Origin of the sequence: Caballeronia sp. GAWG1-1 (assembly GCF_023631465.1) — a bacterium.
In the GTDB taxonomy this organism is placed as follows: Bacteria; Pseudomonadota; Gammaproteobacteria; order Burkholderiales; family Burkholderiaceae; genus Caballeronia.
On sequence record NZ_JALQDB010000041.1, the window covers coordinates 1 to 57,671 of the forward strand.

General features: G+C 62.1%; 48 protein-coding genes and 2 pseudogenes (1 of these 50 running past the window's edge). 22 read left to right on the forward strand and 28 right to left on the reverse strand.

Annotation, left to right across the window (positions count from 1 at the left end):
* Nucleotides 1–106: 106 nt before the first annotated feature.
* From NCT03_RS29185 to NCT03_RS29200, 4 genes are all read left to right on the forward strand, one after another.
* Nucleotides 107–2,386 (forward strand): DUF2235 domain-containing protein, encoded by a 2,280-nt coding sequence (locus NCT03_RS29185; protein WP_250494888.1) that lies wholly within the window; start codon nt 107–109, stop codon nt 2,384–2,386.
* 67 nt (nt 2,387–2,453) lie between these two features.
* Nucleotides 2,454–2,711 carry a PAAR domain-containing protein gene (locus tag NCT03_RS29190; RefSeq protein WP_284503508.1) on the forward strand — a complete coding sequence of 86 codons (258 nt, stop codon included), beginning with the start codon at nt 2,454–2,456 and terminating at the stop codon, nt 2,709–2,711.
* 2 nt (nt 2,712–2,713) lie between these two features.
* Nucleotides 2,714–3,985: a KPHS_23130 family T6SS system protein gene (locus NCT03_RS29195; protein WP_502800439.1), complete on the forward strand. Its 1,272-nt coding sequence runs from the start codon at nt 2,714–2,716 to the stop codon at nt 3,983–3,985.
* A complete protein-coding gene (locus NCT03_RS29200) occupies nt 3,982–7,464 on the forward strand; it encodes an ImcF-related family protein (RefSeq protein ID WP_250494890.1) in 3,483 nt (1,160 codons plus the stop codon). The genes NCT03_RS29195 and NCT03_RS29200 overlap by 4 nt, the downstream gene beginning before the upstream one ends.
* A gap of 61 nt (nt 7,465–7,525) precedes the next feature.
* Here NCT03_RS29200 and NCT03_RS29205 read toward each other — a convergent pair whose 3' ends face one another.
* The 3 genes from NCT03_RS29205 to NCT03_RS29215 form a co-directional block, all read right to left on the reverse strand.
* Nucleotides 7,526–7,978, reverse strand: a complete 453-nt coding sequence (locus NCT03_RS29205) for a DUF4174 domain-containing protein (protein WP_250469882.1) — start codon at nt 7,976–7,978, stop codon at nt 7,526–7,528.
* A 94-nt stretch (nt 7,979–8,072) separates the two neighbouring features.
* Nucleotides 8,073–8,945, reverse strand: coding sequence for a glutathione-dependent disulfide-bond oxidoreductase (gene yghU / locus NCT03_RS29210; protein WP_250494891.1), 873 nt, complete (start codon nt 8,943–8,945; stop codon nt 8,073–8,075).
* 90 nt (nt 8,946–9,035) lie between these two features.
* Nucleotides 9,036–9,545: a DUF6622 family protein gene (locus tag NCT03_RS29215; protein WP_250494892.1), complete on the reverse strand. Its 510-nt coding sequence runs from the start codon at nt 9,543–9,545 to the stop codon at nt 9,036–9,038.
* A gap of 150 nt (nt 9,546–9,695) precedes the next feature.
* Here NCT03_RS29215 and NCT03_RS29220 point away from each other — a divergent pair, with 150 nt between their 5' ends.
* From NCT03_RS29220 to NCT03_RS29235, 4 genes are all read left to right on the forward strand, one after another.
* The gene (locus NCT03_RS29220) at nt 9,696–11,405 is read left to right on the forward strand and encodes a dihydroxyacetone kinase family protein (protein ID WP_250494893.1); all 1,710 of its coding nucleotides are present in this window, start codon (nt 9,696–9,698) and stop codon (nt 11,403–11,405) included.
* Between the two features lie 220 nt (nt 11,406–11,625).
* The gene (locus NCT03_RS29225; RefSeq protein ID WP_250494894.1) at nt 11,626–12,384 is read left to right on the forward strand and encodes a flagellar brake protein; all 759 of its coding nucleotides are present in this window, start codon (nt 11,626–11,628) and stop codon (nt 12,382–12,384) included.
* Between the two features lie 202 nt (nt 12,385–12,586).
* A complete protein-coding gene (locus NCT03_RS29230) occupies nt 12,587–13,030 on the forward strand; it encodes a DUF2231 domain-containing protein (protein ID WP_244831820.1) in 444 nt (147 codons plus the stop codon).
* Nucleotides 13,023–14,345 (forward strand): PQQ-dependent sugar dehydrogenase, encoded by a 1,323-nt coding sequence (locus tag NCT03_RS29235; RefSeq protein ID WP_250494895.1) that lies wholly within the window; start codon nt 13,023–13,025, stop codon nt 14,343–14,345. Before NCT03_RS29230 ends, NCT03_RS29235 begins: the two co-directional genes overlap by 8 nt.
* On the opposite strand, the gene NCT03_RS29240 is transcribed toward NCT03_RS29235, so the two are convergent.
* Both NCT03_RS29240 and NCT03_RS34415 read right to left on the reverse strand, forming a co-directional pair.
* Nucleotides 14,342–15,670: a type II toxin-antitoxin system HipA family toxin gene (locus tag NCT03_RS29240; RefSeq protein WP_250494896.1), complete on the reverse strand. Its 1,329-nt coding sequence runs from the start codon at nt 15,668–15,670 to the stop codon at nt 14,342–14,344. The genes NCT03_RS29235 and NCT03_RS29240 overlap by 4 nt on opposite strands.
* Before the next feature lie 121 nt (nt 15,671–15,791).
* A pseudogene (locus tag NCT03_RS34415) lies at nt 15,792–15,981 on the reverse strand (helix-turn-helix transcriptional regulator); the annotation flags it as partial.
* A gap of 232 nt (nt 15,982–16,213) precedes the next feature.
* Here NCT03_RS34415 and panS point away from each other — a divergent pair.
* Complete coding sequence (gene panS / locus NCT03_RS29250; RefSeq protein WP_244831817.1) at nt 16,214–17,176, forward strand: ketopantoate/pantoate/pantothenate transporter PanS; 963 nt, start codon at nt 16,214–16,216, stop codon at nt 17,174–17,176.
* 32 nt (nt 17,177–17,208) lie between these two features.
* Here panS and NCT03_RS29255 read toward each other — a convergent pair.
* Both NCT03_RS29255 and NCT03_RS29260 read right to left on the reverse strand, forming a co-directional pair.
* Nucleotides 17,209–17,439 (reverse strand): annotated as a pseudogene (locus tag NCT03_RS29255) (EamA family transporter); the annotation flags it as partial.
* A gap of 27 nt (nt 17,440–17,466) precedes the next feature.
* Complete coding sequence (locus NCT03_RS29260) at nt 17,467–18,141, reverse strand: DMT family transporter (RefSeq protein WP_250494899.1); 675 nt, start codon at nt 18,139–18,141, stop codon at nt 17,467–17,469.
* A gap of 253 nt (nt 18,142–18,394) precedes the next feature.
* On the opposite strand from NCT03_RS29260, the gene NCT03_RS29265 reads away from it, so the two are divergent.
* Nucleotides 18,395–19,549 carry an alpha/beta hydrolase gene (locus NCT03_RS29265; RefSeq protein ID WP_250494900.1) on the forward strand — a complete coding sequence of 385 codons (1,155 nt, stop codon included), beginning with the start codon at nt 18,395–18,397 and terminating at the stop codon, nt 19,547–19,549.
* Nucleotides 19,550–19,625: 76 nt separating this feature from the next.
* Here the strand turns inward: NCT03_RS29265 and NCT03_RS29270 are convergent, their stop codons facing one another.
* Complete coding sequence (locus tag NCT03_RS29270) at nt 19,626–20,867, reverse strand: MFS transporter (protein WP_250469873.1); 1,242 nt, start codon at nt 20,865–20,867, stop codon at nt 19,626–19,628.
* A gap of 214 nt (nt 20,868–21,081) precedes the next feature.
* Between NCT03_RS29270 and NCT03_RS29275 the strand changes: the two genes are divergently transcribed.
* Nucleotides 21,082–22,794 (forward strand): ABC transporter ATP-binding protein, encoded by a 1,713-nt coding sequence (locus NCT03_RS29275; protein WP_250494935.1) that lies wholly within the window; start codon nt 21,082–21,084, stop codon nt 22,792–22,794.
* A gap of 12 nt (nt 22,795–22,806) precedes the next feature.
* Here NCT03_RS29275 and NCT03_RS29280 read toward each other — a convergent pair whose 3' ends face one another.
* The 3 genes from NCT03_RS29280 to NCT03_RS29290 are packed head-to-tail and all read right to left on the reverse strand — an operon-like array spanning nt 22,807 to nt 26,300.
* Complete coding sequence (locus NCT03_RS29280) at nt 22,807–23,670, reverse strand: ABC transporter permease (protein ID WP_250494901.1); 864 nt, start codon at nt 23,668–23,670, stop codon at nt 22,807–22,809.
* 10 nt (nt 23,671–23,680) lie between these two features.
* Nucleotides 23,681–24,685 (reverse strand): ABC transporter permease, encoded by a 1,005-nt coding sequence (locus tag NCT03_RS29285; protein ID WP_250494902.1) that lies wholly within the window; start codon nt 24,683–24,685, stop codon nt 23,681–23,683.
* Nucleotides 24,678–26,300, reverse strand: a complete 1,623-nt coding sequence (locus NCT03_RS29290; RefSeq protein WP_250469870.1) for an ABC transporter substrate-binding protein — start codon at nt 26,298–26,300, stop codon at nt 24,678–24,680. The genes NCT03_RS29285 and NCT03_RS29290 overlap by 8 nt, the downstream gene beginning before the upstream one ends.
* A 262-nt stretch (nt 26,301–26,562) precedes the next feature.
* Between NCT03_RS29290 and NCT03_RS29295 the strand changes: the two genes are divergently transcribed.
* Nucleotides 26,563–27,159 carry a carboxymuconolactone decarboxylase family protein gene (locus NCT03_RS29295; protein ID WP_250494903.1) on the forward strand — a complete coding sequence of 199 codons (597 nt, stop codon included), beginning with the start codon at nt 26,563–26,565 and terminating at the stop codon, nt 27,157–27,159.
* A gap of 183 nt (nt 27,160–27,342) precedes the next feature.
* On the forward strand, nt 27,343–28,662 hold the full coding sequence (locus NCT03_RS29300) for a chloride channel protein (RefSeq protein WP_250494904.1): 1,320 nt from the start codon (nt 27,343–27,345) through the stop codon (nt 28,660–28,662).
* 57 nt (nt 28,663–28,719) lie between these two features.
* Here NCT03_RS29300 and ilvD read toward each other — a convergent pair whose 3' ends face one another.
* From ilvD to NCT03_RS29320, 4 genes are all read right to left on the reverse strand, one after another.
* Nucleotides 28,720–30,579 (reverse strand): dihydroxy-acid dehydratase, encoded by a 1,860-nt coding sequence (gene ilvD / locus NCT03_RS29305; protein ID WP_250494905.1) that lies wholly within the window; start codon nt 30,577–30,579, stop codon nt 28,720–28,722.
* Between the two features lie 152 nt (nt 30,580–30,731).
* A complete protein-coding gene (locus NCT03_RS29310; protein ID WP_250494906.1) occupies nt 30,732–31,154 on the reverse strand; it encodes a hypothetical protein in 423 nt (140 codons plus the stop codon).
* An 11-nt stretch (nt 31,155–31,165) separates the two neighbouring features.
* Nucleotides 31,166–31,438, reverse strand: a complete 273-nt coding sequence (gene hfq / locus NCT03_RS29315; protein WP_244831805.1) for an RNA chaperone Hfq — start codon at nt 31,436–31,438, stop codon at nt 31,166–31,168.
* Nucleotides 31,439–31,522: 84 nt separating this feature from the next.
* The gene (locus tag NCT03_RS29320; RefSeq protein WP_250494907.1) at nt 31,523–33,700 is read right to left on the reverse strand and encodes a hybrid sensor histidine kinase/response regulator family protein; all 2,178 of its coding nucleotides are present in this window, start codon (nt 33,698–33,700) and stop codon (nt 31,523–31,525) included.
* 286 nt (nt 33,701–33,986) lie between these two features.
* Here NCT03_RS29320 and NCT03_RS29325 point away from each other — a divergent pair, with 286 nt between their 5' ends.
* Nucleotides 33,987–34,628 carry a DUF429 domain-containing protein gene (locus NCT03_RS29325; protein ID WP_250494908.1) on the forward strand — a complete coding sequence of 214 codons (642 nt, stop codon included), beginning with the start codon at nt 33,987–33,989 and terminating at the stop codon, nt 34,626–34,628.
* Here NCT03_RS29325 and NCT03_RS29330 read toward each other — a convergent pair.
* Both NCT03_RS29330 and NCT03_RS29335 read right to left on the reverse strand, forming a co-directional pair.
* Entirely contained in the window at nt 34,625–35,776 is a 1,152-nt protein-coding gene (locus NCT03_RS29330; protein ID WP_250494909.1) for a Gfo/Idh/MocA family protein, read from the reverse strand. The two genes, NCT03_RS29325 and NCT03_RS29330, sit on opposite strands and share 4 nt — an antisense overlap.
* A 20-nt stretch (nt 35,777–35,796) precedes the next feature.
* Nucleotides 35,797–36,975: a phytanoyl-CoA dioxygenase family protein gene (locus tag NCT03_RS29335; RefSeq protein WP_250494910.1), complete on the reverse strand. Its 1,179-nt coding sequence runs from the start codon at nt 36,973–36,975 to the stop codon at nt 35,797–35,799.
* A gap of 99 nt (nt 36,976–37,074) precedes the next feature.
* On the opposite strand from NCT03_RS29335, the gene NCT03_RS29340 reads away from it, so the two are divergent.
* Nucleotides 37,075–38,142 carry a LacI family DNA-binding transcriptional regulator gene (locus NCT03_RS29340; protein WP_250494911.1) on the forward strand — a complete coding sequence of 356 codons (1,068 nt, stop codon included), beginning with the start codon at nt 37,075–37,077 and terminating at the stop codon, nt 38,140–38,142.
* Here NCT03_RS29340 and NCT03_RS29345 read toward each other — a convergent pair.
* A complete protein-coding gene (locus NCT03_RS29345; protein ID WP_250494912.1) occupies nt 38,132–39,004 on the reverse strand; it encodes a cytochrome c oxidase assembly protein in 873 nt (290 codons plus the stop codon). The genes NCT03_RS29340 and NCT03_RS29345 overlap by 11 nt on opposite strands.
* Before the next feature lie 293 nt (nt 39,005–39,297).
* On the opposite strand from NCT03_RS29345, the gene NCT03_RS29350 reads away from it, so the two are divergent.
* Nucleotides 39,298–41,268 carry a hybrid sensor histidine kinase/response regulator gene (locus tag NCT03_RS29350; RefSeq protein ID WP_250494913.1) on the forward strand — a complete coding sequence of 657 codons (1,971 nt, stop codon included), beginning with the start codon at nt 39,298–39,300 and terminating at the stop codon, nt 41,266–41,268.
* A gap of 240 nt (nt 41,269–41,508) precedes the next feature.
* On the opposite strand, the gene NCT03_RS29355 is transcribed toward NCT03_RS29350, so the two are convergent.
* Nucleotides 41,509–42,483, reverse strand: coding sequence for a ferritin-like domain-containing protein (locus NCT03_RS29355; RefSeq protein ID WP_244831796.1), 975 nt, complete (start codon nt 42,481–42,483; stop codon nt 41,509–41,511).
* Nucleotides 42,484–42,925: 442 nt separating this feature from the next.
* Here NCT03_RS29355 and NCT03_RS29360 point away from each other — a divergent pair, with 442 nt between their 5' ends.
* The gene (locus tag NCT03_RS29360) at nt 42,926–43,747 is read left to right on the forward strand and encodes an alpha/beta hydrolase (protein ID WP_350030183.1); all 822 of its coding nucleotides are present in this window, start codon (nt 42,926–42,928) and stop codon (nt 43,745–43,747) included.
* A 14-nt stretch (nt 43,748–43,761) separates the two neighbouring features.
* On the opposite strand, the gene NCT03_RS29365 is transcribed toward NCT03_RS29360, so the two are convergent.
* The 9 genes from NCT03_RS29365 to NCT03_RS29405 form a co-directional block, all read right to left on the reverse strand.
* Nucleotides 43,762–45,237, reverse strand: a complete 1,476-nt coding sequence (locus NCT03_RS29365; protein WP_250494915.1) for a PepSY-associated TM helix domain-containing protein — start codon at nt 45,235–45,237, stop codon at nt 43,762–43,764.
* Nucleotides 45,238–45,347: 110 nt separating this feature from the next.
* The gene (locus NCT03_RS29370; RefSeq protein WP_250494916.1) at nt 45,348–45,749 is read right to left on the reverse strand and encodes a DUF2946 domain-containing protein; all 402 of its coding nucleotides are present in this window, start codon (nt 45,747–45,749) and stop codon (nt 45,348–45,350) included.
* Nucleotides 45,750–45,759: 10 nt separating this feature from the next.
* Entirely contained in the window at nt 45,760–47,856 is a 2,097-nt protein-coding gene (locus NCT03_RS29375) for a TonB-dependent receptor family protein (protein ID WP_244831792.1), read from the reverse strand.
* 204 nt (nt 47,857–48,060) lie between these two features.
* Entirely contained in the window at nt 48,061–48,444 is a 384-nt protein-coding gene (locus tag NCT03_RS29380) for a DUF2946 domain-containing protein (protein ID WP_284503509.1), read from the reverse strand.
* A 126-nt stretch (nt 48,445–48,570) separates the two neighbouring features.
* A complete protein-coding gene (locus NCT03_RS29385) occupies nt 48,571–48,789 on the reverse strand; it encodes a hypothetical protein (protein WP_244831790.1) in 219 nt (72 codons plus the stop codon).
* A 224-nt stretch (nt 48,790–49,013) separates the two neighbouring features.
* Nucleotides 49,014–49,217: a cold-shock protein gene (locus NCT03_RS29390; RefSeq protein WP_244831789.1), complete on the reverse strand. Its 204-nt coding sequence runs from the start codon at nt 49,215–49,217 to the stop codon at nt 49,014–49,016.
* Between the two features lie 237 nt (nt 49,218–49,454).
* Nucleotides 49,455–50,666 carry a DUF2252 domain-containing protein gene (locus NCT03_RS29395; protein WP_244831788.1) on the reverse strand — a complete coding sequence of 404 codons (1,212 nt, stop codon included), beginning with the start codon at nt 50,664–50,666 and terminating at the stop codon, nt 49,455–49,457.
* Nucleotides 50,667–50,797: 131 nt separating this feature from the next.
* Nucleotides 50,798–51,085: a DUF6723 family protein gene (locus NCT03_RS29400; protein WP_250469853.1), complete on the reverse strand. Its 288-nt coding sequence runs from the start codon at nt 51,083–51,085 to the stop codon at nt 50,798–50,800.
* Between the two features lie 329 nt (nt 51,086–51,414).
* Nucleotides 51,415–52,809: an aminotransferase-like domain-containing protein gene (locus tag NCT03_RS29405; protein WP_250494918.1), complete on the reverse strand. Its 1,395-nt coding sequence runs from the start codon at nt 52,807–52,809 to the stop codon at nt 51,415–51,417.
* Between NCT03_RS29405 and NCT03_RS29410 the strand changes: the two genes are divergently transcribed.
* The 5 genes in view from NCT03_RS29410 to NCT03_RS29430 are tightly spaced (at most 47 nt apart) and all read left to right on the forward strand, a layout consistent with a single transcriptional unit that may run on beyond the window.
* Nucleotides 52,801–54,270 (forward strand): hydroxymethylglutaryl-CoA reductase, degradative, encoded by a 1,470-nt coding sequence (locus NCT03_RS29410; protein WP_284503510.1) that lies wholly within the window; start codon nt 52,801–52,803, stop codon nt 54,268–54,270. The genes NCT03_RS29405 and NCT03_RS29410 overlap by 9 nt on opposite strands.
* On the forward strand, nt 54,263–55,204 hold the full coding sequence (locus tag NCT03_RS29415; protein WP_250494920.1) for a hydroxymethylglutaryl-CoA lyase: 942 nt from the start codon (nt 54,263–54,265) through the stop codon (nt 55,202–55,204). Before NCT03_RS29410 ends, NCT03_RS29415 begins: the two co-directional genes overlap by 8 nt.
* 43 nt (nt 55,205–55,247) lie before the next feature.
* The gene (locus tag NCT03_RS29420) at nt 55,248–55,730 is read left to right on the forward strand and encodes a hypothetical protein (RefSeq protein WP_250494921.1); all 483 of its coding nucleotides are present in this window, start codon (nt 55,248–55,250) and stop codon (nt 55,728–55,730) included.
* On the forward strand, nt 55,730–57,115 hold the full coding sequence (locus NCT03_RS29425) for a tripartite tricarboxylate transporter permease (protein ID WP_250494922.1): 1,386 nt from the start codon (nt 55,730–55,732) through the stop codon (nt 57,113–57,115). Before NCT03_RS29420 ends, NCT03_RS29425 begins: the two co-directional genes overlap by 1 nt.
* Before the next feature lie 47 nt (nt 57,116–57,162).
* Nucleotides 57,163–57,671, forward strand: the beginning of a protein-coding gene (locus NCT03_RS29430) for an MFS transporter (RefSeq protein ID WP_502800441.1). 1,003 nt of this gene lie beyond the right edge of the window; 509 of the gene's 1,512 nt are visible here — the first part of the coding sequence; it begins with the start codon at nt 57,163–57,165; its stop codon lies beyond the right edge, outside the window.

A 57,671-nucleotide genomic window follows, 5' to 3' on the forward strand; every position in this document is an offset into this window, starting at 1 on the left:
AAGGGCAAGCCCGGAGCGTTTGGCCTTGCAATGCAGAAGCTGCCTGCAGATGTTGTGCGCGAGATTAAGAGCAACAAGTTTATCCATGCCGCAGGTGGAAGTAAGAATGGCTAATACGAACAAAACCGATCCCGCAGATCGCACGCCTCTTGAAGTGCTGGACGCAATTGGCGCCAACACGAAGGCTTATCCTTCCGATGACTGCATCCCATGCGGTGCGGTAATTCATATCGGCTTCTTTTTTGATGGATTCGGTCGACACCGTGACCATGATGACCCATCGACGTCCCGATATTCCAATATCTGCCGGCTCTGGGAAGCACACCGAGAAAACAAGGATCGACGCCGTGGGAAGACCCCCAATCAGTTTTGGTACCGACTCTACTACTCCGGCCTGGGCACGGACCTCAACAAAGAAGCCAAAGACGGCGAAATCGTATCCGCGCTGACGAGCAAGGTCGTGAGTGCGGCTCAAGGTCAGGTATCGAACGCAAAGAAGATTGGCGAAAAAATCACCGGTGTCGACCGTCTCCAGCTCGATCCGAAGAGCGCCATTACCAACGGATTCAAAAAGGGTTTGGAGGAGCATTCCTATCGCCCTGTCGTGGATGCATACGATGGACTCGTCAAAGAGGCGAAGGCGTTGCGTACCAATGCCGGACGCGTCTTGCGCTTCTTCAGGACCGGCGCCGTGCTCGACCGTGGCCGCGCGGCCGGGCGCATCCTCGCCAAGGACGCGATGAGAAGCGGCCGTCAGATCCTTTTCGATCTCAGGAAGAATCCGTTGAAGGTTGGCTGGGCAGTGGCGGGCGAGCTGTTCAAATGTTCGTTCGACGTGGTTCCTGTTCTCAGGGACAACTCAGTGGTCGCGCGGCTTTTGGGCACCGGGGTCGAGCCGCGCCTTCAGGCGGCCAAGACCCAGTTTGAGAAAGCGATTGAGGACGCGAGGGCAAGGATGCCCAAGGTCCAGCACGTCAAGGTGTCTGTGTTCGGCGCGGATCGCGGTTGCGTCCTTGCGAGGGCCTTGCTGAATGACCTGAGTGCGACATACAAACATCCGAGCGAAGCCATACTGGAATACAAGATTCCAAAGGACCCGAACGGCGCGACCATTCCTATCGAGATCGTGTTCGTCGGTTTGCTCGACGCGGTGTCGTCGTTGGTCCAGGAGAATGCGCTGATCAGCATGGTGCCCTTGGTCGGAGCAATCAAACAGAATTACGGCGACCAAATGCTTGGCGTGCCGCAGGCAGTTCAGCGCTGCGTTCACTTTGCCGCCGCGCACGAACTACGCTTCTATCAACGGCTCGACAGCCTGGAAAATACACGCGGCCTGCAATATCTTTATCCCGGCACCAGCGAAGACATAACTGGCGGCGCACCGCCAGGATCGCTCGGCGCGCGCGCGGAGCTTCAGCGAGTCGTCCTGCGCGACATGCTGAACGAAGCGCTTATAAATGGCGCAGCGATGGACACGATGGAAAATCTCCAGCACTTCAAGGGGGATACATTCCAAAAATTCACCTTGGCAAACCCCATCACTGACGGCCAGAACACGTACAAGATCTGGGAACTGATGAAGGCCTACCGTGAGATGGTGCCCTACGTCGCGCGTCTGAATTTTGTCGATCACATGCAGGTCTTTTTACGCTGGATGGCGGTTCGCTATACATCGTCCGAATTTCGCGCCACCGTGACCAACCAGTTCGACGCGCTGGCTGCAAAGCATGAAGCCATTCTGAAGGAACGCAACGACGCGACTGCTGCTTATCTCGCCTTGCGCAAGCAATTTCCGGTGCCGGATTCGATCACCTTAGGCAAGGCGCAGAACCGCATGGAGGCGGCAAGGAGCGCTGAAATGGAGGCGTTGCGCGACGCCAGCGCCGAGAAAGCGAGACCGTCGGTCGGTGTGTGGGAGCGTATCCAGGCGGAGTCGACGGACATGATCCAACGCGACACCGCTTTGGCCGGCATGCGCCGCGCGGTGAATCAAGCGCGCGCCGGTGTACAGATCGGCGAACAGCCTTATGACGCGGACCCGGAGTTTGGCGCATCGATCATCGAGGAACACATGGACGCGATGATCAGCGCCGAGCAGCAAAGCCTGGTTCAGGCGTGGAAGATGGGACTGTCGGGCAAGAACCCGCTTCCGCCCAAGGTCATGGCGCTGTTCGATCTTCTCGTGCACGACACCATGCTCACGAGCTGGCAGGACCATGTGCTGTCTTCCTCGCTTTATTTCCGGTTGCGCGGAGTCGATACGTTCGGCTCGACCGACTACGAGGCCGAGGAGAAAGCGCGCAAGCGTACGGAAGAGAACGCGAGCCGCGCGTCGCAGATCAACCGTGGCATGAACCCCGCGCCGCGACCTCCCGCCCGTGTTTGAACGTGGCGGTCATGGCCATGTGTTGCGTAAGCCATGACCGCTTGATTATTTCCTCCTCGGACCAGACATGCCAGGAATTATTCGCATAGGCGACCGCCATACCGGCGACGGCGCCGTCACGCAAGGTTCAGCAACCTGCGTTTTCATGGGACGCGCGGTTGCGCGCCTGCACGATCGTGTCACGTGTCCCCGCCACGGTGACAACCGTATTGCTTCGGCAACCTCAGGGGCTTTCGATAACGGTTTGGAGATCGCGCAACACAACGACCGCTGCGAATGCGGTTGTCGTCTGATCTCCTCACTTCCAAATAGCGGCAAAAGCTAAGTATGGCGCTGGACCTGGATAATCTTCCACCGGAACGCGCCGAACCGGACGAGCCGCCATCGAGGTTCGTCTGGACAGTGGTCTTCTTCGTCCTGGCTATCGCCGGAATCTTTGGCGTGATGGCGTTGTGGCCGCGCGCGGAACCAATGCAGACGCCCTTGTTCTGGACTTGCCTTGTGCTATATCCAACGGGCCTCGCCGCGTTTGTCGTTTCACGTCGGTTCAGCATTCACGAGAGGCAGTGTCTCAATGCGCGGGACTGGAATGAGGCACGAAAGCGGTACAACGAAAAGTTGTTCGCACGCGAAAGCATTCCGATGGCCGTGCTCGCCACGGCCATCCGCGTAACGGATGACGAGACAGCGAAACTCGTGACAAAGATAGAAGAAAACGCGTTGACACTCAAGGCTCAGGCATCGGAGCTCATGGAGGACGCATCGGTAACGGCGCGGTGGCTCCAACCAGACGACGCGCTCTTTGCCGTCGACGACAAGGAGCGCCACGGCCTGCTGCTGTCCTGGCTCTTCGACCAACTTATCGGCGAACTTGCGGACCGTCTCGGGTCGCTTCCGGATGATTTTCCGCTGCGCGTCTTTCTCGATATCGGGGGCTATATCGGGGAGGCAGACGCAAAAACGACCTGGGAAGGCATATGGGCGCGTCATGAGTTGCGTCAGGCGGAAACGACGTACACGCCAGTGCCCGTTGATCTGATGACGGTCGATCAATGGCTCGACGATACGAGTGGCGCCTTGCATCTCTACGCGGTCCTGCTGATTTCGGTATCGCTTCAAACCATGTTGGATGGAGCGCCCAACGCAGGCGAGGCCGAGGCGGGCGTCGCGCTTCTCGTGGCCTCGCATGGATTAGCGGCCGAGCATCGACTCATGTCCGTCGCGCACATGCATCGCCCATTGAATTCGGCGCGGACCCATCTCGACAGCGCGCTCACACATGCGCTGCAATGGGCAAAAGCCGACGCGCCGTCGTTGGAGTCGGTCTGGATGACCGGATTCGACGGCGAATCGGTCGGGCCTTTGCACTCATCCCTGAGTCACGTTGGCGTGCGTGAGGCAGGCGAAGACCCGTTGACGGAATTCAATCTCGACGGCACGGTGGGACGAACGGGGAGATCGGCCGACTGGCTCGCCGTAGCGTGCGGGGCGAACAGAGCGGACCGGTTGAGCGCGCCGCAACTCGTCGCCCGTAGCGCCGGCGAACACTTTCACATGGCTGTGGTGCAAAACAGCCGTAATAAGCAGAAAGACGAATGACTCGTAAATTCAAGCTAGACTTTTTAGCCACGCTATCCCTCGTGATCTTGCCCGGCATGCTGGTCTGGGTACGGCCTCAGTGGGTCGGGATCTCAGCTGACAGTCGTGGAGCTGTCATAGCAGCACTGTGCGCTATTTTCATCGTGCTATGGCTCGTGCTCAGTTATAGCGAAGCGTCGCGTGCGGCCGTGGCTTATCGCGCGGTGAAAGACTGGATGCTCAAACACGGCGGTGCTTCCGATGACGCCGCGCAGGGGGCCACGAAGCCAGACGTTGGTGATTTCAGCGATCTCAGGCAATGGCTAGTCGAGCAGCACGGCTGGCGCTGGCGTTGGCGCGAGCGTTGGATCCTGGTTGTCGGCGACGGGGAAGTAGTTCGGCGCGTGGCGCCTACGCTCTTCAAGTTCGGGTATGCCAGCGCGGGAGGCGCGGTTCTTCTTTACGCGAAGCAGACAGACAGTGCCCCGGATGTGCAGCATCTCGCCGCGTTGCGCCGATTGCGCCGCCGCCGTCCAGTGGACGCGGTCGTTGCACTGACCGTCGCCCGTGCGACGGGCCACGATATGTTCGATGTTCAAAGCGTCTCGCAAGCGCTGGCACGTGTCGCGCGCGTGCTTCGCTGGTCTGCTCCGGTGTATTTGCTGAATGCGGAGCCATTGCAGGCGAGTCCGTCTCATACAGATGAGCCGCCGGTCGGGCTTACCTGGTCGCACCCGCGTATGGTTTCCGATTTCGTCGGCTCGGCACTACATGACCTCACCGGCGAATTGGCAAACGCCGGGGTGATGCGTCTGTCGAAGAACCCTGCAGATCGATATCTGGCGGAATTGTCGCAGCACATAAGCACAGCACGGGAATCGCTGAAGCATCTCGTGACAGGCGCTTCACGGTCGCACGATGCTATTCGCGGGCTTTTCTTCACACCGCTGGACATAACCGCGGGACCGATAGAGTATCCGCGCGAGGCCGCGCGCAACCACGCCGGTGTGCCCGAAGCGTCGAATCGAACGCTATGGCAAACCATCGCGAACCACAGTCGCAAAGCTTACGGCAGGCGCGTGGGCCTCTCGTCGTCGAGTGTGGCCGCATTCCTCGTAAGCGCTGTCGCCGTACTATGGTTTATCGGCTCGATAATTTCCGGCATGTCGAACCGCGCAACCATGCGGGACGTTGCATCGACGTTGAGCAAGGTTTCTTCGCCGCACGACCAGACGCAGGCCTTGCTCGCCCTGGATGCTCTTGACAAACAACTCGACACGCTTGAAATACACCGCCAGCTCGGCGCTCCCTGGCTCGCTCGTTTCGGTCTGAACCGTGACGCCGCTCTTTATGAAGCGCTTTCCCCGGTTTATCAAAGCGTCGCCTCGCGCGTCCTGATCGATCCGATCAAGGCAAGACTCGAATCTCGCCTTCAGCAACTCGCTTCCCTGTCCGATGCCGAAATCGCCAGCGGTGGCAACACACAGGTCCAGGCCGCGTACGACACGCTCAAGGCGTATTTGATGCTCGCCCATCCCGAGCATGCCGACGCGTCGTTTATCGCCACACAGTTGCTGACGACGAATGCGCCAGCGCGTCCGCAGAATGCGTCAGTGACGGCGGGCACTTGGGAAGACTTGCGCCAACAGGCCGTCTGGTTTTACGCGAGGCACCTTAAGCGCGGATCGGCGTCAGCCATCGCGCCTGACATCACGCTTGTCGCGGCGACGCGGCAGACGATCATCGGCGTGCGCGGCATCCAGAATTCGACAGACGCGATCTATCAGCAGATCATCGACGAGACGAAACCGAAATATCCGCCGATGACGTTGGCAACCTTGCTCGGCGATCACCCAAGCCGAGGCTTGTTCAACACGAGCGCGACTGTTCCGGGCGTTTTTACGCGTGCCGCGTGGGACGAACGCATCCCAAAGGCGATCGATGAGGCGAGCGAACAGCGCGCGGTGACGGGCGACTGGGTGCTGTCTGACGCGAAACTTGATAACACCGCGCCGTCAACGCTCAAAACCGAACTCCGTCAACGTTACTTCGATGACTACGCGCGCGCGTGGCAGCAGTTTTTGAACAGCATTCGCTGGCAAAACGCTTCGTCGTTATCTGGCACGGTCGATCAATTGACGCTGCTCGGCGACCCGCAACGCTCGCCGCTGGTCGCACTGATGAACGCTCTCGTTTTTCAGGCAAGTGCGGACGCATCGACGCAATCAATATCGGACGCTCTGATTTCGAAGGCGCAACATCTTGTAGGCAAGGACGAAAAGGACCCGTCCAAGCAGATGCAGCCATCACTTTTGCCGCTGGCAAGCGCGTTCGGTCCTATTCTGCGTCTGACTGGCAGCGAGTTCGCAAGCAACGCACCCGCCAATGCCAGAACCACGCTGCAACTCGTGAGCGATCTGAGCTTGACTCGCTATCTTGAGCGTGTCACCGCAATGCGTCTGAAGACGCAACAAATGATGGCCAGTCCCGACCCCGACGGCATGTCGCGCGTCGCCGCTCAAGCCGTGCTACAGGGTAGAACGTCCGATATCGCCGATAGTCGCGATTACGCGAGCCGTCTCTCTGCGAGCTTGGGCGAACAATGGTCGGGTTTCGGCCGGCTTTTCGAAGCCCCGCTTGACCAGACGTGGCAAGTGGTCGTGCAACCGGCATCGTCCAGTCTGAACGAAGTCTGGCGCACATCCATCCTTGCTGACTGGAATCACAGCTTCGGCGGCCGCTATCCGTTTGCGGACTCCGACAACGATGCATCGCTGCCCGATATGGCGCACTTCATGCGCATGGACAACGGCGTGATAGCGCAGTTCGTCACGACGCAGCTTGCGGGCGTGATCGAACGTCAGGGCGACCACTGGGTCGCCACGCAAGGCGTGAATCAAGGCACGCTCATGCTTGATCCGGCGTTTCTCGTCGCGCTCAACAAGCTCTCGCGCGTAGTAAGGGTCGTGTTTCCCTCTGGCGATGCGCGGGCGCGGTATGAACTACGCGGCGTGCCGACGCCGGGCATCACTGATTTGACGCTGGTGACATCGGGTCAACAGTTGCACTACTTCAATCAGATGGAGCAATGGGAGCCGTTCGAATGGCCGGGGCAAGCCCTGGACAACACCGCACAACTTCAATGGCAAACGGAGGCAGGCGGTTTGCGCTCGACCATGTACGCACAAGGGCGTTTCGCGCTGATTCGTCTGCTCGAACGTGCGAAGGTCTCGCAACAAGATAACGCGCGTTATCTGCTCTCGTGGACGCCGGATCAGAGTCTTACGCCGCCGCTGTCGGTTCAACTTCGCGCGGAGACGGGCGCTGGACCGCTGGATGTGCTTGTGCTACGGCACTTCGCCCTGCCTGAGCGCATCTTCATGTCAGGCGCGGCGAAGCAAGCATCTGTATCGCGGGGGCGGACGCCACCACCGTTGCCGCCCGGCGCGCTTGCCGCCGCGCAGAAGATCGGCGTCGCGTTGCCGGACAAAGAATTATGACTTCGCTGGGATCAGGTCACGAAGCGTAAGAAGACTTCAGCATGCATGGATCACACGGCGATCACGACTTCGGCGCGTTACCCGCTGCCTCTTGCTTACGCATCGGCATGCCGTCGATGGTCGTGAACAATTCGCGCGATGCGATCGGCTCGCGCGATTCGAGCTTCACGCCGCCGTCCTTGCCAACGAGAACTGCGCGAAACGCGCCGGGTTTGACGCCGTATCGTCGACGCAATGCATCGGCGGAGTCGCTTGCGCCTTGCACGTCGTTGCCGATTACTTCGATCACTTGCAGGTCGCGTTGCGTGTAGCCATCGCTCGCATCCTGAACTGATGCGCGTTGCTTCGCGAATGCGGCGGAACTGACGTCATCGGCGAAAACGACGAGCAGACGCTTATGCCATGTGTACTGTTCGATGGAAGATATTGCAGCGCTTCCGGCTGCTTGCGAGGTATTGGTCACGCCCAAGAGCAGGCTTGCAGCTACGGTTGCGGGAATGAGATAGCGGTTCATTGGCGGCTTCCTGTGCGGTTTATTTCCGTGCACGCAGGAAGCGCGCCAACGACGTAACAGCCTTTCAAGCGTGCGCAAGCACTTGACCAAAAATCTACTTGCTCGCGAGCTTGTCCTGCGTCTTCGTTTCAAAGTCGCCAGCATCATGCCGCTCATGCAACTGGCTCGAAAGCTCGCCGAAGGTCCGGTTCACCATGCGGCCGCGTTGCACGGCGGGACGCGCACCGATTGCATCGGCCCAACGTCGCACATGCTCGTATTCATGCACGGCGAGAAACTCGGCGGCACTGTAAATCCAGCCATTCACGAGACCGCCGTACCACGGAAAGATGGCGATATCGGCGATGGTGTATTCGTCGCCCGCAATGTACCGGCTCTCCGCAAGCCTCCGGTCGAGCACGTCGAGCTGACGCTTCACCTCCATGGCGAAGCGGTTGATCGGATACTCCATCTTGCTCGGAGCATAAGCATAGAAGTGACCGAAGCCGCCGCCAAGATACGGCGCGCTGCCCATCTGCCAGAAAAGCCACGAGAGACACTCGGCGCGTTCCGCCGCGCTGGTCGGCACGAATGCGCCAAACTTGTCCGCGAGATACAGGAGGATGGCGCCGGATTCGAACACGCGCACGGGCTTGGGGCCGCTGTGGTCGATCAGCGCGGGTATCTTCGAATTGGGATTGGCTTGGACGAAGCCGCTGCCGAACTGGTCGCCGTCGCCGATCTTGATGAGCCAGGCATCGTATTCCGCGCCACTGTGACCCGCGGCGAGCAGTTCTTCCAGCATCGCCGTGACCTTGACGCCGTTGGGCGTGGCAAGCGAATAAAGCTGCAGCGGATGCTTGCCGACCGGTAGATCCTTGTCATGCGTCGGCCCCGCGATTGGACGGTTGATGCTTGCAAACTGCCCGCCGCTTTCCTTGTCCCAGGTCCAGACCTTGGGCGGTACGTATTCGGGTGAATCGCTCATGCTGCAGCCTCCTTCGCGTCAAGTTTTCAATGTCGCCCGAGGTTAGCAGGTCGGGTAAAAACCTGCTCGACACGAAGGAGGCTCGGCCGTTCAAGCGTGCAAGAAGCGGTGCGCCTGCAGCGCTTTCCAGTACGTGATGAAGCGTCCCGCGAACATCCCGGCGACAACGCCAGACACGAGTGCGTCGATGGACGCATAGGTTCCGAGGAGCGCCGTATCCGTCACCGTTGCCATCTCGAATCCGAGCCAGAACTTGGCGGCGAAGATGGCGAGGATCAGCAAGAGCGGCACGACCGAACCCGGCAGCGTGACGGTGCGCGCCACCATATCGACGGAAAAGCGCGTGCGCGTCGCGTTGAACACGCCCGCCGCGATGCCCGCAAAAATCCCGACGATCCACGCGCTGACCGCAAAGAGGCTCGCGTGCGGATTGTGAGCCAGATGCACGAGGCCGAAGCCCGCGAAGATCAGCGGGATGATCGCCAGCTTGGACAGCGGCGTGGTACCGCCTTTCATTGCCTTCACGCCGCGCGAAACCAGATAAGCCAGCAGCAGCCAGACCCAGACCGGCGTGCCATGAACGATCATTTGCAGTGTCATTTTCGTTTCTCCTTCAGTCGGATGATTCGTTGTCGAGCAGATGAAGGCATCGTAAAGCGGCTGAATTAGAGAAGAATGAGAGCGCGCGAGCGTTCGCGGCGCGGTCGTTTAACATGATCGCCATCGCTCGAACGCGTCAAGGAGACTGCCATGAAGAAGCTCATCAACAATCCCGCCGATGTCGTGCGCGAGATGCTCGAAGGCGTCGCGCGGCAGTCGCCGCACTTAGCCATCCTCGGCAATGAAAACGTGCTCGTACAGCGCGCGCAGCACGAGGCGAAGGACCGGCAGGTCGCCGTCATCTCGGGCGGCGGCAGCGGTCACGAACCCGCGCACGGCGGCTATGTCGGCGCGGGCATGCTGAGCGCGGCGGTATGCGGTGAAGTCTTCACCTCGCCGCCCACGGATGCCGTGCTCGCCGCGATCCGCGCTTGTGCCGGTCCGCGCGGCGCGGTGCTGATCGTGAAGAACTACACGGGCGACCGCCTCAACTTCGGTCTCGCGGCGGAACTGGCGCGCGCGGAAGGCATTCCGGTCGAAGTGGTCATCGTGGCCGACGACGTCTCGCTGCGCAAACAGGCCGCGCGCAATCAGCGGCGCGGTATCGCGGGAACCCTGCTCGTCCACAAGGTCACGGGCGCGGCCGCCTCGCGCGGATCGTCGCTCGAAGAGGTCGCGGCGATCGCGCGCCATGCGGCGGCCAATCTCGGCACCATGGGCGTCGCACTCGATGGCTGCACGCTGCCGGGCGTCGAAAAGTCCAGCTTCACGCTCGCCGACGACGAGATAGAGCTCGGTCTCGGCATCCACGGAGAAAAGGGCGTGGAGCGCACCGCGCCGCTTCCCGCCGACCAACTGACCGACGTTCTGCTCACGAATATCGTCGACGATCTCGCGCTCGAAAGCGGCGAGCGCGTCGCACTGCTCGTGAACGGCCTTGGCGCGACGCCGCAAATGGAACTGGATGTCGTGTTGCGCGCCGCCTTCGACAATCTGTCGCGGCGCGAGATTCACGTCGAGCGCGCATGGTCGGGCACGCTGCTGTCGGCGCTCAATATGCCGGGCTGCTCCGTTTCGCTGTTGCGTGTCGATGACGCGACGCTCGGTCTGCTCGATGCCGCGACCGAATCGCGCGCATGGCCGGGCGGCGGCGCGGTCGGACGGGAAATCCGTATTGCTATGGCGGCGGATACCGTCGCGGAGGGGCACGGAATCGCGCGGGAAAGCGACGGCGGCTGGGCGCGGGTCATCGAGCCGGCGCTTCAGTCGGTGGCGCGTGCGCTGATCGACAACGAACCGCGCCTGACCGAACTCGATTCCCTCGCCGGCGACGGCGATCTCGGTGCGAGCATGAAACGCGCGGCGGACGCGATCCTCGGCGTGCCGGGATCGGCGCTCGGCACGCCGGACGGCGCGCTTGCCGCGCTCGGGGCGTCCTTGCGCCGGGCGATAGCGGGAAGCTCCGGCCCGTTCTACGCGACGGCGCTCTTGCGCGCGTCGCGCCATCTCGCGGGAGTCGCGCAACCGAAGCCGGCCGATTGGGCCGCCGCGTTCAGGGAAGCGGTGCAGGCCATCAGCGACCTGGGCGGCGCGAAGGCAGGCGACCGCACCATGCTCGACGCGCTGTTCCCCGCATCGGCGACATTCGAAGCGGTATTGAACGAAGGAAAGTCCGCGCGAGACGCCTGGGAAGCGGCTTTATCGGCCGCTGAAGAGGGCGCGCAGGCCACGGCGAGCATGACGCCTCGGGCGGGTCGCGCAAGCTATCTGGGCGAGCGCGCCGTGGGTTCGCCCGATGGCGGCGCGGTCGCGGTGACGTTCTGGCTCCGCGCGCTCGCGCCGCATATCGGCGTGCGGTGATCCGCCGCGCGCGGCCGTAACGCGAGGTCCGCGTAACGTAGCAAGCGCCCATCGCTTTGGTTTCCTCATGCCGCCCGAGCCTTGCCCGGCGCGGCTTGCAGGCGATCGGCGACCGTGCGCCGCAATTGGCACGGTCTCTGCATTGTCTGGTGTGCACCGTAGCGCTAGCAACCTGAGAGGCTTGGCGCTAATAAAAACCAGACAACGCACGGATAACAAGATGATTGCCGCCACCCTCCCGAGTCTCGACGCCGACCGTACCGCGACCCTTATCGACGAATGCTATGCGCAGCGCCATCCGTTGCAGATTGCGCTTTGCCTGCGCAGCCTTCTGTCGCGCGGCGACTTTCTCACCGTGGAATTCGAAGGCGGGCAGATCGTGACGCAGGTCCTTGACGTCGATTCGCGCAGCGCGCGCTTTGTCTTCGATCTCGGCTGCTCGGATTCCAGCAATGCCGCGCTTGCCCGCGCGGATGCCCTGACGTTGCGCAGCCAGCCATCGGGCATCCAGACGGAATTCACGACCGGGCCGGCCGTAAAAGTGCTTTTCGATGGCCGTCCCGCGTTCGAAGCGTCGATGCCCACGCTGCTGTATTACGTGCAGCGGCGGCAGTATTACCGGGTCGAGACGCCGCTCGTTAATCCGTTCGTCGCGCACGGGCGTGACGAAGCCGGCAATGCCTTCCACTTCGACGTAAAGAACCTTTCGCTCGGCGGCGTGGCCTTGCGTGTCTCCGATGACCGCTTCGAAACCGCCGAACGTGGCGGAGTCTGGCGAGGCGTCACCCTGCGGATGGGCGCATTCGGCGAAGTGAGCGTCGACCTCGAGATCGCCGCGCCGCGTTACGAACTCATGCAGACCGGCGAGCGCCGCGCGATTCTCGGTTGCCGCTTCATCGACCTGAGCGGCTGCGCTGAACGCGCCTTGCAGCGAACCATTACGCAGCTCGAACTGAAGCATCTCGGGCGCGGCGTCTGAACCCGTGACACGCCGATAGCCGACTGTCACCTGACGGCACGCTTGCAAAGTGGCGAGCGTGCACGTTGTCCAATCGATCATGTAAGCGTTCCCCAAAATCGGGCATGTGATGTGCTGTTCATACGGAGTCAGAAGGCAATGCACGCCGCCTTCCGCAACCGATGCACGGCCCACTGCCTAATCTTTTTTGGGGTACTCACTCATGAGCACGACCAGCCTGAGATATCGATCGCGGACGGCGACAGCCCTCTTCGATCTACTCAATCCCATTCCCTACGGACTCTTCGTCGGGACGCTGATTTTCGACATCATCTTCGTCATCACCGCCAACGTTTTTTGGGCGAAGGGCGCCGCGTGGCTCGTCACGACGGGGCTCATCCTCGCGATCATTCCGCGCTTCATCAATCTCGGGCATGTGTGGTTCGGCTCACGCCACGTCGTCACGCGCACCGAGAAGCTCGACTTCTGGCTCAACCTGCTCGGCATCATCGCGGCGGTCGTCAACGCGTTCGTGCATAGCCGCGACGGTTATGGAATCGTGCCGCTCGGCGTGATTCTTTCGGTTATCACCGTGGTGCTGTTGAGCGTTGGACATATCGCGCTTGCCTTCGATAAATTCGGCTTCCAGGAGGCGGCTCGTGACTAAGCAAACCACTTTGACGAGCGTTATCGCGCTCTCTATTGCAGCACTCTTTGCGGGATGCAACGAGCACGCCGAATACGACAGCGCGCATCAGGCTGGCGCGAATCCGCCACTGCCTACCGCCAAGAGCTTCTTTACTCCGCCGATGCAAGTCCCGAAGTTCGCGGGCTGGAAAGACAACGAAACGCCCAAGGTCGCGGACGGACTGAAGATCGAGAAGATCGCGTCTGGCCTCGAGCATCCGCGGCAGGTGTATGCGCTTCCGAATGGCGACATTCTCGTGGCCGAATCGGGCAGCCCGAACGCGGAGCCGGTCACCACGCCGAAGCAGTTGATCGCGGGCATGGTCCAAAGCCGCTCAGGAAAGGAATCGAAGGGCGCGAACCGCATCACGTTGCTCAGAAAGCGGGGCGATGGCAGCGGGGAATGGGAAAAGCACGTGTTCATCGACCATCTGCATTCGCCCTTCGGCATGCAGCTGATAGGCGACACGCTCTATGTCGCCGATACGGACGCGCTGCTCAAGTTCCCCTACAAGACGGGCGAAACGAGCATCTCGGCGGAAGGCGTCGAGCTCGCCGATCTGCCTGATCGCGTGAACCATCACTGGACCAAGGCGCTGCTCGCAAGCCGCGATGGCAAGAAACTTTATGTGGGCGTCGGGTCGAACAGCAACGTTGGCGAGAACGGACTCGACGTGGAGTATCGGCGCGCGAACGTGCTCGAAGTGGATGTCGCGACCGGCGCGAGCCGTATCTTTGCGGCAGGCATTCGCAACCCGACCGGCTTGCAATGGGAACCGAAGACGGGGCAACTCTGGACCGTGGCCAACGAACGCGATGAGATTGGCGCGGACCTCGTGCCGGACTATCTGACTTCGGTAAAGGATGGCGCTTTCTATGGCTGGCCTTATAGCTACTATGGCCAGCATGTCGATACGCGCGTCAAGGAGCAGCGTCCCGATCTCGTCGCAAAGGCTATTCCGCCGGATTACGCAATCGGTTCGCACGTCGCGCCGCTCGGGCTGATGTTCTATACGGGCAGCAATTTGCCGGCGCAGTATCGCGGTGGCGTGTTTATCGGCGAGCATGGCAGTTGGGATCGCTCGCCGCTGTCGGGGTATGCGGTGACGTATATCGCGTTCGAGAACGGCAAGCCTGTAGGCACGCCCAAGCCCGTGGTAACAGGCTTCGTTTCCGATGATGAGAAGGAATTGCGCGGCGCGCCTGTCGGCCTGACTCAGGACAAGGACGGCGGACTCGTCTTTGCGGACGATGCCGGCAATACCGTGTGGCGCGTGACGGGCGCGGGCGGCTAGCCTGCGAGCTTGTTGCAGAGACGCCGCATGCCGTTGAAAATCGCTTCGGCAATGTCCATCGGGAAGTCGCGGGGCAGCACGCTCGCGACTTCATCGACGACTTGTTCGGTGCGCGCCGTGACTTCGGCGATCAGCGCTTCGACTTCCGGCGCGGCGAGTCCGACTGTGCGCCCTTGCGCGATCCAGTGACGCGGCAAAATTTCGGCGATGACGTAATGAATGTTCTTGCCATGCACGGCCATGGCGAGTTTCGCGCGCTGCGCGGCAAGCTGATTGCGCCCCCGTCCGATGATCGGATGCGCGGACAGCACGTCATAAAGCGGCGTCGATTCGTAACGATTGCCGGGCAGATGCGCGATGCTGAAGTTCTTCGCGTGACCATCGGTGGCGGCGAGCAGCCAGAAAACCAACTGCGCCATGAAGAAGTCGCGCCGGTCGTCGGCCGCGCGCCCCGAGCCCGACAGCACTTCCATGACATGGCCGATTCCCGGTCCGCCATCCGCTTCGTACTTTTGTAGCGCGGGCGTGCCGGTGGCCTGACACATATCTTCTTGCGGGAGCCGCAAAATCCAGCGCTTGTCGCTCGACAGACGGCGATCGAACCGTTCGACGACGAGCACTTTCTGATCTTCGAAGACTTCGATCTCGCACCGCGCGATAGCCAGCCCGAATGCCGCGACGATCTTCGAGCAAAGCCATTCGTTCTCCACCGATGTCCGCATGTCCGCTCGCATGTTGCCGACGAGCCCAAGCGGCAATTTGAAGATGTGCGTGGTCGGCGTGCTGCCCTCGGGCAATAGCCACTGCTTGCCGCGCCGAAGCAGGGCGGTCTTTTCTTGCGCGCCTGCTATCGAGAGACGCAGGTCATCGAGCGGTTCGTGTTGTCCGAGTTGCGGCGTGGCGGTCGTCTCGCGCAGCAGCCGGGCGATCTGCGATTCGCTCATCGCGCGTCCCGTTATGCTTTCGAGATCGACCGGCGTCTCTCCGGGCGGCAGCATTTGAAGGGCGCCGACGCAGTCGCGACCCAACTGTGCGAGCAGCTGAAACGGCGCCGTGCCGCCCGTTCGATAACGCATGGCAATGCGACGGCGGATTGGCTCGCTGTCGGGCAGAAGGTTGTCGAAAAAGTTCGCGACCACTTGCCCGCGATACGGCTGATTGCCCGGCGTGAACGGCAGCGACAGCGAGAGAGGACGGCCTTGCGGGTCGGCAATCCACTCATCGCGATAGACGAGGCGCTCGCCACCGGTGCTGGATTCCCAGTGGCCGACGGGCAGTCCGTTCATCCAGAGATCGAGCCGGTTCGGGTCAGTGCGGCGCGCCATGCTTACCAGTTCTCCCGCTTTTTCGCGGCTCTGGCCCGCGCCGACGTTGCCTTCGCCGCGATTTTCTTCGTGATGGGCGGGACTTTGTCCGCTATGACGCCATCCGTCAGCATCATCTCGACGCCCAGCACGCGCAAGACTTTGAACATGCGCTCCATGCTTGCCGCAGCGGGATTGGCTTCCAGTTGCGCATAGGTCTGCTGCGTCACGCCCAATTGCGCGGCCATGCTTGCCTGAGTCAGCCCGGCGGCTTTGCGAAAGCCTTTGAGGATGGGCCGCAATTGGCTGAGCGTCTTTACCGGATAGTCCACGAAGATCCCTACAGTCTTAAGACTGTTAAGCGGTTATACAGTTTATGACCTGTTAAAGCAAAAAACAAGTTTTAGACTGTAAATAGTAAAAACAGCCTAAAACCTGTTTTTCGAAAAAGTCTGACCCAATTAAGCATTTTCAGAAAACCTTAGCCCGTGCCGGTTAAAATTCGACGTTTTTCGCCCGCATCGACAGACCACGACACGCCACGACATTCAAGGACCGACTTTCATGCTTGCCCGCATCACCCGCCTGTTTCCGCTCTGGGCCGTTCTGGTCTCGGTTGCCGCCTACTATTCGCCTTCGTCCGTCACGGGCATTGCGCCGCATGTCACCACGCTCCTGACCATCATCATGCTGTCGATGGGCGTAACGCTCTCCGTCGACGACTTCCGGCGCGTCTTCACGCGCCCCGCGCCGGTAATCGCGGGCATCGTGCTGCATTACCTCGTCATGCCGCTTGCCGCGTGGGTTATCGCGAAGGCGTTGCACATGCCGCCTGATCTGACGGCGGGCATGGTCCTGGTTGGCAGCGTGGCGAGCGGCACGGCGTCCAACGTCATGATTTATCTGGCGCGCGGCGACGTCGCCTTGTCGGTGACCATCAGCGCGCTCTCGACACTCGTCGGCGTGTTCGCGACGCCGCTGCTCACGCGCCTTTATGTCGATGCGTCGATCTCGGTCGATGTCCACGGCATGTTGATGAGCATCCTGCTGATCGTCGCGCTGCCTATCGTGGTCGGACTTATCGTGAATCATCTGTTCGAGAAGTTCGTGCGCAAGATCGAATGGCTGCTGCCGCTCGTGTCGATGGTGTCTATTTTGCTCATCATTGCCGCCGTGGTTGGCGGGACGCAAAAGAGTATTGCGTCGGTCGGGCTCGTGGTCGCGTTCGGCGTGGTGATGCATAACGGCATCGGGCTCCTGAGCGGCTATTGGGGCGGCCGCTTGCTCGGCTTCGACGAGGCCGTGTGCCGCACGCTCGCTATCGAAGTGGGCATGCAGAATTCGGGGCTCGCGGCCACGCTCGGCAAGCTCTATTTCACGCCGATAGCGGCCTTGCCCGGCGCCTTGTTCTCCGTGTGGCACAACCTCTCGGGCTCGATGCTCGCGGGTTATTGGGCTGGCCGTCCGGCGAAGGGTTCGACACGCGATACGGATACGGCCGCGGTCGTCGCTGCAAAACGAAACTGACTTGCACGATGCGTGGTGCGCTTCGAGGCGCGCTAGTTTTTGGCGCCCCGACCTTTCCACGTCGCGATGGCCACACCGAGAACGGCGACGCCCATCGCCCACCAGGCCATTGTCGGCAACACTTCGCCGAGAATGAAGTAGGACATGATTGCCGCGCCGGGCGGCACGAAGAAGAACAGCGCCGCTACTTGCGACACCTTTCCGGCGCGTGTCAATGCGAGCAGCAGCGTGATCGCGATCAGCGAGTTGCCGATCACGAGATAAGCGAGCGTGACGGCGAGCGTCGGGTTCTACTGCACTTCCGTGCGCTCGAAGAAGAACGCCATCGGCGCACAGCACGCGAAGCCCACTGCATATTGAACGAGGTTCGACGTGAGCGGGTCCTGCGCGGTGCCCGCGCGTTTCTCGTACAACATCGCGGCCGTGATGCCGATTAGCGCGCCCACCGCGAGCAATACCGGCCCGAGTGCCGATGCGTGCAGCGTGCCGCGCGACAGGATCACGCCGGCCGAGCCGCCGAGCGCGAGTATCAAGCCCAGCCATTGCCGCACGCCGATACGCTCACCGGTCAGCGATGGCGCAAGCACGCTCACGAGTATCGGCTGCAACGAAACGATCAGCGCAAGCCATGACGTTGCAATGCCCGCTGTCATCGACAGATAGCTGAGGCCGAAGTACATCACCTGCACGAGCAGGCCCATGACGACCAGGTAACGCCAGCTTCGCATGTCGCTTGGCCAGAGCGGCCGTCTGGACACGCACACGCCGATGAGCACCGCGATGCTGAGCGCAAAGCGTATCGAGAGAAACGTGAGCGGCGAGGCGTAGTGCAGGCCGGTCCTGGCGACGGGAAAGCCCGCGGACCACAAAAGCAAAAAGACGATCGGACCGCCGATGGCAAGCCAGCGTCCGCCATCTTGCGCTGCTTCCTGCGTGACGCGATGCGCGTTCGGCCCCTGTGCCATGTCTCGCTTCCCTTTAGGTTTTGATCGTCCTGCGACCAGAGCAAACGCTTGTTCGACAAGACGTGGACGGTTTAAAGCCTTCCACGTATGGCTTTGCCGGGAACAACGTCTGCTCTTGCTTACGAGCTAAGGCACTGTTGAAAGCCTTCGCATGACGAGTACTTCCTCTCACAAAAATAGCATTAACCGCGTCTTGCACATTCGCGAAGACATTCTCGCGAAGCCACGCGCGGACTGCCTACGGAGCCCACCTATGCGTGACCTCGACCTCGATCATAACGTCCGACCCGCCCTTCGAACGCCCGCGCCGAAACTCATGCGTCGTGCCGCATTCGGTCTGGCTGCTTGCTTGTCGTTCTCTCTTGCAGCATGCAACAGCGCACCGGACAAGCCGTCACCCATGGCGAACGCGGTCGCCAATGCAACCGCGGCCGTGCGCGCGGACGACGACATGAAGACCGTGCTCGACGCTTATGCGGCACTCGATCCGAAGGCCATCGAGAAGGTCGATGTGCCGACGGCGCGCGCTCAACCTACTTTCGCCGATGCTGTCAACTCCGTGCTGAAGACGCAGGGTCGCAGCACTTCGCCGCAAGCGTTGGTGCCGGGCGTCACGAGCCGCGACATTACCGTGCAGGGCGCGGCCGGCAGCTTGCCCGCGACGGTGTACAAGCCCGCAGGCAATGGCCCGTTTCCCGTCGTGACGTATTTTCATGGGGGCGGCTGGGTAATCGCGGATCGCAAGGTCTATGACGGCGGCGCGCGCGGACTTGCGAAGGCGGCCAATGCAATCGTCGTATCGGTCGATTACCGGCGTGCGCCCGAGGCGCGCTTTCCCGCCGCGTGGGATGACGCCTTCGCGTCGTACAAGTGGGTGGCAAGCCACGCCGCTTCGCTTGGCGGCGACCCGAAGAAGCTAGCGCTCGCGGGCGAAAGCGCGGGTGGCAATCTCGCGGTCGCGACGGCCATCGCCGCACGCGATGCGAATGCGCCGAAGCCGCTTGCCGTGATCGCCGTGTATCCGGTGGCGCAAACGGGCAGCATGAACACGGAGTCGTATATCGAGAACGCAGTGGCCAAGCCGCTCAACAAGCCGATGATCGCGTGGTTCCTCGACAAGCTCTTGCGCACGCCGGCCGACAAGCAGGACACGCGTCTCGACCTGGTTCACGCCAATCTAGCGGGCTTGCCGCCGGTCACCATCATCAACGCGCGTATCGATCCTTTGCGTGACGATGGCGCGCAGTTGCAGAAGGCAATTGCAGCGGTGAACGGGCCGGTCGATCGTCGCGTCTATGACGGCGTGACGCACGAGTTCTTCGGCACGGCGGCTGTGGTGCAGAAGGCGAAAGATGCGCAGCAGTATGCGGGGACGCGCTTGCAGCAGGCTTTTGGCACGGCTCAGTAAGCGCGGGTGATGTGATTCGCACGCGGGACGGCTTGGATTGTTTCCCGCGTGCGCCTCGTGGCTCATCGGTTGAATGTCATTCCTCGCACGGCACGTTGCAAGCCGCGGCAACAGGCCGTGCCTCCGCGCCGATGCCCGCAAGCGTCGCAAGTCCCAGCAACGCCAGCGCACCGCCCACCATGAAGTCCGTCGGAATGCTCGCGCGATCGACGACCGCGCCGCCGACGAACGAGCCCATCGCAATCGCCACTTGGATGATGCTCACGAAAAGCGCCGATCCCGCCTCCGGATGCTCGGGCGTCGCGCGCTGAATCCACATGCTGAAGCACAGCGGCAGCGCGCCGAATGCAATACCCCACGCCAGCACAACCGCGCTGACCGCGAGCGACGAATGCCGCAGGATCGGCATTAGCAGCAGCGCGAACATGAGGAGCGACACCATCGTGAGTAGCGTGCCCTTGAGATTGCGCTGCACGGCGGACGACGCCGCGAAATTCGAGAAGAACCCGATGATGCCGAAGCCGAGCAGAAGCCACGTGACCGTCGCCATGTCGAGGTGTGCATCGCCGAGCAAGAAGGGCGTTACGTACGTGTAGGAAGAAAAGTGCGCGCCGAAGACGAGCGCCACCATCAAAAGACTTCTGCGCGGATGCGAGTGCTTGAGAAGCGCCGTGAGATCGCCGAAGCGCAAAGCCGCAGCCGATGGCAACGAAGGCACGAGCAACCACTGCGCGACGAGCGCGACGGCAACGAGCCCTCCCGTCGCCAGAAACGACACGCGCCAAGACGCCACGCTCGCGATGAACGTACCGAGCGGCACGCCAATGACCGTCGCGCACGTCACACCGGTGAGAATGGCGGCCATTGCGCGTGCACTGTCTTTCGCCTCGACGAGCCTTCCCGCCGCCGATGTCGCGAGCGTCCAGAAACCGCCGAGCGCGGCGCCCAGAAGCGCGCGGCCAAGCAGCATGACAACGAGATTCGGTGCGAACGCCGACAGCAGGTTCGAGCACAAGAGCAACGCGGTGAGCAACAGGAACACATGCCGCCGGTCCATGCGTCCCGCGCCGAGCATCAAAGCGGGTGCGGAAATGGCCGCGACGATGCCGGGAATGGTCACCATCAATCCCGCCACGCCGGGGAGAATGTTCAAGTCGTGCGCGACGTGAGGAAGCAATCCAACGGGTAAAAATTCAGTGGTGACGAACGCGAACGCGCCAATCGTCACGGCGGCGACCGCGAGCCACTGACGCAGCGACGAGTTTTTGTCGTCGGTCAGGGGCGTGGCGCGTTCGAGCGTCGAGTCTTCCATCAGCATGGCGTTTTTCGATCCGGGTAAGGAGTGAGTGCGGGCTTATCTTCGAGCATCTTTGCCGGCAACATAACACTGCCTTTCATCTTCTGCACAAGTGACCCAACCGCGGCTTATGGGGCCGGGTTAGCAATGCCATGCATGTTCTTAGCAGAAGTGCTTGGTTCTATTTTTGGCGGCGCTGCGCTACTTTCGAGGCTTTGGCTTTTATCCGCGTCTCATGCCCAGCAACTCCACTTCTCCGCTTCTTCAAGTGCGTCACCTCGATGTCGACTACGGCGCGCATCGCGCGGTGCGCAAGCTGTCGTTCGACATCGCGGCGGGGCAGGCGGTGGCGCTCGTCGGCGAATCGGGCTGCGGCAAGTCCACTACGGCGATGTCGCTCATGCGCCTTCTGCCGAAGCATGCGAAGACCGGCGGCGCGGCGCTCTTCGATGGCATCGATCTTTTATCGGCGCCGGAACGCAAGCTCGCGGACCTGCGTGGCCGCCGCATGTCGATGATCTTTCAGGAGCCGATGACTTCGCTCAATCCCGTGCTGACTATTGGTGCACAAGTCGCCGAGGCGCTGATTCTTCATACATCGATGTCGCGTGCCGCTGCGCGGAAGCGTGCCGTCGAACTGCTCGATCTTGTGCGCATTCCCGAACCCGCGCGTCGGGCGGACGACTATCCGCATCATCTTTCCGGCGGACAACGCCAGCGCGCGATGATCGCCGCAGCCATCGCTTGCGAGCCCGCGCTTCTTATCGCCGATGAACCCACCACCGCGCTCGATGTCACCGTGCAGGCCGGCATCCTGCGTCTGCTCGATAACTTGCGGCGCGATCTTTCGATGGCATTGCTGCTCATCACGCACGATCTGGGTATCGTGTCCGACTGGGCGGATCGCGTAGTCGTGATGCATGGCGGTGAGGCGCTCGAACAGGGTTCGGCGCGCGACGTGCTCGATCATCCGCGTCATGCCTATTCACGTGGATTGCGCGGCGCGGCGCTGCATCTCTCGGCCGACAAGCATTATCGCGAGGCGCGCTTGCCGGAGATTCGCGCGCTCGCTTCGGCCACGGGCATGACCGATTTCACGCTACATGTGCCGACGCGTGCGGCGCATTCGGCACGGCCCATCGACCACGATGCAAGACCGCTGCTCTCGCTCGACAAGGTCGACACGGCTTACGCGACAGCGCGTGGCACGCGTCATGTGCTGCACGATATTTCCTTCGATATCGCGCGTGGCGAGACGGTGGGTCTGGTCGGCGAATCGGGTTGCGGCAAGTCCACGCTCTCGCGCACCATCATGCGGCTTTTGACGCCGGATGCCGGACGCATCGTGCTCGATGGCTTCGATATCGCGCGGCTGACGCGGCGTGAGCTGGCGCCGCATCGGCACAAGATGCAGATGGTGTTTCAGGACCCTTATGCATCGTTGAACCCGCGCAAGACGGTAGGGCAGATTCTGCATTTCGCGCTCGATGTTCAGGGCACCGTTCCTACCCGCGATCGCGACGCAAGGATCATGAAGATGCTCGATGCAGTCGGTTTGCCTTCGGGCGCGGCGCGTCGTTATGCGCACGAGTTTTCGGGCGGGCAGCGGCAACGCATTGGCATTGCGCGGGCGTTGATACTCGAACCGGCGCTTCTGATCTGCGACGAGCCGGTATCCGCGCTCGATGTTTCCATTCAGGCGCAGATACTGAATTTGCTCAGCGATCTGAAGGATGAATTCGGTCTGTCGATGCTCTTCATCTCGCACGATCTCGCTGTCGTTCGCTACATGGCGGATCGCGTGCTGGTGATGAAAGATGGACGCATCGTCGAAAGCGGCGGGCACGACGAGATCTGGGACGCGCCCCAGCACGCTTACACGCGCACGCTCATTGCATCGGTGGCGGGGCAGCGACAGCGTGCGGGCAGCGATTTCATCGCCGCATAAACAGTTGAGCGCTCAACGCTCCGCATGCAAGCCGAACAAGGAAGCAAGACCATCGCCGAGCAGATTGAGCGCAAGCACCGTGACGACGATAGCAAGACCCGGCAAGGTCGCGATATACCAGTCCGTGCGCAGCACTTCGCGGCCCGCGCCGACCATGTTGCCCCAGCTCGCCATGTTTGGGTCGCCAAGCCCGAGAAACGCAAGCGCGGACTCCGTGAGAATGGCGGTGGCAACCAGCAATGTCGATGACACGAGGACGGGCGTCATCGCATTGGGCAAGACATCCGACACGATGATGCGCAAGTCGCTCGCCCCAAGCGCGATGCTTGCCTGCACCATCTCGCCGTGCCGCAGCTTTTGCGTTTCCGCGCGCACCAGCCGCGCGAGGTTCGGCCACGAAGTCACGCCGATAGCGAGCGCAATCGTCATCACCGAAGGCTGCACGATGGCGACGATGGCGAGCGCGAACAGAAACGGCGGCACCGTCTGAAAGAACACGGTGACGCGATTGATTTCACGATCGAGCCAGCCGCCGAAGTATCCGGCAAAAAGGCCCGCCACCACGCCGATGACGACGCTGATGAACGTCGAAGCCGCGGCGATCACGAGCGAGGCGCGTGCGCCATACAACAATCCCGAGAGGATATCGCGGCCCAGCATGTCGGTGCCGAGCGGAAACGCCGGATCTTGACCCGGACGCAAAAATGGTTCGGCGACGAGTTCTAGTGGATCTCCGGGACGCAGCCACTGCGCACAGAGCGCGACCGCGATGATCGCCGCGAGCAGCACGCCGCCGATCAACGCGGAAGGCGCGCGCAGAAAGCGCAGAGCGGCATGCCAGCGGCGAGGCTTTTGCAGCGCGGAGAGTTGGGACATGGTGCGGTTCTCAGGAGATGCGCGGGTCGAGCCAGCGGTTGATGGCGTCGGTGGCCCAGTTGACGAGGACGACGAGAATCGAGCTGCACAGCAGCACGCCGAGCAGCACGTTGAGATCGCGCCGTACGAGCGCATCGAAAGTGAGCCGCCCGAGCCCCGGCCACGAAAACACCGTTTCGACTACCACCGCGCCGCCGATCACCGAGCCGATCTGCATGCCGAGCATCGTCACGAACGGAATGAGCGCATTGCGCAGCACGTGCACGCGAAAGAGCCGCAACGGCCGCACGCCGCGCGCAATAGCGGTGCGCACATAATCCTCGCGACGTACTTCGATGACGGTCGCGCGAATCAAACGCGCATACGTTGCGACGTAGAAAAGCGCGAGCGTGACAGCGGGAAGAATAAGATGATGTGCGACATCCAGCACATGCGCCCAGCCTGTGAGCCCGGAGGAAATGGTCTGCATGCCCCCGACCGGCAGCCAGTCGAGCCACACCGAAAACACGACCACCAGCATGAGCCCGGTCCAGAAAAGCGGCGTGGCGAAACAAAGCAGCGAAAGCGTGGAGATGACGACATCGACGAAACGTCCCGCGTACCATGCAGCGAGCGCGCCGAGCAGCAGTCCGACGATGGCCGCGATCAGCACCGCGCTCCCCATCAGCAAAAGCGTGGCGGGCACGCGGTTCCAGATGAGCTGCGCGACGGGCATGCCTTCGCGGAACGAGTAGCCGAGATCGAAGCGCGCGAGATGTCCGAGGTACTTTGCAAACTGCACCCAGAGCGGTTGATCGAGCCCGAACTGCTGACGCAACGCGGCGACGTATTGCGCCGACGCGCCGCCGGATTCGCCCGCGATGACCTGCACGGCATCGCCGGGGGCGAGCCGAAGCAGGAAGAAGTTGACGACCGCAATGCCGAGCACGACGCCCACGAGTTGCCCGAGCCGACTCAACGCGATGGAGAGCCATCGCGCGGTGCGCTTTGTATCGGTCGCGATGAGCTCACTCATGCTTCGAAGGGTCGGTGTACCACACGTTCTTGAACGAGCCATAGACCTGATCGACGCCGCTTACCGTATCGTTGAGGTCGGCCGATTGCACCGTGAAGAAGTGCAGTTCGAGCAGCGGCAGCGACGGCAGATCGGTCTGCACCTGACGCTGGAACGCTTTGAAAAGCGTTACGCGTTCGGCTTGATCGCCGGAGGCTTGCGCATCGCGAATCAGTTGATCGACCTTGGCGTTGCGATACCCCGAGCCATTCGTGAACGGAATGTTCTTGCCGATACTGTCCGACTGATACTCGCGCGTCACGCCCACTTGCGGGTCCGAGAAGCCTGCGTACCACTGGATCGTCACGTCGAAATCGCGGTCGCCGTAAATGCGGCGCGTGTAGGTCGGCGTGTCCTGATTGCGGATATCCGCGTCGATACCGATTTTCTTGAACGCTTGCTTGATGAACTCCGCGCTGCGAAGAAACTCGTCACCGTACGGCAGATAATCGATAGTCAGCTTGAAGCGCGTACCGTTGGGGCCTGCCTTGTAACCGGCCGTATCGAGCAACGCGTTGGCCTTCGCAATGTCGTAGGGATACTGCGGCACGTCGGGCTCGAAGAACTCCTTGAGCGTCGATACGACAGGGCTCACCGCTGGTTTGCCGAAGCCTGACCACACCACGCGGTTATACGCGTTGCGATCGATGGCCAGATAAAGCGCCTGCCGCACGCGCGCATCCTTCAACTGAGGACGATCGTTGTTGATGTCGAGAAAGAGCCACGGCGAGAGCCATTCATAACCCTTCGTTTCCACCTTGAGGTTCGGCAGTTTCGCGAGACGTTGCGCGTCGCGAGCGGGTACGGGGCTCAGCGGCGCGTATTGCACTTCGCCCTTTTCGAGCGCGGCGGTGCGTGCGCCGCCATCGGGAATCACACGATAGATCACCTTGTCGAGATACGGCTTGCCCTTGTCCCAGTAGTCCGGATTGCGTTCGAGCAGAATGTAGTCGCCTTTCACCCATTTGCGGAAAATGAACGGACCCGTGCCCACTGGCTTGTTGTTGTACGGATTGTTGAGGACGTCCGTGCCTTCATACAGATGCTTCGGCAACACTTGCGCGCCGTTGCTGTTGAGCGAACTCAGCACGGCAAGCGATGGCTTCGAAAAATGGATGATGACGGTGTAATCGTCCGGCGTATCCACGCGGTCCGCGTTGGCGAACAGAGCCTGATTGCGCGGATGATATTTCTTCCACACGTTTTCGAGCGTCCACTTCACGTCGGCGGAAGTGAAGGGTTTGCCGTCGTGCCACTTCACGCCCTGACGCAGATTCAACGTGAGCGTCTTGCCGTCGGTCGAAAGCGCCCACTTGACCGCGAGTCCCGGCTTGAGATGAAAGTCGTTGTCGTATTCGATGAGGCCGTCGAAGACATTGGTGCTGAAGGTTCCCGTCGGCGACGACGTGCTCAGTGCTGCCGTCAGAATGACAGGCTCGGGCTGCGAGATGACGGTGAGCGTGCCGCCGCGTTTGGGCGTCTCTGCGTGAGCCAGGCTCGATCCCGCGATGAGCGCCACGAATGCGAGCGGGCGCGCCCAACGCTGCCAGAGCCTGAGTGTTGTGCTGGTCGACACGTGCGATTCCTCTTGTTGTGATGTTGCGCGATATTTGCGTAGTGTTGATTCGATGTTGCGGTAGATGGCCGCTGCAAGACAGGGCGAGCACCTTGCGGGATCGCGAACGATAGCAACGACTCGCCACGTGAGGAACCAATAAAAAGTGCTGTGCATATGACGTAGCATGCTTCGCATCGGTGCGGCGGATGAGCGCTGCGCGGCCACGAAGAATGGTGTACGTTTCGTGTCTCGCCTGGCTTTCATATCGAACGGATCGCACATGACTCATCAAGCCGATGTCCGCGCGCTCGCCGCGCTCGAATCACGTAACGCGCATGCTGGGGCGTTTCGCCGCCTCTCGCAGGCGCATTGGAGCGACGGTCGTCTGTCGAGCCGCGACAAACATTTGGTCGCTGTGGCGGTGGGGCAGGTGACGCGTTGCGAGTACTGTATCGAGCATCACGCGGAGATCGCGAAGCGCCTGGGTGCATCGCTCGATGAGTTGCTTGCCGCTTCGTATATCGCTGCGGCGCTAGAGACTTTCGGGCGCGGTGAAGTGAAGATCGATGCCGCCTTCACGTTCGAACAACGCGAGTCGGTGATCAACGGCACGGCTATTGGCGCGGGCCGCGATACGTTCGCAAGCACCGTCTTTCGCGACGATACCTTGCCGCGTGAATTGCGCCTCGTGACCGCCGCCGCTGTCGCGCAAGCGCAAAATCACGAGCCGTTGCGGCGGTCGCTGCACGCGCTTGCCATCGAAGCAGGCGTCACATCCGAGGCGCTCGAAGAAGCCTACGCGGTCGCGATCATTCTGCGTGCGGGCGCGGTCTACGCGCATACCTTGCCTATCGCGAGATTGTTCGAAGCGAAGTGATGCAAGCCGGGTCCATTCATCGTGGCCCGGCTTTTCTTCATCCCAAAATAGCTACTAACGGTCTCTCGCCAACACGTCAGTGAATCGCGCAAAGCCGTGCGAATAGAAAAACAACGCGCTTGGTTCGGAGAGCCTGCAAGTCAGGCGCGATACTCTATGGTTTTTGCGCTCAACGTGACCGAGATGACACCGACTTCGCCTGGCAACGGCTTGGCTTCGGCCAGCAGGTTTATCGTCGTGACCGTGCTCGTGGGTGTGGGCGCGGGCATCGGCGGCATGTTGCTCGCGTTGTTGCTGCACGCCATCCAGCACATCGCGTTCGGCTATAGCCTCGATGCGGTCATCAGCCGGGAGAGCTTTCTCGAAGGCGTGACGGCCGCGCCACCCGAGCGCCGGCTCGTCGTGCTTACGTTGTGCGGTCTCGTGGCGGGAATCGGCTGGTGGTGCGTGTATCGCTTCGGCAAGCCGCTCGTGAGTATCCGCAAGGCCGTCAAATCGGACGATCCGCGTATGCCGGTGATCAGCACGCTCGCGCATACGGTGTTGCAGATCGTCACGGTAGCCATGGGTTCGCCGCTCGGCCGTGAAGTCGCGCCGCGCGAGATCGGTTCGCTATGGGCGGGATGGCTCGCGCATTACGCGGGACTCACGCTCGCGCAGTCGCGCATCATGGTGGCGTGCGGCGCGGGTGCGGGGCTCGCGGCGGTCTATAACGTGCCGCTCGGCGGCGCGGTGTTCGTGCTCGAAGTGCTGCTCGGCACCTTCGAATGGTCCATCGTCGCGGCGGCGTTCGCGACCTCGGCAATCGGCGCGCTGGTAGCGTGGGTCGGTCTCGGCGATGAACATCAGTATCGGTTGCCCGCGCTCGCCTTCAATGCGCAGATCGTCGTGTGGGCCGTGGTCACGGGGCCGCTTTTCGGCGTCGCTGCCTGGGTGTTCGTGCGGCTGACATCGGCGGCGCGCAATGCCGCACCGCGCGGCAATGCATTGCCGGTGCTTGCACTCATCAACTTCGCGATGATCGGTGCGCTCGCCATGTATTTCCCGCAACTCGTCGGCAACGGCAAGGGGCCGGCGGGCCTGTCGTTCGACAATCAGATGACGCTCGGGCTCGCCGCCGTGCTGCTCGTGCTCAAGGTGATGGTCGAAGTGATTACGTTGCGCGCGGGCGCGGAGGGCGGTCTGCTCACGCCGGGGCTTACGAATGGCGCGCTGCTGGCCGTGATTCTCGGTAGCGTGTGGAATGTGCTCTGGCCGGGAACGTCGCTTGGCGCGTTCGCTGTGGTGGGGGCGGCAGCGTTCCTGGGGGCATCGATGCAGATGCCGTTGACGGCCATCGTGCTGATGATCGAATTCACGCGTTTCAGCCAGGACTTTCTGATTCCGGCTGCGCTCGGCATTGCGGGTTCGACGGTGGCGTACCGGGCGGTCGAATCCTACGCGGCCCGCGCGGTCGCACGGCCGGAGCAACCGGCCAATGGCGTCGACGGGATCACGCCTTGATACATCGCGGGCTTTGCGCGGCAGCACCGCACGCCGCCGCCGAAGCCCGCGACGACCTCAATCGTCCAGCAGCGAAGCGTCCCGCACCGCGCCCTTATCCGCCGACATCACGAGCTTGGCGTAAGCCTTGAGCGCGGTCGATACCTTGCGCGGACGCGGCGCGGCCGGCTTCCAGCCTCGGGCGTTCTGCTCTTCGCGGCGGCGCGCGAGCTCGTCATCCGACAGCAGCACGTCGATAGTGCGATTCGGAATGTCGATGCGAATCTTGTCGCCATTGCGCACGAGGCCGATAGCGCCGCCCGCCGCCGCTTCGGGCGAGCAATGACCGATTGACAGGCCCGACGTGCCGCCCGAAAAACGCCCGTCCGTGAGAAGCGCGCACGACTTGCCGAGCCCCTTGGATTTGATGTAGCTCGTCGGATAAAGCATCTCCTGCATGCCGGGTCCGCCCTTCGGACCTTCGTAGCGCACGATCACCACGTCGCCCGCCTTGACCTTGTCGTTCAGAATGTTTTCGACCGCCTCGTCCTGCGATTCGGTGACATGAGCCGTGCCTTCGAACACCAGAATGCTCTCGTCCACGCCAGCCGTTTTCACCACGCAGCCGTCCAGCGCGATATTGCCCGTGAGCACCGCCAGTCCGCCTTCGCGCGAGAACGCGTGTTCATACGAGCGGATGCAGCCTTCGGCGCGATCCGTATCGAGACTCGGCCAACGCGTGTTCTGGCTGAACGCCACTTGCGTCGGCACGCCTGCGGGACCGGCCATGTAGAAGGTCTTCACGGCATCGTCGGGATTGCCCTTGATGTCCCACTCGTCGAGCGCGTCCTTGAGCGTGTGCGCGTGGACCGTCGGCACGTCGGTATGCAGCTTGCCCGCGCGATCCAGTTCGCCGAGGATAGCCATGATGCCGCCCGCGCGATGCACGTCCTCGATGTGATACTTGTTCGTGTTCGGCGCGACCTTGCACAGTTGCGGCACGACGCGCGAAAGGCGGTCGATGTCCGCCATGGTGAAGTCGATTTCCGCCTCGCGTGCAATGGCCAGCAAGTGCAGGATCGTGTTGGTCGAGCCGCCCATGGCGATGTCGAGCGTCATCGCGTTTTCGAACGCCTTGAAGCCGACCGAGCGTGGCAGCACGCGGTCTTCCTCGTGCTCGTAATACTGCCGCGCCAGACCGACGATACGGCGCCCCGCGCGCTTGAAAAGCTGCTCGCGATCCGCGTGCGTGGCGACCACCGTGCCGTTGCCCGGCAGCGACAGACCGAGCGCTTCGGTCAGGCAGTTCATCGAGTTGGCCGTGAACATGCCCGAGCACGAACCGCACGTCGGGCACGCGGAGCGTTCGACCTCAGCGACATCGGCGTCGGAGTAGGAGGCGTCGGCGGCGATCACCATGGCATCGACCAGATCGAGCTTCTTGAACTCGATTGCCTTGGTCTTCGGATTGGCAAGATGCGTCTTGCCGGCTTCCATCGGTCCGCCGGACACGAAGACAACCGGAATGTTGAGGCGCATGGCGGCCATCAACATGCCCGGCGTGATCTTGTCGCAATTGGAAATGCAGACCATGGCGTCGGCGCAGTGCGCGTTGACCATGTACTCGACCGAATCCGCGATGATCTCGCGGCTCGGCAGCGAATACAGCATGCCGTCGTGACCCATGGCGATGCCGTCATCGACCGCAATGGTGTTGAATTCCTTGGCGACGCCGCCCGCCGCCTCGATCTCGCGCGCGACGAGCTGACCGAGATCTTTCAGGTGAACATGTCCGGGAACGAACTGCGTGAACGAATTGACGACGGCGATGATCGGCTTCGAAAAGTCTTCGTCTTTCATGCCGGTGGCGCGCCACAGCGAGCGCGCTCCCGCCATGTTGCGGCCGGCGGTGGAGGTTTTGGAACGGTATGCGGGCATTGTGATTTCGAGGAGTCGCGGGGAAGAATGTGGGCCAGGGGATGGGCGGCCGGACATGCGCCCGTGCGAACGACCTTTTGAGCTTCGCCGCGGGCAATCCCAATAGTATCCCACAGGCCCTGAAACGACCGCTGGATGCGGCTTTGGCGGTTTTATCGCGATACGGGCGGCTGGAGCGGCTGGGGTGGCCGGGGTGGCCGGGGTGGCGTTACCCACATGGCGCTCGGCACGATGAAATACTGCGGCGCATTGCGCGTGGAGAGCGTGCCAGTAACGGCGATAGGAACCCGCACCGGAGGCGGCGGCACGCCAATGAGCTGTATGCGCGGGACCATGAGCCGTCCCAGCGCGTCCTGCGAAAACCGCCTGTCCACGACGCACAGGGGCGGGTCCATTGCGAGCATCCAGGCGGTCCTGACGGAGCCATCGCTCGATTCCACGTCTTCACGCACGGCGGTGCCGAAAAGCGTGATTGCCGTGCCGACGGGATAGCACGCCACGTCGGCCCGGACCGCGCCGGCCCACAACCACAGTGCAACAAACAGGGAGCCGGTCTTCACGGATAAAGTGCGCAACGCGTTGTTCGTTACGCGCGTCGCGGACGCTGCACGCGCGCCATCGGCGTACGTTCGTCCGTCCTTCTCGGCGGCAGCGTATGCGGCTCGCACACCGTGGAGATCGCGTTCTTGTAAATGGCCTGCGAGCCTACCGGCGACTGCACGGCAATGACGTACTGATCGAAAGACTCGATGACGCCGGTGAGTTTTATACCGTTCACGAGAAAAACCCAGACGGTTTTTCGTTCGGCTATCAGGGCATCCAGGAATGCGGATTGAATTTCATGTTCGACTTGTGACATAGCGGCCATCCTCGACTTGCGTTATTCGCCTAAAAATTGTTATCACAGGGGCGTATCTGTGTAGTAAAGCATATGTGCCGGCGCTCATTCCGGGTAAGTCATCGGTACTCCGGTAAGGAGCGCCCTGAGGTCGTCGGTATTAAACGGTTTCGCCAGAACGGTTACACCCAGGCGACGCGCCTCGGCGAGATGATCAGCGTAACCTGTCATAAGCACGACCGCTTGCCGGGGCAAATGTTTTCTTATCCATTCGGCCAGGCAAATTCCGTCGCAGCCCGGCATCTGAATGTCGGACAGTACCAGAGTGAATCGGTTTCCCTCCTTTAATACGCGCATGGCCGCGTCTCCGTCCGACTCGTGGCGCGCGTGCCAGCCGAGCACGTCCAGCACCGCGACGAGTCCCGCAGCCACTTCCTCGTTGTCCTCGACCAGCAGCACGGACGTCTCATTGTCGATCAAAGGCACGCTGACCGGTTCCGCTTCGTCTGCTTCGAGCGGCGCGGCGCCCGTCCAGCGTGGAAGGTAGATGAAAACGGTCGTGCCTTTTCCCCATGTCGTCTCCAGTCGCGCCGTGCCTCCGGCTTGCTCGGCCATGGCCAGTACCTGAGCGAGTCCGAGGCCCGTGCCCGCGCCCGCTGCCTTCGTGGTGAAGAGCGGCTCGAAAGCCTGGTGCGCCACTTCGTCGCTCATGCCGGTTCCGGTGTCGCGGCTTTCGATCACCACGTAATCGCCGGGCGGAACGCTGTAGCGCCGGCTGCTGAACGAGGTATTGCGCGCGGTGACGATGAAATGGCCGCCGCCACGCATCGCGTCTTTCGCATTGACGGCAAGATTGACGAGCGCGGACGTGAGCTCGACAGGATCGACCTTGACCATCCAGAGCGCGTCCGGCGCATTGATTTGCACCGTGATCTTGCTGCTCATGGCCGAATGGAGCAGCGGCTCCGCCTGTTCGAGCCAGCGGTTCAGATTGAGCACGCGCTGTTGCAACGGCTGCTTGCGTGCGACGCTCATCAGCCGGCGAGCCAAGACTCGCGCATTGATGGACGCGCGCTCGACCGCGTTCACCTCGTTCCTGACGCCGATATAGTTCTTGCGCCGCACGAGCTCCATGTTGGCCGTGACGACCATCAGCAGGTTGTTGAAGTCGTGTGCCACGCTCGCCACGAGATTACCGAGCGCGCCCATGCGTTGCAGATGCCGCGTCGCGTCTTCGGCGCGCTGGCGCATCGCCAGTTCGCGGCGCCAGTTGAGCCAAGCCGCCTCTTCCGCTTTGAGGCGGCGCAGCGAGAATACGACGAGAAACCACAAGCAGACGCATGGCACGAGCGCGAGTCCGGCCACCAGCATGTCGTCGTGCCACCAGTCGTGTATCACGTCGCTCATCGCATAACTCGCCGATACATAGACCGGGTAATTCGATGCCTCGCGAAACGCCATCATGCTCTGGCCGCCATCGAGCGGTGAGTCGCCTCGCATGGAGCCGATGGACACCCTGCGCGCGAACGCGTTGGCGAGCGGCACATGATGCGTCGGCGCATTCATGAGCTTCGGCGCCGGCAGACGCACGAGAATGCCGCCGTCCTGTCGATACAGACCGAGCGTAAGTCGAGGATTGTCCACGAGAAGCTGGCGATAGAAGTCGAGCAGATAATTCCGGTCGAGCGAAACGACCACCGCGCCAATAAAGCGCCCGTCGCTCGCGGTCCGCGCAACGAGTTCGTTCACGATATCAAGGCCTGCCATCCGGCCGCGCACCGGCATCGACACATACAGCGGTGCGTGCGCGGCGCGCGTGGCCAGAAAGTCGTCCCGGTCGCCTATCGATACGGCAGGCGCGGGCATCTGCTTACTTGTCGCGAGTATTTGGCCGGTTCGTCCAACCACGGAAAGCGCCGCCACGTGCGGCAGCTTGGTGACGAGCGCACTCAGCGTGTCGTGCAACTGCACCTGTTGGGTGCGCAGCGTGGCCTCGTCGGTCGAGCCGATTGCCTCTCCGACACGTGCAAAAAGTTCGCGATTCAGATCGAGAAGGTTGACGAGCTTGCACTCGGCGATCCACGCAAGACGGTCGAGCGCAATCTGCTTTTCGTGAATGGCGCGATCGTACGTAACGTAGCCGTACAATGCCGCGCACAGCAGGGGAACCGTAACGGAGGTGACGAGCACGGCCATGAGTCGCCGGCGCGCGGTCTGGAAGTCGGGGGTATGTCTCGAAACTTCGTCGGATGCGTCTTTGGAGGACGTGGCGGCGCCGGTCATTGAAGACCTCCGGACGAGCGCACCCGATTAGCCATGTCGGATGGCGGGCCGATATTGGTACGCATGTCACTGTCCTCGGAATAGGCGAAAACTTCGCATTCCAATGCGGCTTTCGCTCTTTGTCTGACATCCCGAGCCGGTCTCTCAGGTCGGCTCTTGAGCTTCGCCTTTATTTCGCGGCGAGGCTTATTCGTAATCCGTAGCAATCGTCATACCGCGCAAACAGGCACCAGCAGGTCGCATTTGCGCACGCGGCAGTACTTCCTGATAAGAGTAGAGGAACAAGTTGAGCGTTGTCGATCAAAAATTCGTGGCCGGTATCGATGTCGGCGGGACGAAGAAGGGGTTTCATCTGGTCATCGTGAGGGGCCGCGGCATCGAATGCGTTTTGACCAGCACGCATCCGCTCGAATTACACGAGCAGTGCCTGCGCTTCGGCGTCGCTGTCGTCGCCATCGATGCCCCTTGTCGTTGGGGAGCGGAAGGCGTTGGGCGCACGGCCGAGCGGCAACTGGCGCGCGAACGCATCTCCTGTTTCTCGACGCCAACGCTCCAACGCGCAGAATCGAATCCGAGCGGGTTCTTCGACTGGATGATCAACGGCGCGCGTGTGTACGATGCATTCGCGAACACTCATCCCATTCTCGAAACGAATCGATACTCGGGCAAGGCAGTCGCCATCGAGACGTTTCCGCACGCGACGACATGTGCGCTCCTTGGGCGCGAAGTCGCGTCGGCGAAGCTGAAGCGCGTGCAGCGCCGACGCCTTCTCGAAGACCTGGGCTTTGAAACGACGCGGCTGAAATCGATCGACTTCGTGGATGCAGCGCTCTGCGCGGTCACGGCGCAGCGCTTTGTCGAAGGCAACACGCGCGCCTTCGGCGACGAGGCCGGAGGCTTTATCGTCGTGCCGGATAAGACGCTCTAGATGGCCACATCCGTCCAGCGTCCGGCGTTCGCGCTTTGCACCGCCGCCGCGACGAAAGCGAGGCCCTTCACGCCGTCGATGACACCCGGGTAGAGCGTCGCTTCGCCGGAGACATCGCGCCCGGCCAATCGGTTGGCGACGCGCTTCGCGAACTCGGTGTACAGATTCGCAAACGCCTCGAAGTAACCTTCGGGATGCCCTATCGCAATGCGTGTCGATTGCTGCGCGCCTTGGCTCGTGGCGGGCCCGAGTCTGCGCGTGATGATCTGTTCGAAGCCATCCTTGCGCCGATGGATCAACCGGTTCGGCTCTTCCTGATGCCATTCCAGGCCGCCCGCGTCGCCATGAATTCGAAAGCTCAGGCCATGCTCGGAACCCGCGGCCGCATTGGTCACGTATAACGAGCCACGCGCGCCGTTGCCGTAGTGCGTCAACGCGCCGACATAGTCGTCCACCTGGCGGCCGGGAATGGCCGAGCCGAGGTCCGCGCAGATTTGCGTGACGTCGAGTCCCGTGACGAAGCCGCCAAGATGAAACGCGTGCGTGCCGATATCCATGAGGACGAGCGACTCGCCACCGCGTTTGCCCTCGGTGCGCCATCCCGAGGGCAAGTCGTGGTGCGCGAAATAGCCCTGGATGTATTGCAGATGCACTTGCCGGATCTCGCCCAGTTCGCCCGCCGCGACCATGTCGCGCGCTTGTCGCACCATCGGGTAACCGGTATAGCAGTAGGTCACGCAGAATTCGGCGTGTGTCTCGGCGACTTTGCGCGCAATGTCCCGCGCGGCGGCGAGCCCGTGCGCGAGCGGCTTGTCGCAGATGATATGAAATCCGCGATCCAGCGCCTGCATGCAGATGTCGTAGTGCGAGTCGTTGGGCGTCATGACGGCGACCACGTCCATCCGGTCGGGACGTTGAGCTTCGGCTTGCAGCATCTCCTGCCACGAGCCATACGCGCGTTCTGCAACGATGCCAAGCGCAATGCCCGCCTCGCGCGAGCGCACGGCGTCCGAAGTCAGCGCACACGCGACAACCTCGTATTGACCATCGAGCCGCGCCGCGATCCTATGCGTCTCGCCGATTATCGAGCCCGGTCCGCCGCCTACGAGTCCAAGACGGATGCGCCGTCCGATGATGTCGATCGTCATTGTCGAGTCCCGTTGGAAGGTCAAGCGGTGCGCCCGAGCGACGCGTAGTGGGTGAGCGCGTCATCGAACCGTTGCGCGGACCAGGCTTCTTCGATTGCCTGGTTGAACAGATCCTGCTGTGTGGCCGGCGCAAGACCGTTGAGCGGCGGATTGAGATCGAGGTTCGTCGGGAACGCGTAGCCTTCCGCGCAGGAAGCGATGATCGTCCGCGTTTCCGTATTCGTGATGCGTCCTTCGGCACGCATCTCGCGCAGCACGGAATAAAGCGCGGCGCACATGCGGTTGCGGTCGAGCGACTCCATCGCACGTCCATACGCCGACGACACCTGTAGCAGATTCGCCATGCGCTGAACGTCCGTGGTCCGGTTCGAGCCGGCCGCATGAAATAGCGCGGGGCTGAAGAAGATTGCATCGCCCTTTTTCAGCGGCAACTGCACGAAGTTCGCTTCGAAGTAGTCGCGGAAGTCTTGCCGCCGCCACGCGACGTAGCCTTCGGCATAGCGCTGCGAACAGGGCAGCAGCTTGGTGGGACCGCTTTCAACCGGCATGTCGCCATGCGCGACCGCGCCTTGCAAAGTGAGAAACGGCGACATTGCGTGAACGTGCGCGGGAACGCGCTGCGCCTCGTCGACCGTGAGGAAACCGAGGTGGAAGTCGCGATGCGCTTGCTGCGCCGCACCGCCCGGCCGCACGACATTCACTTGCGATGTCATCTGATAACCCGGCCCCAGCCACGCTTCCGATGCAGCCGCGATGACGGGGTTGGCGAAGTATCGAGCGAAGACGGCTGGCGCTTTCAGGCAGAGCTTTTCCTGCGCGTTCCAGATGCGGTCGTTCGCTCCGGCCTTGGCGAAGTGGTCCGCCTTGCCGCCGCCCGCAGCGCGTTCCTCGCGAATGATTGCTTCGAAGACTTCGGTAGCTTCGTCGATGGGCGCGGTATCCGCATACGCTTCCCGAAGCACGAAAACACCCGCGCCCTTCGACAGCACGTGCGCCCATTCCGCGAGCAAGGACTGGCGACGCGCGGCATCGCCGAGCACGTTCTCGAGTTCGGGGCACGCATAAACAGGGATGCGCTCGCGCACTTCGGCGCAGTACTCGAGCGCTTCAATGTCATCCGCGGCTTCGACCTGCGCCACGAAGTCGCTCACCGAACAATCCTCTTCCCGATACCAGCCCGACCGCTGCGCCGACGTCATGGTGTCTCCTCCACTCTGGCGACAAGCTTAGTCTTATCGACGCGGGCTGCGTTATCATCGAAACATCAAAAACACATCAAAACGCCGGGACGCGAAGCCATGTCTCACCCGTTTCTGATCAAGGAAATCGCGCTTCAGGCGGGTGTCGGCACCGCCACCGTGGACCGCGCGCTGAACGGGCGGGCGCACGTGCGCGAACATACGCGGCGGCGTATCGAACAGGCGATCAGGGAACTGGAACAGCAGCAATTCCAGCTGGCGACGACGGGCCGCAAGATCGTCGTCGATGTCGTCGTGGAAGCGCCGCGCCGATTCGCCGACGAGATTCGCGAGGCGCTGGAGGCCGAAGTGCCGGGCCTGCATCCCGCCGTGTTCCGTATGCGCTATCTCATGCGCGAAAGCATGGTTGCGTCCGAGGTGGTTCAGGCGCTGCGCGACATCGCGCGCCGGGGCAGTCACGGCGTCTTTCTGAAAGCGCGCGATGTGCCGGAGATTGCGAGCGCGATTGCCGAGCTTCAGTCGTGTGGCATTCCGGTGGTGACGGTTTTCACCGACATCCCGTCGTCCGGCCGAATCACCTACGCGGGTCTCGATAACCGCGCGGCAGGCGCCACGGCGGCGTATCTCATCGGACAGTGGCTGGGTCGGCGGCCGGGCAATGTGCTCGTCACGTTGAGCCACGAACGTTTTCGCGGCGAAGAGGAACGCGAACTGAGCTTCCGGCAGGCACTACGCGCGCGCAACCCGCGACTCGCCTTGATCGATGCCAGCGGTGGCCACGGTCTCGACGCGGCGACGGAAGAACGCGTGAGGCAGGCTGTCGGCGGTGGCCAAAAAATCGCGGCGGTTTATTCGATCGGCGGCGGCAATGTCGCGATACTCCGAGCGCTCGAAGCATTGGGGCTTCGGCCGAAGTGTTTCGTCGCGCACGATCTGGACCGGGAGAACACGCATCTGCTGCGCGAGGGCGCGATCTCCGCTGTGCTGCACCACGATCTTCGGCAAGACATGCGTTCGGCCTGTCAGCACGTGATGCAGTTTCACAAGCTGCTTCCTGCTTCGGGCGTGGCGCTGTCGTCGTCGGTCGTGGTGGTCACGCCCGAGAACATTCCGGCCTTCGTGGCGTCGCGCTTTTCTGCAAACACGGGCACGCGGCCTAGCGTGTGACCGGGTGAACGCGGTCCTGTCGTGCCGACCTTCTCCTCGATGCCTGACGCGCCTTTTCGCGCGGCGAGTTCGACAGACGCATCATCAAGCGCAGCGCCATCATCGCGCCGACGGTTTCCAGCACGGCGGCTGGCACCCACATGATGAGTCCGCCGAGGCTCTGATCGAGCGCGGGCGGAACGGACGTGAACGCGCGACCGCAAACTTCGAACACTGGGTAGAGATCGCGCGAGCTGAAGGTGATCAACGCACCCGCCAGAATTTGCGGCGTCATGGTGATGACGGGCGACAGCACGCGCAAGCCAGGCCGCGCGCGGCTCGGCGGGCTCGGGCGATGATCGAGGATCATCCACCAGTACATGAGTCCGCTGATCGCGACGGACCAGTTCATGAAGCGATAGATGCGCCAGTCGAGCATCGACACGAATTGGATTGAAGGCAGCAGCCACACGAGCACCGACACGATGAACGCCATGCCGATGACCGTAGGATTCAGCAGTACCGCTCCGAGCAGACGCGCGCCGCGACTGCGTTGCCAGTTCCGTAGCAGGGGCCGCCAGGCGAACGGCAGGCCCACACGCAGCGCGGCGCCCGGATACGAAGCCATGAGAACGAGCGGCGCCAGATGATGCAGCACGAGATGCTGCAGCCGATGCACGAAGAACTGGTGCTCGGCGTAGTAGTCCACTTTCGTGTGCAGCGCGATGTAGAAGAGGACGATTCCGGTCCAGAACGCGATGCGCCGCGCCACGCTCATGCGCGCCTTTCGCGCGCCGCGCGCAAACAGCCCGGCCACGACGATAAACACGGCAACCAGCGCGTACGACGGCTCCCACGGTTCGAGCAAACTGATGAGCGACATAAGAAGACAGGCGAGAGTGCGAGTGTGCAATGGCGTGCATGGTATCAACCGCGCCTTGAATTCTGCTGACCGCCGCCGCGTATTCGACGCGAACGCGCCGTATGACATCGATTGCATGCGACGGTAAGTCGCGCCACGCGCCGGCCGAATCCCGCGCGAAAACCCATATCCGCTTAAACTCGTCGGTCACCGCGACGCACGCCTTCACGTTGCCGACAAAACGGTATTATCGTCGGCGAATCGCTTGCATTCGGCACGCAGAGTTTCTTTTGAAAGCCTTTAGTCTTTAGTCGATGACAGACGAATCTTCCTCGCATCAGGACGTTGCGGCGCTTCAGGCCGAAATCGAGTCCTTGCGTGCGCAACTGAATTCACGCGACGACGCGCACGAACAAGTGCTGTGGCAACTCAGTCGCGATCTATTGGCCGTCGCCGACGAACAAGGCTCGCTCGCGAACGTCAATCCCGCGTGGACGCGCAATCTCGGCTGGTCGCTCGACGAAATCATCGGCCAGAATCTCGGCGAGTTCGTGCATGAGGAAGATCGCGAGGAAACGCTGGATGCACTGCAAAATCTCGATCGCGACGGTTCCACCGCTGAATTCAAAAGTCGCATGCGCACGGCTTCGGGCAGTTATCGTCTGCTGGACGGTCGAGTGGATCGCATGCGCGGACGCATTTTCATCGTGGCGCGCGACATCACGGAACTGCGCGAGCGCGAGATCGCACTGAACGATTCTCGAGACTTCGCGCGGCTTGCGCTGTCGGCGGTCAGCGGCGTGGGCGCGTGGACGTATGAGGTCGCAAGCGACTGCTTTTTCTGCGATGCAGCCGTGTCGGAGCTCTACGGCATCGACGCCAAGGAAGCCGCGCGCGGCATCAGGCGCGAGGGATTTCTCGCGAATGTCCATCCGGACGACCGCGCCGCGTTGCAGTCCACGATGTCGGGCGGCCTCGTGCGCAGCGGCGATCTCGAACTCGAGTACCGCATTCTTCATCCCGACGGTTCTACCCGTTGGGTCTTGTCGCGCGGCAATACGCATTTCAACGACGCAGGCGTGCCGGTGCGGCGCACGGGCGTCGGCATCGACATGACTTCGCAGCGGGACCTCGAACAGCAGCTGCGCCAGAGTCAGAAAATGGAAGCGGTCGGGCATCTGACCGGCGGCATCGCGCACGACTTCAACAACATGTTGCAAGGCGTGATCGGACCGCTCGAACTCATCCGGCATCTCGTCGCGAAGGGCAATACCGCTGGCCTCGATCGCTTCATCGAGATGGCGATCTCTTCGGCCAAGCGCGCGGCGGGGCTCACGCATCGTCTGCTGGCGTTTTCGCGCAGGCAGCCGCTCGCGCCGAAGTCGGTGGATATTTGCGAGCTCGTCGTATCGCTAGAAGACCTGATTCAGCAGATGGCGAAGGAGACCATCTCGCTTTCCGTCGTCGCGGATGCCGAGCCGTGCTTCGTGCTCTGCGATACGAACCAGCTCGAAAGCGCCTTGCTCAATCTCGCGATCAACGCGTGCGACGCCATGCCCGACGGCGGGTCGTTGTCCATCGAGACATCGCGCAAGACGATCAGCGAGAAAGAGGCACGCATGCACAAGGATGCGCGCCCTGGACAGTACGTTTGCATCGCGGTCACGGACACCGGCTCCGGCATGCCGCAATACGTCGTCAATCAGGCGTTCGAGCCGTTCTTTACGACCAAGCCGCTAGGGCAGGGCACGGGCCTCGGATTGTCGATGGTCTATGGCTTCGTCGGCCAGTCCGGCGGCTTCGTGACCATCGATAGCAGCGTCGGCGTCGGCACCGTGGTGCGACTGTTTCTTCCGGAAGAGATGGAACAGGCGGACGCTGCACCGGACGCGTCGGTCCACCGCAAGGAGATCGGCACGGGCGCGGGCGAAACCATCCTCATCGTCGATGACGACGAAACCGTTCGCCAGGTGCTCCAGGATTTATTCGAGCGCCTGGGCTACAAGACGATGACCGCGCACGACGGTCCCTCGGGGCTCGCTGTCTTGCAGAGTAAGACGCCGGTCGACTTGCTGATTACGGACGTGGGCCTGCCGGGCCTAAACGGCAGACAGATGGCCGATGCCGCCCGTATGCATCATCCCGCGTTGCCGGTGTTGTTCATCACGGGCTATGCGCAAGCGGCGACCGCGAACAACTCGCTGGATACAGGCATGCAGATGCTCACCAAGCCGTTTTCGACGGAGGCGCTGCTTGATCGCGTACGCGCCATGCTCGGCGCCTGAACTTGCGAGAAGGCGCGCGAATCGGCTAAAAGCCGCATCGCAACAAGTGCAGCGACGCCATGCATTGCAACAGCGCACCGCCAGCGAGAAAACACCCGACGACGCTGAGCCGCACGCGCATTCTCCAGTCTCCGACCGATGTGTCACCCATGGTTCGGCGCTCCTTTGAGCGGTAAAAGCAATTCCGCGCGACTCCCATGCAAGCGAGCCGCGCGATGAACCTACCCGTGATGCGAAGACTTACACGAAGGCACTGCTCATGTTCAGACTGCCATTGACGCCTGCCGGGAAAAAGCCGCCTTTGTTCACTGCCGCCTTGCTCAGATAAACGATGTTGAGCACATCGTCATACGAGCGGCTGAACGCGATGCCGTTGCTATCGAGCGGGACGATGTTCGAGATTTGCGACGACGCGCCCGCAATACCCTGATCGACATCGCTGGATGAATCGAGCGAATCGCGCGCATCGGAAATGGCTTGCGTCGCGGTCACGAGGCTCGGTGTCTGAATTCCCTTCGTATAGAGCACCGTGCGAACGAGACCCGCGTGATAGGCCTCGGCCGCGAGAATGCCCGCTGCCGCTTCCAGATAGGTCTTGTTCGTGATGAGCGGCGACGCGCCCTTATAAGCGGTCACGCCCACGTCCTCGAATATATAGGCGCCGAGGAGGAAGTTGTTGTCGTTCAGATAAGGGTTGAACGCCGTGCCAGCCGGAGCCAGGCCCGCCGCTTGGGCCGCGAGCGAGAAGGCCCCGTTCGGATCGACACCGCCGACATCGAGCGCGGGCATCGCCACGGCGGATGCGCCTAACGCCGTGCGAAGGAACGCCACGTGCTCCAGTTCATCCTTGGCAATCTCGCGTGCATAAGCGGCGACGACGGGATCGGAGAACTGGACTTGTTGTCCGGCCACGACCTTGCCTGGCGTGCCCACGCCGCTCATGAGATTGGCGGGGAGTCCTGCGCCGGTCGTTGCGTAGGCATAGAACGTTGCTTCGAGATATTCGAGATTCAATGCGAAGTTGAGAATCTCGGCATCGGTTGGGCCAGTTGCGGCATTGGCGTTATCGCCCGAGCCGCCCCCGCAGGCGCCGAGAATCGTGCCGCCGACGAGCCCTAGTCCCAGGCCGCCAGCACTCCGAAAGAACTGGCGCCGCTTTTCACGTCGTTCCACTCGACGGTCGAGCACCGATGTCACCGCAATATCTTCGAGCATGTCAGTCTCCTTTATCTCAGGTAGATGGGCGTACATGTTTTCCGCATGGACGAAGGGGCATGCGCCGCGCTTCTCCAACGGACTGTTTCGATGGTGAGCAGACTCGACCGATATGTCTGGCAGCCACGTCGACGGATACGTTGAAGATCGTGCGAAGAGATTCGCGCTGTAACACATGCTTGCATCTATCCGGTGATTGACGAGTTCTTTACTCGATGCGGGACGAGCATCGGGAAACATGACGGTGCTCGAATAAAGATGTTTTTGCATCCGCAAGACACGCACTTGCGTATAGCGTAAGTGGCATCAATCGCTCTCTTCAAATTCTTCATCCGACATGCCGTATCTACAGTCTCGCCGCTTATCGCTCAAGCTCGTTTCCTGCTTTGCCGTGTTGTCGGCGCTGACCGCATGCAGTCCCGTCAGGCTCCTGAATGCACTCGTGCCAAGCAATGATTTCGACGTACAACGCGCCGTTCCCTATGCAGAAGGCGACAGGCACGAAGCCGATATCTATGTGCCGCGCGCATCCGCGGATAACCCACGCGGCCGGCCGATGGTCGTGTTCTTCTATGGCGGAAGCTGGCAATCGGGAAGCCGTCGTGACTACCTCTTCGTGGGCGAGGCGCTGGCGTCGCGCGGCATCGTCACGGTCATTCCCGATTACCGCTTATATCCGTCCACCCTTTTTCCAGGTTTCGTCGAGGACGCGGCTGCCGCCGTTGCATGGGCGAAGGCGCATGCGAAAGACTACGGCGCAGACCCTGAGCGCATCTTCCTGATGGGACACTCGGCGGGCGCGCATATCGTCATGCTGCTCGTCACGGACAAGCACTATCTGGCCGCCGATGGCGTGGATACGAGTTCGCTTGCTGGCGCGATAGGGTTGTCCGGTCCGTATGACTTCCTGCCCTTGAAGGACGATGCGCTCAGGAGCATCTTTCCCGCGAGTCTCAGAGCGGCGAGCCAGCCGATCAATCATGTAAGCGGCCACGAGCCGCCGCTCTTTCTGGGCGTCGGTTTGTCGGATGTAACGGTCGATCCCGGCAACACGTTCCGGTTCGCGGCGCGTGCCAACGAAGCAGGCGACAGCGTCGAGGTGAAGCAGTACGCGGGCATCAATCACGCGATGATCGTCGGGAGCGTGGGGCGACCGGTGCGCGCGCTGTCGCCGCTCATCAAGGTCGCACCGGTGCTCGACGACGTCACCGCGTTCATCGATCAGACGTCACTCAACGCGAGCCGTGCTGCGTCGGCGAAATGACGCGCGTCATGTCCTTATGATGCGATGCGGCGAAACGCGCGATCGAACATCAGCCGGTCCATCAGCCAGACGGCGAGCATGGTGAGTCCCATCAACGGGAATACGATGCCAAGCAGCGCGAGTCCGGTCTTCCATGCGCGCATGGGCGGCGCCAGTCGCTCACGCGCCGGTGCGCCGAGCGTGCGTTGCGGGCGACGCTTCCACCACATGACGAAGCCGGTGACGGCCATTGCCGCGAGGCCGAGCGAAATCGACGCGCACGCAAGTTGATTCCAGAAGCCGAAGTATCGGCCCATGTGCAGCGACGTGCCGTACGAAACCGCCTGCGCAACTGCGCCATAGTCCCGATAGCGGATGTCCTTGAGCACCGCGCCGCTGTATTGATCCACGTAGAGGGTGCGTTCGAGTTTCGGATCGGCGGGGAACCAGGAGACGGTGTAGACGCCCGTTGCCGTCGATGGCACCACGATGTCATAGCCGCTTCCCACGCCAAGCGATGCCGCGATATCCATCACGCGCTGCAACGGCAGGCGTGCGCCTTCCGCTGCGTGCGACTCGGGAACAGCGGCGTTCGTGACGGCCCACGGTGTTTGCGTCAAGGGTAGATCGCTCATCACCATGCCGGGCATGGAATCGCCGTTGCCGGCGTCGTGATGATGTTCGCCGGCATTGTTCGAAGCGGTCGCGACGCTGGCCTTGCCCGGCACGGATGATTGCAGGGGCAAGCCGCCCCAAGCGCCCGCCGGCGTACCGATATTCGCGCTCGTCGCAAGCGCATTGAAGTTTTTGCCCCAGGAGCCCGACCACGGCAAACCCGTCACCACGAAGAACAGCGCGCCGAGCGCAAGCCAAATGCCCATTACCGCATGCACGTTCTTCCACAAGGGCCGGCCTTTAAGCGAGAGCCGCGGCAGCAGCGCATCGCGCGCGGTGGTCTTCGTACGTGGCCACCATAACGCAACCCCGGTGCCGATCATCACGAGCGTCCAGCATGCGGCGAGTTCCATCAACAGCTCGCCAGCCTTGCCGAGCAACAGTTTGCGATGCACCATGCGATCGAGCTGGATGAACCGGTTCTCGACGCTTAGCGTGCCGAGCACCGCGCCGGTGTACGGATTGAGGTAGACACTTTCCTTTTCGCCGCTCGGCAGCTTGAAGACGAATTCGGCGCTGCGAGAAGGATCGTCGAGAACGTGCACTGTCGATATGACCGCGCCATGCGGCACCGCCGCGCGTGCATCGTGCATCAGTTGATCGGGAGGCAAACGTGGCGTGGTTCGCGGTGCAACCACCATTTGTTGTCTGTATAACAACGGCTCGATTTGCGGCTGAAAACAATAGATCGTTCCCGTGATGGCGAGGACGATTAGAAAGGGCATCACGAAGAGCCCCGCGTAAAAGTGCCAGCGCCATAGCGTTCGATAACTGCCCTGGGATGCGCTGGCCGCCTGGGCCGCACTCGAGGCGGCGCTGCTGGTCTTCGCGTGCATTGTGTTTCTCCATGCCACTTTCGGTGGCGTACCGTGGGATCGGGACATCACGATGCGAGTGCGCGCGCATGCCTGCGCGACGTTCGGCATCGATCAAGCGGATATCGGCTTCAGGAGAAAGCGGGCGGGGCGCGCGCATGGCGCGAGGTGCGCGGCTCGATGCGTAACGTGCTGACAAAACGCGTGGCGACGAGTTGCGCGATGGCGCGAGCGGTGACCGCAAAGCTCACCGGCAAGCCCGGAATGAAGGGCACATGCGCAAGCAGGCCGCAATAACCGCATGCTTGTCCATCCGGCATCGTGGTGTGCGAGTGAGACGCGTGGTCTGCGTCGTCGCTCATCGATTGCATTCGTTCCATCGGGCAATCCGCGTCCATCGTCATGGCCGGCATGCGCGCGGCGACGACGAGTTGCGAAACCGTAGGCGCGAGCGTTGCCATGAGGATCGCAAGCAATCCCAGCAAGCTGCACCATGTCCGAAAGAAACGGCTCTGCATGTCGCGGTGGGTCAATGAAGATGCCTTAGAAAGCGTAGCGCATGCCCGCGAAAATGCTACGTCCTTCGCCCGGATAGAAGATTGCGTTCGAGGTCGTGCGAGCATCGGCGACCGTGCTGATGTCGCTCACGTAACGCTTGTTCGTCAAGTTGCGCGCATCGACGAAAACCGAGAGACCATTGCGAAAATCCATTCCCGCCTGCACGCCGAGGAGCGTGTAACCGGGCACGCGCAAGGTGTTGGCGTCGTCCGCCCATGCGCCCGCCGGAACCCAGTCCACCGATGCCGATATATGAAACCCGTTGGGCCGCGAATAGCCGAGCGCCGCGCGGATAACGTTCACCGGCACGCCTGCGATGCGGTTGGAGCCGTATTGCGGATCGTCCTTGAAACGGAAATCGCTCAGATTCCAGAGCCCGGACAACGTAATCTTGTCGCCCGCGCCGGCATGCGTGATGTCGCGCAGCACATCCACCGATACACCCGCCTCGATGCCTTGCAGCACGGTCTTGTTGGCGTTGAACGTGGAGGCGGGAATGTCGGGATCGGTCGTGTATTGAAGCAGCTGATCACGCACGAGCGAGCGATATGCGGTCAGGTCCCAGCTCACGCGATCGCGCGTGCCGCGCGTGCCGATCTCGAGCGTCCATGCATGTTGCGATGCCAGCGGTGTGAAGCGCGTGGTGTTCGAGAAGGTCTGCGTGAGGTCGGTGAAGTCCGGAACATCCTGGCTGCGCGTGACATCCACGAATGCCTGAATGTCCTTGTTCGGTTGCCACAGCAGGCCGAGCTTCGGATTCACGCCGCTGAAATTTTCGCTCGCCGACTTGTAGTTTGGATCGGCGGCGAGACCGCCATGATCGACATATTTGCGCACGTCGCGCAGCGCCTTGAAGCCGGCCATCACGGCGAAGGTCGGCAGAAAGAAGAGCCGGTCTTCGACATACGCTTCGTAGTTATAGGCGCTTTGCGTCGAGTCGAGCGTTTGCGTGCCGCGCTCGCCCGACACGTTCACGTACTGCCGCGCCTGGGTGTTGCCGCCGAAGAAACGCGCGCCCGCGATCACATCGTTGCGCATGCCGCCCACGTCGATGGTCGCCGTATAGCGCGGCGCGAAGCCGTAGGTCCAGCCATCCTGATCGATCACCTGGAAGATCGGGTGATAAAGGCTCTTGTGAATGGCCCACGTGACGAAATCGAGCTGTCCGACATCGAGCTTGACCGTCGTGCGATTGGCAATGCGCTCGGTGCGCGTGTCGCGCGCCTGATCGCCGGCAAGCGCGCTCGCGGAAGCCTTCGTGGGATTGTTCAGGGCATCGCTTAGCGACAGCGTGCCGGGCAGTTGCTGATCGATGATGTACGCGCCGAGATAGAAGCGCGTTTCGACATCGGGCGAAAATTTATAACCGATATTCGCGTTGAACTGCTCGTACTGGCCGCGATCGTGATCGCGATAACCGTCCGCATGATTCACCGAGAAAGTGCCGATGAAGTCCAGCGGCCCGACCACGCGCGAGAACTGCGCGCTGCCCCGGATGGTGCCGTAACTGCCGCCCTCCAGCCGCACGATGTTGGGCGCATCCGCCGTGTAGGCGGTGGGCGTGAGGAAATCGATGGCGCCGCCGAGCGTCGACGAGCCATACGCGAGACCGTTGCCGCCTTTATAGACCTCGGCGGATTGCAGCGCGAGCGGGTCGATCTGGTAGTAGTCGCCGCTGCCATCGGCGAGATTGGTGGGAATGCCGTCCTGAAGAATTTCGAGGCCGCGCGTGTGATAGCCGCGTGCGATGCCCGAGCCGCGAATCGACAAGCGCAACTCTTGTCCGTAGCGCGTCTGCACGAACACGCCGGGCACGTTCTTGAGCACGTCGCGCAACGTGAACGCGTAGGTGTCGCGGTAATCGGCGCTATCCACGAAGCCCACGGAGCCGACGGTCTGATCGAGCGTCTGCTTTTGCTTGACCACAGTTTGCGATGTCAGCGAGTTCGCGGACTGGCCCTGGACGATGACTGCGGGAAGTGTGGCGGTCGCGTCGTCTTGCGGCGTCTGCGCAATGGCGCGCGTTGCGAAGAGCGCCGTCATGCCTGTCATCAGCGCGCCCTTTCTGGCAAGTCGTCTCATGATTGCGTCTCCCGTGCAGAAGACGCGGAAGACGTCCCGGCGGGGTCGTGCGTATGACGCGTGGACGGCAAAGCGCCGCCACGTTCGAATGTGGTGAACATGGTTCATCTCCGAGTTCGATTGATCGGGACTCGCACGAACAGACGAACGTGCGAGACCGCGCAACGCCTCACGGCAGTGCGGCATTGCGTTGGCAAAACGAAGTCAGATCAGAACGGGAGGCGCGCGCGGTTGCGCGGTGGTGAACGGCTGTGCGGGACGCTCGATCTCGGTCCGTGCGACCGCGATAGCGCGTGCTGCGGGAACATCGAGCGCGAAGCTCGCGCTTGCGCCCGGTACGACGGGTGTATGCGCGAAGAAGTGACAATAGCCACACGCTTTGCCGTCGAATTGCGAGAGCGCGTCGGGCGAGTGATGACCGGAAGCAGCATCGCCCGATGCAGCATGTGCCGAACACAATTCGGCGAGCGGGATGCCGTCATGCGTATTGGCGGCAATCAGCTGCGAGACCATCGGCGCGAACGTAATCAGCAGCATTGCAAGCAATGCCAGCAGAGAACCCGTTCGTTGATGAGTGCGGCTGCGCATAGGCCCAGGCGGGGAGGCAGATGAAAGTCAGCCGATTATGCCATCCGGCTAACTGTCTTTACACGCCGCTAGCGTGAAAAATTCCCGCTATAAGAAATGCTGCGTGGATCCATGTCGCAGGCTGGATCAGCCGCGCGCGTCGATCCAGTCGCGTGCCCAGATGCGTGAGTAATTCACGGCGTCGGCTTCTTTCGAAAAATAGCCGAGCGAATAAAAACGATACTGCGTGTCGATGGGATCTTCGTCGGAACGCTCGAGGAGGAGATTCGCGGAGAAGCTTTGATCGCGCAAACGATGCGCGGACGGATATACCGCATAACCGCGGTAGTTTTGAGAATGTGCCATTTTAATTTTAATGAATAGGCCTTCCGGCAATAAACACGGAAAGTCAGCGGACTAATGCCGCAAAAACGAAAACTGAAGGATGTCAGGCGAATTAGCCTGTTTGATGAACTGCGCGGGAGAAAATCTGGACTGCGAGATTTGGACTGCGAGGCTCAACTAAAACCCAACTGATATAAAAAAGGACCCGGTTTCCCGGGTCCTCACGCTACGAAGCTACTTGGAGCTTACAGCGGCGTGATGTTCGAAGCTTGCATGCCCTTCGGGCCGCGCTTCGTTTCGAAGCTTACCTTCTGTGCTTCGACCAGGGTCTTGAAGCCTTCCGAACGGATTTCGGAGAAATGGGCGAAGAGGTCGTCGCCGCCGTTATCCGGGCTGATAAAGCCGAAGCCCTTGGTGTCGTTAAACCACTTGACGGTACCGGTATCCATGATATTCCTTGGAAAAAATTTGGATGAAAATTGCTTTGAAACAGCGAAGCTGCAAGGAGGGAATGGACAACGAATACCGCGGAAAACGCACTATTGATGAGCAGCAATCAACTTCTTGAACTTCAGAACGGATTATCACAATTCCACATATTTTAGTCAAGTATATATTTGTCACCGTGAATAAAAGGCGGACCGGAGGTCCAACAACCCGGCTCCGAACCCGCCCGCAACCCATGCTCAGGCTGCCGCAAGCGCGTAGCGCCGGCAATGTTCGAGGTAGCCGGTTTCGTGACTGCCCACGAGTTCGACGATGCTGCTCCAAAGCCACAACGGCGCGTCGATCGATTTGGTCTTCGTGCGCCGTAGCTCCGAAAGCCAGCTGCGGCGGGTGTTCTTGTCCATTTGGCGCGCGTGCGCCTGACCGACGACGAGCGCGAGATAACGCGCGACTTCCATCGCCTCCGTTTGTCCGATCTGCTCGATCTCCAGCTTCAAATCCTGCGGCAACAATTCGCGCAGGATTACCGGCCGTCCCTGCAGACTCGCGGCGCGCATGCGTTCGCCGAGATGAGGCGAGAGATGGCGCGCGCCTTCCACGACGCGTTCGGCGTGATCGCGCGGCATCGACGTGCCGGGATAGCGCGGCGCGGCGGCCTTGACGCCTTCCTTGATGTCCATGATGCACAGATCGTCGCCTTCGATCACGCCGCCGTCGACATCGAGCAGCACGGCGTAGCGCAGACGTCCGAGCGAGCTACAACCTTTCACCCAGTAGGCGGCGTCGAGCACCGTGACTTCGCCGGTATCCGGGCGTCCGCGCAGACTCGTCGCGAGTTGCGTCACGCTGGCCTTTTCGAAGAGCGATACGATTTCGGCGCGCTCTTTCTTGCTGATCGGCCAGAAACGGTTGCCGAATGGAATGGTGGGCTGCACGTCGTCGAGCCGCTCGCGGGCAAGATGCTTCCACGAACGGCGTACCGCTTCGCGCATCACCACGCGAACAACTTCGGGCCTGCGCACGGAATTGGCGTCGCTATCCTTGTCGAAGGCTTCGGCGTAACCCGCGAACAGCGCTTCGATCATGTTGATGGTCGTAACGCCGGGCAGCGCCGATCCGCGCGCGGCCGTCGCGAGCGACAAGCCAAGCCGGATCAAATCGTGCGCGGGATTGCCGATAACCGTCTGGTCCAGATCGCGTATCTGGATTTCGATCTTCCCTTTCGCGTCCGCGATCGGGCCGAGATTCCCGGTATGACAATCGCCGCAAATCCAGATGGCCGGGCCGTGCGGCAAACTGCGAATCTCGGCTTCTTCGAGCCAGTCGTAAAACTTGATCGTGTTACCGCGCACATAGGCATGCGTCGAGCGTGCCATCTTGGCGTTGCGCTTGAGCTTCAGGATGTCCTGACGGCTTTCGGAATCAGGCACCTTGGTTTTAGGTTTGAGCATGTGGAGCAAGTAGTCGTGGGCAAAACGGGCGCATCGAGCGCGATTCGACGTTAGCTGCCGATCATCCGGCGCGCCATGTCGTTTTCGAAGCGATGCAATCGCACACCGTGTGCCTGAGCGGCAGACGCGGATTACATCTCCGGAATGCGGATATCCGCCTGGACGATTTCGCTGCCGCGCGCCGATGCGGCGTTGACGGCTTCGTCCTTCTTGCTATATGGACCAATGGTTTCGGCGCCATCGAACGGAAAGAGCAGACGGCCGTCGGTCTTTCTAACGACTTTCAGCGTGCCGAAAAATCCGGAGGTGGGCGAGCCACGGTACGACGCATAAATTTCGAAGTCGCCGGCGCTGACGCCAGGCGCGGGAACGGTATAGCGGGAGGGGGAAAGCACGAGCTTCGGTCTTCGTCCAGTCATGATCTTCATCGGTAGCGTACGAGGGCTCGCCGGGAAGCAGCCGGACACCGGGGCAACGGTTTGAGCATCGCGCCGCTCGGGTTTGTCGATCTTCCTGACGAGCGGTGCGAATACTGACTACCCAGCACTAACCGTTCCAGTCATCGGCCGCCTTGTCGTGCGGGTTTCGACAGGATGAAAGAAAGCGGTATCCGCTCAACGCGACGCTTATGGCGCAAGCAACGGGTCGATAAGCTTGGTGGACCAGGGAAGGATGACGGGCGCGGGCATGGCCAAATGCTGCACGGACAAACGCGAATGCCACGTAACGTGCGACGCGGAACGTGCCGTTACTTCGCGCGGCCCGCAAACCGTTCCATTGCCTTTTCGAAGCGCGGATCGCCGAGATAGCCGACGTTGAAGCGGAACCACGGCGAGACGCTATTCGCGTGCGCCGAGAAAATGGTGCCGGGCGCGAGAATCACGTGCTTGTCGAGCATCTCGCGTGCGAAGGCGATGGAGTCGTCGCAACCGGGCAGCCTGGCCCACAGGTACAGACTCTGATCGCTCACCTTGTAAAGCGTCGCGCCGCAACGCGTGAGCACTTCGACGCCATTGGCCGTCGCGCGCCGCAGCCGGTCTTGCAGGCGATTGGTATGCCGCAGGAAATGACCGTCGCTGACGATGGCGTCTAGCGTGCGTTCGCAGTATTCCGAGCTGCTGACGTGCGTGAGCATTTTCACGTCGGCCAGATCGCTTGCCAGATCCGCGCCGCACGCCAGAAAGCCGACCCGCAGTGCTGCCGATACCGACTTCGAAAAGCTGCCGACATAGATCGTGCGCCGCAATTGATCGAGCGCGCAGATGCGCGTGGCCGAGCGCGGCTTGAGATCGGCGAGGGCATCGTTTTCGACGACGATCAGATCGTGCGCTTCGGCAAGCCGCAAGATGCGATGGGCCTTGGCCGCGCTGATATCGGTCGCGGTCGGATTATGGCCGACCGATTGCGTGAAGAAGAGCTTCGGACGATGCGTCTTGAGCTGCTCTTCGAGCGCCACGATATCGGGCCCGTCCACACCGCGCGGCACGCCGACGATATTCGCGCCCGAGAGTTTGAGCTTGCCGAAGAGCGCGTAGTAACCGGGGTCATCGACGAGAACCGTGTCGCCTGCGCGCACGAAGTAACGCACGACCATGTCCATGGCCTGATTCGCGCCATGCGTGAGGACGATCTGCGGCGGCGCGGCCTCGATCTCGTATCCGGCCAGCTTTTGCTGCAAATGTTGGCGCAACGGCAGATAACCGAAGCGGCTGCCGTACCGAAAGAGCGACGCGACGCCCGTGCGCACCACGCGCTGATGAAAGTGATCGAGCCGCGTCTCTTCGAGCCACGCGACGGGCGGAAAGCCTTCGCCCACGTTGAGAAAGTCGGGCTTGCTCTGCAACTGTTCGCGCATGAGCCAGACGGAATCCATCGCGCGATCGAGTGTGGGCGCGTCTTCATCCGGTGGTTGCTGCCCGGCGACGCTCGCGACGAAAAAGCCCGCGCCGCGTCTCGGTTCGATCAGACCGCGCGCGGTCAACGCGTCGAACGCGCTGATGACGGTGTTTTTCGAGCAACCGTTCGCCTCAGCGTATTCCCTGATGGAAGGCAGTTTGTCGCCGGCGCGCAGGAGCCCGTCTTCGATCTGTCTGGCCAGATTGTCCGCCAGTGTTCCTGACAGGCTGGGCTTCTCATGGCGCATTGCATCTTCCTCTTATCGCATGTTCGCGTCTGTCATGGGTACAGTGCGCGCGCTGTCTTCTCGAATTGTACCTTTCCATTGGGTACAGCAAGCCTATTATTCGCCCAACCGCCGCACGCCCGCAAGCTTCGCGGGCGACGGATCGGACATCCATCGAAAGAGATAAGAGGAAGACACATGACAGATTCGCAATTGCCCAACTTTCGCGCGATGTCACCCGCGCAGCGCCTGAGCCATATTGCCCAGGCGACTGGCATGGACGACGCCGAGCACGCGCTACTGAAGACGCCCGGCGCGCTGCCGCTCGAAACGGCGGACGGCATGATCGAAAACGTGATCGGCACGTTCGAGTTGCCGATGGCCGTCGCAGGCTACTTTCAGATCAACGGTCGCGACGTGCTGGTGCCGATGGCGGTGGAAGAGCCGTCTATCGTCGCCGCAGCCTCTTATATGGCGAAGCTCGCGCGCGTGGAAGGCGGCTTTCGCACGTCGAGCACCGGTCCGCTGATGCGCGCGCAGGTGCAGGTGGTCGGCGTGTCGGACCCGTATGGCGCGCGTCTCGCTATCCTCAAGCATCGCGACGAGTTGATCGAGATGGCGAACGCACGCGACAAGGTGCTGATCGGTCTTGGCGGCGGTTGCCGCGATATCGAAGTACACGTGTTTCCGGAAACGCCGCGCGGCGCGATGGTCGTCGCGCATCTGATCGTCGATGTTCGCGACGCCATGGGCGCCAACACCGTCAACACGATGGCCGAAACCGTAGCCGGGCGTATCGAGGAAATCACGGGCGGCAAGGTGCGGTTGCGTATCCTCTCGAATCTCGCGGACTTGCGGCTTGCGCGCGCCTCCGTGCGCTACAGCGCCGCCACGCTGCAAACGAAGGAGTATTCGGGCGAAGACGTGATCGCCGGTGTGGTCGATGCCTATCTCTTCGCCGCCATCGATCCGTATCGCGCCGCGACGCATAACAAGGGCATCATGAACGGTATCGATCCGGTGATCGTCGCGACCGGCAACGACTGGCGCGCGGTCGAAGCGGGCGCGCATGCCTATGCGAGCCGCGGTGGCCGCTATACGTCGCTGACCACGTGGGAGGTGGCGAACAACGGCGACCTCGTCGGCGCCATTGAAATGCCGATGCCCGTGGGGCTCGTCGGGGGCGCGACCAAGACGCATCCGCTCGCGCGGCTCGCGTTGAAGATCATGCAAGTCGAATCGGCGCAGGATCTCGGCGAAATCGCCGTGGCCGTCGGCCTCGCACAGAACATGGGCGCGTTGCGCGCGCTTTCCACGGAAGGCATCCAGCGCGGCCACATGGCGCTGCACGCGCGCAATATTGCGCTGGCGGCGGGCGCGAGCGGCGCGGATATCGACTGGGTCGTGAAGAAGATGGTCGCCGCGCGCAACGTGAGCGTCGACTACGGCATGAGCCTGCTGCGGGGGCCGCGCGATGCATGAGCTTCCGAAGCGCGTGCGGATTGTCGAAGTCGGTCCGCGCGATGGCTTGCAAAACGAACCGTCGCCCGTCTCGGCAACGGTGAAGGCCGAACTGATCGAGCGTCTGATCGATGCTGGCGTGCGCTATGTCGAAGCCGCGTCGTTCGTCTCGCCGAGATGGGTGCCGCAAATGGCCGATGGCGCGCAAGTGCTCGAGCGCGTGTTGCCGTCCGCGCGCCGCACGGGTACGACGCTCGCCGCGCTCGTGCCGAATCTCAAGGGACTCGAAGCCGCGCTCGCCGCACACGCGGATGAAGTCGCGGTGTTCGCGGCGGCGTCCGAGTCGTTCTCGCAGAAGAACATCAACTGCTCGATCGACGAAAGCATCGCGCGCTTCGAGCCGGTGATCGGCGCGGCGCGCGAGGCAGGCGTGCGCGTGCGCGGCTATGTGTCGTGCGTGCTCGGCTGCCCGTTCGAAGGCGAAATCGCGCCGGAAGCGGTCGCGCGCGTCGCCAAACGGCTTTACGATCTCGGCTGCTACGAGATCAGCCTAGGCGACACCATCGGTGCGGGCACGCCGCTCAAGACGCAAGCCATGCTCGACGCGTGCGCCGCGCAGGTTCCGCTGCAGGCGCTCGCCGGCCACTTTCACGACACGTGGGGCATGGGTGCCGCCAACGTGCTGGCCGCGCTGCAACGCGGCGTGGCGACCTTCGACAGCTCGGTATCCGGTATTGGCGGATGCCCTTATTCGCCGGGCGCGACGGGCAATGTCGCGACCGAGGACATCGTCTACCTGTGCGAAGGCATGGGCATGACGACGGGCATCGACCTCGACAAACTTGCGGATGCGGGCGCGTTCATTTCGGCAGCGCTCGGACGCGCAACATCGTCGCGCGTGGCGCGTGCACTGGAGGGCAAACGCCAGCGGGAAAGCGCGGCGCGCAAGGTTTGACGCACGACATCAATACGATACGAACTCCGTATAAGGAGGAGACATGGAACAACAACTCGCCGCGCCTCAGCGCGGTCATCGGGCAACGACGAACGCGGCCGAGGCCGACTACAAGCTCGTCGAAATCTGGGGCGATACCGTCGATACGCGGCATCTCGCTTGGTCGGTCGTGCTCGGCATCGCGATCAGCTATGGCGCGTTCGCGGCGGCCAATCGCGTGCTCGCGGCCTATGTACCCGACCCGGCGATGGCGCGCGCCTACGCAATGCTCGTCGGTCTCGCGGGATGCCTGGTTGCGGGCGCGGTCTGCGCGAAGCTGTTCCGCCCGAAGCGCGAAGTGATCGAGGAAGCGCATGGCGCGGCGGGCCGCGAGGAAGTGCTCGCGCAACTTGCGAGCGAAGCGGGTGGGCTCGGACGCGTCGCGGATCTGCCGCCCGCGGTGGCGGCGGAAATGAAGGAACTCGGCCTCTACGAACTCTTCGCCGATTACGAAAAGCGCGCCGATGTGCGCGAAGGAGCGCGCTGATGGAACCGCTCGTTCAACAACTGCTCGTCGCGCTGTCGATGGGTCTCATCGGCGCGGTCGTCTTTGCGGGCATCGGCCTCATCTCGGGCACGGACGAAACCACCACGCTCGCGCCGCTCACGCTGCTCGTCGTGTTGCTGGGTGTGCCGCCTGTCGGCGTATTCTCGTTCTTCATGGCGGGCGCGGTCTCCAAGCACATGACACACGCGATACCCACCGCACTGCTCGGCATTCCCGGCGACACGCTCGCCACGCCGCTTCTGCAACAAGCGACGATGCTGCGCAATCTCGGCGTGCCGCACATTGCGCTGCGCAAGATGATCTCGGGCGCGATCATCGCGGCATTCGTCGCGGTCCCGCTCGCGGTGCTGTTCGCCGTGCTGCTCGCACCGTTCGGGCCGGTCATCACGAAGGCCGCGCCGTGGGTGTTTCTGGCGGCGGCCATTGCCATTGCATACTCTTCGTCGGGACGCTGGGCTTCGGTGCTGCTGCTCGTGCCGTTCGTGCTTTTGATTATCGGCTTGCAGGCGCTCACGGGCAAATACGGCGTCAAGCTCTCGGTCAGCTACTTTCTCGGCATCGCCATCGGGCCGCTTATCGCCGATCTCTTTTCGATACTTTCGCCCGTGGGCCGCGCACATATGCGGCGCGATCGTCCGCGCACGTTTTCGCTCGCGCCCGATGTGAAGGGCTGGAGCGGTTACTTCCCGAATCCGCTGAAGGTGCTCGATGGCCAGCAACGCGGCTGGGTCGTCGCGACCGCCGCCATCTCCAGCGCGACCTTCGTGTTCAGCCCGGTCGCCATGACGGTCGTGCTCGGCGAACTCGTCGGCTCGCGCGTGAAGCATGCGTATCACCGGCTCACGACCGTGATTTCGGCGCGTAACGGTGTGACCGAGGCCACGTATATCGCCGAGGCGCTGATTCCGCTCATCGCTTTCGGTCTGCCGCTGAGTCCGGTCGCGGCGGGACCGGCCGCGCCGCTCTTCAACGCGCCGCCGCGCTTTACCGTGGATACCGCGACGGGTCACATCAACAATCTTCACACGATGATGACGACCTGGCAGTTTCTCGGCTTCGGCTTGCTTGCAGTGGTGCTGGCGGCACTCGTGGCCTATCCACTGTCGATGAACTACGCGCATCGCGCGGCGTCGTTCGTCGCACGCAAGCTGAGTCACGAGGCGATCATCGCGACCTTCGTCGGCTTGATCGTGGTGATCAGCGTGTGGGAAGGGCAACTGCTGGGGCTGCTCGTGATCCTGACCGTGGGGCTGATCGGCGGACTATTGTCGCGCTTGTTCGGCTTCAACACCGGCGTGCAGTTCATGGGCTACTACACGGCGGTCCTGAGCGTGCCGGCCATCACGAAGCTCTTCGGCGGCTAGCCGCGCGTGGACGTATCCTTGATGGTTCATGCCATCGAGGAGCGAATGTGACGAGTAAGGACTTGAAAGAGCGCGCGGTGTCGCCTCCCGTGGTGCGGCACGCCGCGCCGCAAGGTCCGTGCGATGAACTGATCATTCGCACGCAGCCTGAAGCGACCGATCGACCCTGCCGGCGCAAACGGCTCGCGCTGGCGGCGACGATCCTCGGTTCCAGCATGGCCTTCATCGACGGCTCGGTCGTCAACGTCGCGCTCTCGTCCATTCAAAGCCAGCTTGGCGCGAGCGTCGCGGCCATGCAGTGGGTCGTGAACGCGTATCTGCTTTCGCTCGGCTCGCTCGTGCTGGTCGGCGGGTCGATGGGCGACAAGCTCGGCCGTCGCACCGTGTTCATCGCGGGCATCGCCATCTTCATGCTGGCTTCGGCGGTATGCGGCTTCGCGCCCGATACCGCGTGGCTCATCGGCGCGCGGGCGGTGCAGGGCATCGGCGCGGCGCTCCTCGTGCCGAGCAGTCTCGCGATCATCGGCGCCGTGTTCGAGGGCGAAGCGCGCGGACG

Coding starts and splice junctions, on each gene's coding strand:
- NCT03_RS29350 (WP_250494913.1), top strand. CDS start 39,298: ATGACAGACGAATCTTCCTCGCATCAGGACGTTGCGGCGCTTCAGGCC.
- NCT03_RS29365 (WP_250494915.1), bottom strand. CDS start 45,237: ATGCACGCGAAGACCAGCAGCGCCGCCTCGAGTGCGGCCCAGGCGGCC.
- NCT03_RS29425 (WP_250494922.1), top strand. CDS start 55,730: ATGGAACCGCTCGTTCAACAACTGCTCGTCGCGCTGTCGATGGGTCTC.
- NCT03_RS29380 (WP_284503509.1), bottom strand. CDS start 48,444: ATGCGCAGCCGCACTCATCAACGAACGGGTTCTCTGCTGGCATTGCTT.
- NCT03_RS29340 (WP_250494911.1), top strand. CDS start 37,075: ATGTCTCACCCGTTTCTGATCAAGGAAATCGCGCTTCAGGCGGGTGTC.
- NCT03_RS29270 (WP_250469873.1), bottom strand. CDS start 20,867: ATGCTGATGGAAGACTCGACGCTCGAACGCGCCACGCCCCTGACCGAC.
- NCT03_RS29400 (WP_250469853.1), bottom strand. CDS start 51,085: ATGACTGGACGAAGACCGAAGCTCGTGCTTTCCCCCTCCCGCTATACC.
- NCT03_RS29215 (WP_250494892.1), bottom strand. CDS start 9,545: ATGACACTGCAAATGATCGTTCATGGCACGCCGGTCTGGGTCTGGCTG.
- NCT03_RS29335 (WP_250494910.1), bottom strand. CDS start 36,975: ATGACGTCGGCGCAGCGGTCGGGCTGGTATCGGGAAGAGGATTGTTCG.
- NCT03_RS29205 (WP_250469882.1), bottom strand. CDS start 7,978: ATGAACCGCTATCTCATTCCCGCAACCGTAGCTGCAAGCCTGCTCTTG.
- NCT03_RS29415 (WP_250494920.1), top strand. CDS start 54,263: ATGCATGAGCTTCCGAAGCGCGTGCGGATTGTCGAAGTCGGTCCGCGC.
- NCT03_RS29355 (WP_244831796.1), bottom strand. CDS start 42,483: ATGCTCGAAGATATTGCGGTGACATCGGTGCTCGACCGTCGAGTGGAA.
- NCT03_RS29410 (WP_284503510.1), top strand. CDS start 52,801: ATGGCGCATTGCATCTTCCTCTTATCGCATGTTCGCGTCTGTCATGGG.
- NCT03_RS29220 (WP_250494893.1), top strand. CDS start 9,696: ATGAAGAAGCTCATCAACAATCCCGCCGATGTCGTGCGCGAGATGCTC.
- NCT03_RS29260 (WP_250494899.1), bottom strand. CDS start 18,141: ATGGCACAGGGGCCGAACGCGCATCGCGTCACGCAGGAAGCAGCGCAA.
- NCT03_RS29185 (WP_250494888.1), top strand. CDS start 107: ATGGCTAATACGAACAAAACCGATCCCGCAGATCGCACGCCTCTTGAA.
- ilvD (WP_250494905.1), bottom strand. CDS start 30,579: ATGCCCGCATACCGTTCCAAAACCTCCACCGCCGGCCGCAACATGGCG.
- NCT03_RS29300 (WP_250494904.1), top strand. CDS start 27,343: ATGACACCGACTTCGCCTGGCAACGGCTTGGCTTCGGCCAGCAGGTTT.
- NCT03_RS29230 (WP_244831820.1), top strand. CDS start 12,587: ATGAGCACGACCAGCCTGAGATATCGATCGCGGACGGCGACAGCCCTC.
- NCT03_RS29240 (WP_250494896.1), bottom strand. CDS start 15,670: ATGGCGCGCCGCACTGACCCGAACCGGCTCGATCTCTGGATGAACGGA.
- hfq (WP_244831805.1), bottom strand. CDS start 31,438: ATGTCACAAGTCGAACATGAAATTCAATCCGCATTCCTGGATGCCCTG.
- panS (WP_244831817.1), top strand. CDS start 16,214: ATGCTTGCCCGCATCACCCGCCTGTTTCCGCTCTGGGCCGTTCTGGTC.
- NCT03_RS29390 (WP_244831789.1), bottom strand. CDS start 49,217: ATGGATACCGGTACCGTCAAGTGGTTTAACGACACCAAGGGCTTCGGC.
- NCT03_RS29320 (WP_250494907.1), bottom strand. CDS start 33,700: ATGACCGGCGCCGCCACGTCCTCCAAAGACGCATCCGACGAAGTTTCG.
- NCT03_RS29265 (WP_250494900.1), top strand. CDS start 18,395: ATGCGTGACCTCGACCTCGATCATAACGTCCGACCCGCCCTTCGAACG.
- NCT03_RS29285 (WP_250494902.1), bottom strand. CDS start 24,685: ATGAGTGAGCTCATCGCGACCGATACAAAGCGCACCGCGCGATGGCTC.
- NCT03_RS29330 (WP_250494909.1), bottom strand. CDS start 35,776: ATGACGATCGACATCATCGGACGGCGCATCCGTCTTGGACTCGTAGGC.
- NCT03_RS29200 (WP_250494890.1), top strand. CDS start 3,982: ATGACTCGTAAATTCAAGCTAGACTTTTTAGCCACGCTATCCCTCGTG.
- NCT03_RS29345 (WP_250494912.1), bottom strand. CDS start 39,004: ATGTCGCTCATCAGTTTGCTCGAACCGTGGGAGCCGTCGTACGCGCTG.
- NCT03_RS29190 (WP_284503508.1), top strand. CDS start 2,454: ATGCCAGGAATTATTCGCATAGGCGACCGCCATACCGGCGACGGCGCC.
- NCT03_RS29395 (WP_244831788.1), bottom strand. CDS start 50,666: ATGCTCAAACCTAAAACCAAGGTGCCTGATTCCGAAAGCCGTCAGGAC.
- NCT03_RS29280 (WP_250494901.1), bottom strand. CDS start 23,670: ATGTCCCAACTCTCCGCGCTGCAAAAGCCTCGCCGCTGGCATGCCGCT.
- NCT03_RS29420 (WP_250494921.1), top strand. CDS start 55,248: ATGGAACAACAACTCGCCGCGCCTCAGCGCGGTCATCGGGCAACGACG.
- NCT03_RS29405 (WP_250494918.1), bottom strand. CDS start 52,809: ATGCGCCATGAGAAGCCCAGCCTGTCAGGAACACTGGCGGACAATCTG.
- NCT03_RS29295 (WP_250494903.1), top strand. CDS start 26,563: ATGACTCATCAAGCCGATGTCCGCGCGCTCGCCGCGCTCGAATCACGT.
- NCT03_RS29225 (WP_250494894.1), top strand. CDS start 11,626: ATGATTGCCGCCACCCTCCCGAGTCTCGACGCCGACCGTACCGCGACC.
- NCT03_RS29385 (WP_244831790.1), bottom strand. CDS start 48,789: ATGGCACATTCTCAAAACTACCGCGGTTATGCGGTATATCCGTCCGCG.
- yghU (WP_250494891.1), bottom strand. CDS start 8,945: ATGAGCGATTCACCCGAATACGTACCGCCCAAGGTCTGGACCTGGGAC.
- NCT03_RS29375 (WP_244831792.1), bottom strand. CDS start 47,856: ATGAGACGACTTGCCAGAAAGGGCGCGCTGATGACAGGCATGACGGCG.
- NCT03_RS29275 (WP_250494935.1), top strand. CDS start 21,082: ATGCCCAGCAACTCCACTTCTCCGCTTCTTCAAGTGCGTCACCTCGAT.
- NCT03_RS29195 (WP_502800439.1), top strand. CDS start 2,714: ATGGCGCTGGACCTGGATAATCTTCCACCGGAACGCGCCGAACCGGAC.